General features: G+C 69.6%; 49 protein-coding genes and 1 pseudogene. 21 read left to right on the top strand and 29 right to left on the bottom strand.

Annotated features, from left to right (window positions below):
• The 5 genes from ACLBX9_RS05590 to ACLBX9_RS05570 form a co-directional block, all read left to right on the top strand.
• On the top strand, positions 1 to 722 hold a 722-nt coding region (locus ACLBX9_RS05590), incomplete at its 5' end, for a hypothetical protein (protein ID WP_447718219.1).
• A gap of 879 nt (positions 723 to 1,601) precedes the next feature.
• Positions 1,602 to 3,806 (top strand): peptidase domain-containing ABC transporter, encoded by a 2,205-nt coding sequence (locus tag ACLBX9_RS05585; protein ID WP_447718218.1) that lies wholly within the window; start codon positions 1,602 to 1,604, stop codon positions 3,804 to 3,806.
• Between the two features lie 235 nt (positions 3,807 to 4,041).
• On the top strand, positions 4,042 to 5,310 hold the full coding sequence (locus tag ACLBX9_RS05580; protein WP_010683974.1) for an HlyD family type I secretion periplasmic adaptor subunit: 1,269 nt from the start codon (positions 4,042 to 4,044) through the stop codon (positions 5,308 to 5,310).
• Positions 5,311 to 5,341: 31 nt separating this feature from the next.
• Positions 5,342 to 7,129: a tetratricopeptide repeat protein gene (locus ACLBX9_RS05575; protein WP_447718217.1), complete on the top strand. Its 1,788-nt coding sequence runs from the start codon at positions 5,342 to 5,344 to the stop codon at positions 7,127 to 7,129.
• Between the two features lie 121 nt (positions 7,130 to 7,250).
• Entirely contained in the window at positions 7,251 to 7,487 is a 237-nt protein-coding gene (locus tag ACLBX9_RS05570) for a hypothetical protein (protein ID WP_010683972.1), read from the top strand.
• Positions 7,488 to 8,002: 515 nt separating this feature from the next.
• On the opposite strand, the gene ACLBX9_RS05565 is transcribed toward ACLBX9_RS05570, so the two are convergent.
• The 6 genes from ACLBX9_RS05565 to ACLBX9_RS05540 all read right to left on the bottom strand — a co-directional run bounded on the left by ACLBX9_RS05565 (position 8,003) and on the right by ACLBX9_RS05540 (position 13,531).
• Positions 8,003 to 8,695 carry a nitroreductase gene (locus tag ACLBX9_RS05565; protein WP_447718216.1) on the bottom strand — a complete coding sequence of 231 codons (693 nt, stop codon included), beginning with the start codon at positions 8,693 to 8,695 and terminating at the stop codon, positions 8,003 to 8,005.
• A 153-nt stretch (positions 8,696 to 8,848) separates the two neighbouring features.
• Positions 8,849 to 9,034 (bottom strand): hypothetical protein, encoded by a 186-nt coding sequence (locus ACLBX9_RS05560; protein ID WP_447718215.1) that lies wholly within the window; start codon positions 9,032 to 9,034, stop codon positions 8,849 to 8,851.
• 28 nt (positions 9,035 to 9,062) lie between these two features.
• On the bottom strand, positions 9,063 to 10,430 hold the full coding sequence (locus ACLBX9_RS05555; protein WP_447718214.1) for an MFS transporter: 1,368 nt from the start codon (positions 10,428 to 10,430) through the stop codon (positions 9,063 to 9,065).
• A 94-nt stretch (positions 10,431 to 10,524) separates the two neighbouring features.
• Entirely contained in the window at positions 10,525 to 11,712 is a 1,188-nt protein-coding gene (locus ACLBX9_RS05550) for an acetyl-CoA C-acyltransferase (RefSeq protein WP_447718213.1), read from the bottom strand.
• Positions 11,713 to 11,762: 50 nt separating this feature from the next.
• Positions 11,763 to 13,040, bottom strand: coding sequence for a CaiB/BaiF CoA transferase family protein (locus ACLBX9_RS05545; protein WP_010683967.1), 1,278 nt, complete (start codon positions 13,038 to 13,040; stop codon positions 11,763 to 11,765).
• Complete coding sequence (locus ACLBX9_RS05540) at positions 13,040 to 13,531, bottom strand: acyl dehydratase (protein ID WP_447718212.1); 492 nt, start codon at positions 13,529 to 13,531, stop codon at positions 13,040 to 13,042. Before ACLBX9_RS05540 ends, ACLBX9_RS05545 begins: the two co-directional genes overlap by 1 nt.
• 131 nt (positions 13,532 to 13,662) lie before the next feature.
• Between ACLBX9_RS05540 and ACLBX9_RS05535 the strand changes: the two genes are divergently transcribed.
• Complete coding sequence (locus ACLBX9_RS05535) at positions 13,663 to 14,388, top strand: enoyl-CoA hydratase/isomerase family protein (protein ID WP_447718211.1); 726 nt, start codon at positions 13,663 to 13,665, stop codon at positions 14,386 to 14,388.
• Between the two features lie 51 nt (positions 14,389 to 14,439).
• On the top strand, positions 14,440 to 15,738 hold the full coding sequence (locus ACLBX9_RS05530) for an MFS transporter (protein WP_447718210.1): 1,299 nt from the start codon (positions 14,440 to 14,442) through the stop codon (positions 15,736 to 15,738).
• 26 nt (positions 15,739 to 15,764) lie between these two features.
• On the opposite strand, the gene ACLBX9_RS05525 is transcribed toward ACLBX9_RS05530, so the two are convergent.
• Positions 15,765 to 16,532 (bottom strand): IclR family transcriptional regulator, encoded by a 768-nt coding sequence (locus ACLBX9_RS05525; RefSeq protein WP_447718209.1) that lies wholly within the window; start codon positions 16,530 to 16,532, stop codon positions 15,765 to 15,767.
• Between the two features lie 104 nt (positions 16,533 to 16,636).
• On the opposite strand from ACLBX9_RS05525, the gene ACLBX9_RS05520 reads away from it, so the two are divergent.
• Genes ACLBX9_RS05520 through ACLBX9_RS05510 form a run of 3 tightly spaced genes read left to right on the top strand, consistent with a single transcriptional unit; the run spans position 16,637 to position 20,091 of the window.
• Positions 16,637 to 17,785: an acyl-CoA dehydrogenase family protein gene (locus ACLBX9_RS05520; protein WP_010683962.1), complete on the top strand. Its 1,149-nt coding sequence runs from the start codon at positions 16,637 to 16,639 to the stop codon at positions 17,783 to 17,785.
• Positions 17,782 to 19,320, top strand: a complete 1,539-nt coding sequence (locus ACLBX9_RS05515) for a class I adenylate-forming enzyme family protein (RefSeq protein ID WP_447718208.1) — start codon at positions 17,782 to 17,784, stop codon at positions 19,318 to 19,320. The genes ACLBX9_RS05520 and ACLBX9_RS05515 overlap by 4 nt, the downstream gene beginning before the upstream one ends.
• 6 nt (positions 19,321 to 19,326) lie before the next feature.
• Positions 19,327 to 20,091 (top strand): 3-hydroxyacyl-CoA dehydrogenase, encoded by a 765-nt coding sequence (locus ACLBX9_RS05510; RefSeq protein ID WP_447718207.1) that lies wholly within the window; start codon positions 19,327 to 19,329, stop codon positions 20,089 to 20,091.
• Between the two features lie 9 nt (positions 20,092 to 20,100).
• Here ACLBX9_RS05510 and ACLBX9_RS05505 read toward each other — a convergent pair whose 3' ends face one another.
• The 15 genes from ACLBX9_RS05505 to ACLBX9_RS05435 all read right to left on the bottom strand — a co-directional run bounded on the left by ACLBX9_RS05505 (position 20,101) and on the right by ACLBX9_RS05435 (position 35,322).
• Positions 20,101 to 20,973, bottom strand: coding sequence for an HpcH/HpaI aldolase/citrate lyase family protein (locus tag ACLBX9_RS05505; protein ID WP_447718206.1), 873 nt, complete (start codon positions 20,971 to 20,973; stop codon positions 20,101 to 20,103).
• A complete protein-coding gene (locus tag ACLBX9_RS05500; RefSeq protein ID WP_447718205.1) occupies positions 20,970 to 21,434 on the bottom strand; it encodes a MaoC family dehydratase in 465 nt (154 codons plus the stop codon). Before ACLBX9_RS05500 ends, ACLBX9_RS05505 begins: the two co-directional genes overlap by 4 nt.
• A gap of 2 nt (positions 21,435 to 21,436) precedes the next feature.
• Positions 21,437 to 22,237: a crotonase/enoyl-CoA hydratase family protein gene (locus ACLBX9_RS05495; protein WP_447718204.1), complete on the bottom strand. Its 801-nt coding sequence runs from the start codon at positions 22,235 to 22,237 to the stop codon at positions 21,437 to 21,439.
• Positions 22,238 to 22,277: 40 nt separating this feature from the next.
• Positions 22,278 to 23,426: an acyl-CoA dehydrogenase family protein gene (locus tag ACLBX9_RS05490; RefSeq protein WP_447718203.1), complete on the bottom strand. Its 1,149-nt coding sequence runs from the start codon at positions 23,424 to 23,426 to the stop codon at positions 22,278 to 22,280.
• 1 nt (position 23,427) lies between these two features.
• Positions 23,428 to 24,510, bottom strand: coding sequence for an acyl-CoA dehydrogenase family protein (locus ACLBX9_RS05485; protein WP_447718202.1), 1,083 nt, complete (start codon positions 24,508 to 24,510; stop codon positions 23,428 to 23,430).
• A 31-nt stretch (positions 24,511 to 24,541) separates the two neighbouring features.
• The gene (locus ACLBX9_RS05480) at positions 24,542 to 25,708 is read right to left on the bottom strand and encodes a CaiB/BaiF CoA transferase family protein (protein ID WP_447718201.1); all 1,167 of its coding nucleotides are present in this window, start codon (positions 25,706 to 25,708) and stop codon (positions 24,542 to 24,544) included.
• A 5-nt stretch (positions 25,709 to 25,713) separates the two neighbouring features.
• A complete protein-coding gene (locus ACLBX9_RS05475) occupies positions 25,714 to 26,997 on the bottom strand; it encodes a TRAP transporter large permease (RefSeq protein ID WP_447718200.1) in 1,284 nt (427 codons plus the stop codon).
• Positions 26,994 to 27,563: a TRAP transporter small permease gene (locus tag ACLBX9_RS05470; protein WP_010683952.1), complete on the bottom strand. Its 570-nt coding sequence runs from the start codon at positions 27,561 to 27,563 to the stop codon at positions 26,994 to 26,996. The genes ACLBX9_RS05475 and ACLBX9_RS05470 overlap by 4 nt, the downstream gene beginning before the upstream one ends.
• Before the next feature lie 113 nt (positions 27,564 to 27,676).
• Positions 27,677 to 28,843 (bottom strand): acyl-CoA dehydrogenase family protein, encoded by a 1,167-nt coding sequence (locus ACLBX9_RS05465; RefSeq protein ID WP_447718199.1) that lies wholly within the window; start codon positions 28,841 to 28,843, stop codon positions 27,677 to 27,679.
• Positions 28,844 to 28,854: 11 nt separating this feature from the next.
• Entirely contained in the window at positions 28,855 to 30,060 is a 1,206-nt protein-coding gene (locus tag ACLBX9_RS05460) for a CaiB/BaiF CoA transferase family protein (protein ID WP_447718198.1), read from the bottom strand.
• 5 nt (positions 30,061 to 30,065) lie between these two features.
• Positions 30,066 to 31,079: a TRAP transporter substrate-binding protein gene (locus ACLBX9_RS05455; protein WP_010683949.1), complete on the bottom strand. Its 1,014-nt coding sequence runs from the start codon at positions 31,077 to 31,079 to the stop codon at positions 30,066 to 30,068.
• Positions 31,076 to 32,119 (bottom strand): TRAP transporter substrate-binding protein, encoded by a 1,044-nt coding sequence (locus ACLBX9_RS05450; protein WP_447718197.1) that lies wholly within the window; start codon positions 32,117 to 32,119, stop codon positions 31,076 to 31,078. The genes ACLBX9_RS05455 and ACLBX9_RS05450 overlap by 4 nt, the downstream gene beginning before the upstream one ends.
• Complete coding sequence (locus tag ACLBX9_RS05445) at positions 32,119 to 32,940, bottom strand: IclR family transcriptional regulator (protein WP_447718196.1); 822 nt, start codon at positions 32,938 to 32,940, stop codon at positions 32,119 to 32,121. Before ACLBX9_RS05445 ends, ACLBX9_RS05450 begins: the two co-directional genes overlap by 1 nt.
• A gap of 352 nt (positions 32,941 to 33,292) precedes the next feature.
• Positions 33,293 to 34,426, bottom strand: coding sequence for an alpha/beta hydrolase (locus ACLBX9_RS05440; protein WP_447718195.1), 1,134 nt, complete (start codon positions 34,424 to 34,426; stop codon positions 33,293 to 33,295).
• 161 nt (positions 34,427 to 34,587) lie between these two features.
• Positions 34,588 to 35,322, bottom strand: coding sequence for a haloacid dehalogenase type II (locus tag ACLBX9_RS05435; protein ID WP_447718194.1), 735 nt, complete (start codon positions 35,320 to 35,322; stop codon positions 34,588 to 34,590).
• A 1,268-nt stretch (positions 35,323 to 36,590) separates the two neighbouring features.
• Between ACLBX9_RS05435 and ACLBX9_RS05430 the strand changes: the two genes are divergently transcribed.
• Positions 36,591 to 38,204 (top strand): putative bifunctional diguanylate cyclase/phosphodiesterase, encoded by a 1,614-nt coding sequence (locus ACLBX9_RS05430; protein WP_447718193.1) that lies wholly within the window; start codon positions 36,591 to 36,593, stop codon positions 38,202 to 38,204.
• 7 nt (positions 38,205 to 38,211) lie between these two features.
• Here ACLBX9_RS05430 and ACLBX9_RS05425 read toward each other — a convergent pair whose 3' ends face one another.
• Positions 38,212 to 39,114 carry an MBL fold metallo-hydrolase gene (locus ACLBX9_RS05425; RefSeq protein ID WP_010683941.1) on the bottom strand — a complete coding sequence of 301 codons (903 nt, stop codon included), beginning with the start codon at positions 39,112 to 39,114 and terminating at the stop codon, positions 38,212 to 38,214.
• A 194-nt stretch (positions 39,115 to 39,308) separates the two neighbouring features.
• On the opposite strand from ACLBX9_RS05425, the gene ACLBX9_RS05420 reads away from it, so the two are divergent.
• From ACLBX9_RS05420 to ACLBX9_RS05395, 6 genes and pseudogenes are all read left to right on the top strand, one after another.
• A complete protein-coding gene (locus ACLBX9_RS05420; RefSeq protein ID WP_010683940.1) occupies positions 39,309 to 39,974 on the top strand; it encodes an SCO family protein in 666 nt (221 codons plus the stop codon).
• Positions 39,975 to 40,227: 253 nt separating this feature from the next.
• On the top strand, positions 40,228 to 41,022 hold the full coding sequence (locus ACLBX9_RS05415; protein ID WP_010683939.1) for a hypothetical protein: 795 nt from the start codon (positions 40,228 to 40,230) through the stop codon (positions 41,020 to 41,022).
• A gap of 13 nt (positions 41,023 to 41,035) precedes the next feature.
• Positions 41,036 to 41,323 (top strand): annotated as a pseudogene (locus ACLBX9_RS05410) (helix-turn-helix domain-containing protein); the annotation flags it as partial.
• 501 nt (positions 41,324 to 41,824) lie between these two features.
• Complete coding sequence (locus ACLBX9_RS05405; RefSeq protein WP_447718192.1) at positions 41,825 to 43,414, top strand: glucan biosynthesis protein; 1,590 nt, start codon at positions 41,825 to 41,827, stop codon at positions 43,412 to 43,414.
• Positions 43,415 to 43,500: 86 nt separating this feature from the next.
• Positions 43,501 to 43,731 (top strand): hypothetical protein, encoded by a 231-nt coding sequence (locus tag ACLBX9_RS05400; RefSeq protein WP_010683936.1) that lies wholly within the window; start codon positions 43,501 to 43,503, stop codon positions 43,729 to 43,731.
• A 4-nt stretch (positions 43,732 to 43,735) separates the two neighbouring features.
• Positions 43,736 to 44,113, top strand: a complete 378-nt coding sequence (locus ACLBX9_RS05395) for a hypothetical protein (RefSeq protein WP_010683935.1) — start codon at positions 43,736 to 43,738, stop codon at positions 44,111 to 44,113.
• A gap of 14 nt (positions 44,114 to 44,127) precedes the next feature.
• On the opposite strand, the gene ACLBX9_RS05390 is transcribed toward ACLBX9_RS05395, so the two are convergent.
• From ACLBX9_RS05390 to ACLBX9_RS05380, 3 genes are all read right to left on the bottom strand, one after another.
• Positions 44,128 to 44,412 (bottom strand): DUF6894 family protein, encoded by a 285-nt coding sequence (locus ACLBX9_RS05390; protein ID WP_447718191.1) that lies wholly within the window; start codon positions 44,410 to 44,412, stop codon positions 44,128 to 44,130.
• 338 nt (positions 44,413 to 44,750) lie between these two features.
• Entirely contained in the window at positions 44,751 to 45,014 is a 264-nt protein-coding gene (locus ACLBX9_RS05385; protein WP_447718190.1) for a helix-turn-helix domain-containing protein, read from the bottom strand.
• Positions 45,015 to 45,249: 235 nt separating this feature from the next.
• Positions 45,250 to 45,630, bottom strand: a complete 381-nt coding sequence (locus ACLBX9_RS05380; protein WP_447718189.1) for a hypothetical protein — start codon at positions 45,628 to 45,630, stop codon at positions 45,250 to 45,252.
• A gap of 262 nt (positions 45,631 to 45,892) precedes the next feature.
• Between ACLBX9_RS05380 and rpoN the strand changes: the two genes are divergently transcribed.
• From rpoN to ACLBX9_RS05360, 4 genes are all read left to right on the top strand, one after another.
• Complete coding sequence (gene rpoN / locus ACLBX9_RS05375) at positions 45,893 to 47,470, top strand: RNA polymerase factor sigma-54 (RefSeq protein ID WP_010683933.1); 1,578 nt, start codon at positions 45,893 to 45,895, stop codon at positions 47,468 to 47,470.
• Between the two features lie 73 nt (positions 47,471 to 47,543).
• A complete protein-coding gene (glmU, locus tag ACLBX9_RS05370) occupies positions 47,544 to 48,923 on the top strand; it encodes a bifunctional UDP-N-acetylglucosamine diphosphorylase/glucosamine-1-phosphate N-acetyltransferase GlmU (protein WP_447718188.1) in 1,380 nt (459 codons plus the stop codon).
• Between the two features lie 139 nt (positions 48,924 to 49,062).
• Positions 49,063 to 50,889 carry a glutamine--fructose-6-phosphate transaminase (isomerizing) gene (gene glmS, locus ACLBX9_RS05365; RefSeq protein ID WP_010683931.1) on the top strand — a complete coding sequence of 609 codons (1,827 nt, stop codon included), beginning with the start codon at positions 49,063 to 49,065 and terminating at the stop codon, positions 50,887 to 50,889.
• A gap of 82 nt (positions 50,890 to 50,971) precedes the next feature.
• A complete protein-coding gene (locus ACLBX9_RS05360) occupies positions 50,972 to 52,132 on the top strand; it encodes a M20 family metallopeptidase (protein WP_447718187.1) in 1,161 nt (386 codons plus the stop codon).
• Here ACLBX9_RS05360 and ACLBX9_RS05355 read toward each other — a convergent pair.
• From ACLBX9_RS05355 to ACLBX9_RS05345, 3 genes are all read right to left on the bottom strand, one after another.
• On the bottom strand, positions 52,129 to 53,259 hold the full coding sequence (locus ACLBX9_RS05355) for a serine hydrolase domain-containing protein (RefSeq protein WP_447718186.1): 1,131 nt from the start codon (positions 53,257 to 53,259) through the stop codon (positions 52,129 to 52,131). The two genes, ACLBX9_RS05360 and ACLBX9_RS05355, sit on opposite strands and share 4 nt — an antisense overlap.
• Positions 53,260 to 53,715: 456 nt before the next feature.
• Positions 53,716 to 54,693 (bottom strand): FAD:protein FMN transferase, encoded by a 978-nt coding sequence (locus tag ACLBX9_RS05350; protein WP_447718185.1) that lies wholly within the window; start codon positions 54,691 to 54,693, stop codon positions 53,716 to 53,718.
• Complete coding sequence (locus tag ACLBX9_RS05345) at positions 54,690 to 56,819, bottom strand: 4Fe-4S binding protein (RefSeq protein WP_447718220.1); 2,130 nt, start codon at positions 56,817 to 56,819, stop codon at positions 54,690 to 54,692. The genes ACLBX9_RS05350 and ACLBX9_RS05345 overlap by 4 nt, the downstream gene beginning before the upstream one ends.
• Positions 56,820 to 56,878: the final 59 nt, after the last annotated feature.

Raw genomic sequence — 56,878 nt, 5'->3', positions numbered from 1 at the left:
CACCCGTGGCACCGGTCGAGCCAGTCGCGCCGGTCTCACCCGTGGCACCGGTCGAGCCAGTCGCGCCGGTCTCACCCGTGGCACCCGTCGAGCCGGTCGCGCCGGTCTCACCCGTGGCACCGGTCGAGCCAGTCGCTCCGGTCTCACCCGTGGCACCGGTCGAGCCGGTCGCGCCGGTCTCACCCGTGGCACCGGTCGAGCCAGTCGCGCCGGTCTCACCCGTGGCACCCGTCGAGCCAGTCGCGCCGGTCTCACCCGTGGCACCGGTCGAGCCAGTCGCGCCGGTCGAACCCGTGGCACCGGTCGAGCCAGTCGCGCCGGTCTCGCCCGTGGCGCCGGTCGAGCCGGTTGCGCCGGTCTCACCTGTGGCACCGGTCGAGCCAGTCGCGCCGGTCTCACCCGTGGCACCCGTCGAGCCAGTCGCGCCGGTCTCGCCCGTGGCACCGGTCGAGCCGGTTGCGCCGGTCGAGCCGGTTGCGCCGGTCGAGCCGGTTGCGCCGGTCGAGCCGGTTGCGCCGGTCGAGCCGGTTGCGCCGGTCGAGCCGGTTGCGCCGGTCTCACCTGTGGCACCCGTCGAACCCGTGGCGCCGGTCGAACCCGTGGCGCCGGTCGAACCCGTTCGGCCGGTCGCTCCGGTGGCGCCGGTCGATCCAGTGGAGCCGGTAGCACCGGTCGCTCCAGTTCCGCCCGTGGGACCGGTCGCGCCGATCGGACCAGCTTGAACTATGACCGTGCCTGAATCGATGAAGGAGACTCGTGTGCCTCCGTTCCCTGTGTTCTGAGTTTGGTTTGAGGTAACCTGTCCGTTCGACGAAGTCGTAATAAGATTGGTTACCGCAATGCTGTTACTACCACTGAAATCGACAGCTTGGAAATTGTACGACCCCGCGGGTACTGCCGTTGTGAAAGAGAATGACCCAGGAGGATTCGATGCAGATCCAATGGGGAAAGTTTGCGGGACAGATTGAGTGCTACCTAAGAGGAAATAATTACCCGACGTATCCTTTGCGTAAAAATAAATTGTCTGTGGCGTATCTGTATTAACTGTTCCGGTGAACGAGACGATGCCGTCCGTCGTGGTGTTAGGTCCGATCGTAGCCACAGCTCGGCTTCCTTTTCTGAGCCACCCGCTCGAAAGCCAAAAGGCTGAGCAAGTGAACTGGGTAGACCTCTAGACCGACGGCAAATTCCGAGATTCGGCCATTCTCGATCGGTTTACGATTGAGGCGGCTTGGCCGGCCATATGCCGGACGTTATAACTTTGTTAATCAGTTTCGGCGGCCGCGAAACAGAAGCCGGCTATCGCAAGATTCGCTATCTGGCCGGGATATTAGGCACTCGATCGTGAGCGGCGGGGCCTTCGATTGCCCCGGATCACAAAGGTAAATAAAGATATAACGTGTGGCCTATAGGCGCCGCGCGGTCGAAGGGTATAACGCGTCCGACGGGGTCTCTGCCCGGTCGGCGCCCGTGCGAGCGGATCGGTACGCGGTGCCGCAAGACCGGCGGATCCTTGATGAGGCGGAGCCAGTGCTCCGCGGAGACACGTCGCGACTGAGACGGCGTCGGCTGGGCGCAAGGTTTGAGTAGGAGTCTGCCGGTTGAGCGTCGCGGGAAAAGTCATGTCGGACGTGGCTCGGGCGCGCATCATGGCGGTCGTGCGCGTCGCCCACCATTACGGCGTCGAGCTCGACCCGAGCGATTTCCCCATAGACCCGCAGGGGGCGCTGCCCAGTCCGGCCGCTCTGGCCGAATGGGCCGCTGGCGCCGGACTCTGGGCCAAGGCGGTGCGCCTGCGCGGCTCGCAGCTCATGCGGCTCGAGAACGTCGGGCCGATCATCCTGCTTCTGAATGACGGGAACGCCGCGCTCGTCACCCAGCGCAATCCCGACAAAGGCGTCTGCTTCGTCGAGGGGCCGACCGGCACGCCTGGCGCCGGGATCGAGATCGACGAACTCCGCCTGCAGCGCGTCTGGACGAACGAAGTCCTGCTCATCCGCCGCTCGCGGACAACGACGGACGACGACGCCGACTTCTCCCTCGGCTGGCTCGCCAAGCTCGTCCTCCACGAGCGGCGCAACCTGCGCGAGATCATGACTGCATCACTGGCGGTCAGCGTTTTGCAGATTCTGCCGCCGTTCCTGGTGATGGCCGCCCTCGACCGGGTTCTTGTTCACCGGACGGTTTCGACGCTCACGTTGCTCACGCTCATGCTCGTCCTGGTGACGGCCTACGAGGCGTTGATCAGCTACGCGCGGCGCGAGATCGTGGAGGTCATGTCGACGCGGATCGATGCTCGCTTGAACGTCCACGTGTTCCGCCGCCTTCTAGCGTTGCCGATCGAGTTTTTTGAGCGCTCCCCGACCGGAGAAACGACGCATAAGGTCTCACAAGTCTTCAAGATCCGAGATTTTTTTACTGGAAAGCTCGTATCGACCGCCCTCGACTTACTGACGCTCATCGTTTTGCTACCGTTCCTATTTTACATGAGTGGCATGCTCGCGTGGATGGTTCTGATCTCATCCGCTGCCGTGGGTGGGCTGGTGATGGCGTTCCTGCCTGCTGTTCGGGCCTGCTACGGGCGCCTGATCGCGGCCGAAATTCAAAAGGGTGGTACGCTGGTCGAAACCGTTCACGGGATGCGCACGGTCAAATCGCTCGCGATCGAGGATGTGCGCAAGCGTGAGTGGGACGAGCGGGTCGCCGAATCCGGCACGGCGCGGCTTGCCGCGGGCCGCATCGTGAACTGGGCGCAGTCGCTGTCCCTTCCGCTGGAGCGTTTCATCGACCGCGGGATCCTGCTCTGCGGAGCGTATATCGTGGTCCTCGCGCCGCCCGGATCGACCGGCATCACCGCAGGCAGCTTGATCGCCTTCATGATGCTCGGCGGCCGCGTCGCCAGCCCGCTGATCAGTTTTGCCAAGCTGATGCAGGACATCGAAGAGATCCGCATGTCGGTCGGTCAGGTCGCGGAAGTGCTCAACCACCCGACCGAGACCCAAGCCACGCGGACTGGTCTGCGCCCGAGCTTCGCAGGCCAGATCACCTTCGAGGAGGTCGGCTTCCGGTATCCGGGCGCGCAGTCCGCAGCCTTGCGCGACGTCTCCTTCAGCGTGCCGGCCGGGACCATGTTGGGACTCGTCGGCCGCAGCGGATCCGGCAAGTCCACCATCGCCCGCCTTCTGCAGGGCATCAACCGAGACTACACGGGGCGCCTCAAGATCGATGGCACTGACCTGCGCGAGATCAATCTCACGCACCTGCGTCGGAGCTTCGGCGTGGTGATGCAGGATAACTTCCTGTTCCGCGGGACGGTGCGCGAGAACATCATCGCGGGCCGTCCCGGCTTGACGTTCGAGGATGTGATCCGCGCAGCTCGGATGGCGGGCGCCGAGGAATTCATCGAGCGGCTCCCCCGGGGCTACGAGACGTGGATCGAAGAGGGATCCGCAAACCTGTCAGGCGGGCAAAGACAGCGGCTCGCGATCGCGCGTGCCCTCATCACCGATCCGAAGCTGCTCATCCTGGACGAGGCGACCAGCGCGCTCGATCCCGAGAGCGAAGCGCTGGTCAACGCCAATCTTCAGCGCATCGCCAGCGGTCGGACCATGATCATCGTCTCTCACCGGCTCTCGTCCCTGCTCGATTGCAACCAGATCCTGGTGCTCGATAAGGGCAGCGCCGTCGATATCGGTCCCCACGACGACCTCGTCGAGCGCTGCGCGATCTACAAGCAGCTTTGGCAGCAACAGAATCGGCACCTCGAGGTGGCGCGTCCGAGCCAGATGTTCCTGAACGCGAGTTGACCGGAGGGCGGCGGGGGCTCGTCCCACCCGACCATCGTGGCGTCGGGCAAGAGAGGCCTCGCGTTGTATTCCGCGCATAGCAGACAGAGTTGCAGGCCTATCGATGAGTAACCCTCTCGCGAGCTGGTTCAATTTTCGAATCAGGCGGCTGCCGCCGGCGGAGGGTGACGTCGGTCCCGTCCTTCTCGAGTTTCAGTCTCCTACGGCTGCGCTCCTCGCGACGCCGGTTCGTCCCGTGGCCCGCAGCATGCTGCGCGTGGTTCTGACGATGGTAATCGCGTCGGGCGCGATCCTGGCCACGTGCCCCGTCGACGTCGTCGTCAGCGGGGCCGGGCGCATGGTCTCGACCAGCCCGACGATCGTCCTTCAGCCGCTCGAAACGTCGATCGTTCGCTCGATCAAGGTCCGCGAAGGTCAGGCCGTCCACGCGGGGCAACTTCTCGCCGAACTGGACCCGACCTTCACCGGCGCGGATGCGGGCGCCCTCGAGAACCAAGTCACCAGCTTGCAGGCGGAGGTCAATCGGCTGACAGCGGAGAGCAATGGCTCGCCGTTCCAGCCCACCGCGACCGACGCCGCGACCGTGATCCAGGTAGCGCTCTACGGGCAGCGTCAGGCGCAGTACCGATCCCAGTTGGAGAGCTTCGACCAGAAGATCAGCGGCCTGCAGACACAGCTCGCGCGCGCCGAACTCGACGCCAAAGCGTACGGCGAGCGCGCTGACATCGCGAGCGTCCTCGAAGCGAAGCGGAAGGAACTGGAGCGCCTTCAAGTGGGCAGCCAGATGAACCGGCTCGTGGCGCAGGATCAGCGCATCGAGATGCAGAGATATCTCAAGGACGCCACCGCGTCCGCAGAGCGCGCACGCAACGACCTGAACCAGATGGTTGCCGAGCGGGACGCCTTCACGCAGCAGTGGAAGTCGCAGATCAGTCAGGACATCACGCTGCGGCGCCGTAGCCTCAACGATGCGCAGGAGGGCCTGAGGAAGGCGACGCTCCGCCGGCAGCTGGTGAACTTGGTCGCCGAGCAGGACGCCATCGTCCTGAACGTCGCGAAAGTGTCCGTGGGTTCTGTCCTGCAGTCCGGTGAGCAGCTCATCACGCTCGTGCCCCGAAACACGCCGCTCGAGGTCGAGACGCGGATCGCTGCCGAAGAGGCCGGCTACGTTCACCCCGGACAGAGCGTCAGCGTGAAATTCGACACGTTCCCGTTCGTGCAGTACGGGATGGCTGAAGGTGTGGTGAAAAGCGTGAGTGCCGACAGCTTCACGGGTCAGCAGGAGACCCAGAGGGCCAGCGTCGGCGGGCAGGCAGCCAACGGTGTCTGGTTTCGCGCACGCGTGGAACTCACCGCGATCAAGTTGCACGGGCTGCCGGCAAACTTCCACATGTCGGCCGGCATGCCTGTGACCGCTGACGTGATGGTCGGGGAACGTACGATGCTGAGATATCTGTTCGCCCGCATCCTACCCGTCGGCCTCGAGGGCATGCGCGAGCCGTGAACGATCGGCCTGCTGCAGAGGCGTAAGGCGAATGAGGATCGTCGACCGATTTCTGGCTCCAGCCTCTCCAGCCGCAAGGCTGAGGCTCGGCCTCAACCTGCTGGAGAGCGGCCAGGCAAAGGATGGCGTTGCTCAGATCGGCCGGGCAGCTCAGGCCGGCTTGCCTGAAGCCCAGTATCACCTTGCGCAATGCTATCTCGATGGGACAGGGCTCCCGCGCAGCACGAAGGAAGCCGTCCGCTGGATGAGCGCCGCCGCCGAGGGCGAGCACGCGGAGGCCCAGTTCAAGCTCGCATTGCTGTGCATGCGCGGCGATGCCGGCATGGCGGAGCAAGGGTCCTCGCTCACGGACGAGCTGGCTTCCGATCCAATCAACGAGCGGAGACAGGCCGACCCTGTTACGGCGCTCCTGTGGACGCGGCGGGCCGCGGCGAACGGCTCGCCGGAGGGGCAGGCACTGCTCGGCTATATTCTTACGGCCGGTCCCGAAGCGCTGCGCGACGAGGTCGAGGGCGAGCGCTGGTATACCGCTTCGGCGAGAGCCGGCTGCCCGCAAGGGCATCTCGGTCTCGGACTGCTGCATCTCAGGAAGCAGACGCCTGACGATAACACACTTGCCGTCGCCGAGATTGAGCGGGCTGCGGCGGCCGGTCTGGGCGATGCCTTGTTTCTCCTCGGCGCGCTCACGCATGCGGGCGTCGGGGTTTCAAAGAGCGCGGAGCGCGCAGCAGAGTTGTACGCGCGCGCGGCGGAGGAGGGCATCGTCGCCGCGCAGACGAGCCTCGGTCTTGCACTTCTGAATGGCGACGGGGTCGAGAGGAACCCGCTTCTCGGAGAGACCTGGCTGAGACGCGCAGGCTTGGCAGGGGACGCACATGCCGCCGCCCTCGTCGGGCACCTGCACGCCAGAGGGGGAGACTTACCGCCGAACTTCGCGGAGGCCTCGATCTGGCTGGAGCGGGCCGCGAAGGCTGGTTACGCCGGTGCGGCACGAACCCTGAGCCAGCTCTATCAAGCCGGCATGAGTGGCGTCCAAGACGCGGAAGCAGCTGCCCATTGGCTCCGCGAAGCGGCCGACCTCGGCAATGAAAAGTCCCAGGTGGATCTCGGCAATCTGATCCTGGCCGGCGAGGGCGCGCCGGGCGATGACGTCCGGACCCGGCACTGGTTCGAACGCGGCGCCAAGCAGGGCAATCTGGCGGCGGCCTTCAACTTCGGCATCTGTCTCTCCCACGGCATCGGCGGTGGCCACGACGAGGCGCAAGCGGCCCTCTGGCTCCGGAAAGCGGCCGAGGAGATGCCGATCGCGCAGTTCTGGTATGGCCGGATGCTCGCCGAAGGCCGGGGCGTCGCGGGCGATGCCGTGGAAGGGCGCGCCTGGATCGCCCGTGCCGCGGATGCTGGCGTCCCGGAAGCGCAAGCGATGTTGGGGGAGATGATGGTCAACGGCCGCGGCGGTCCGGTCGACAGAGGCCAGGCGTTCGATCAATTCGAGCGTGCCGCCAAGAGCGGCCATATCGGCGCGATCTACGCGCTCGCTGCCATGCTCGACGGCGGATATGGACGCGAGCCTGACTTCCCGCGCGCGCTCAGTCTTTTCCAGGCGGCAGCGGAGGCGGGACACGCGGAAGCGCAACTTGCCGTAGGTCGCTACCTTGCGCGCGGACTCGCAGGCGCAAGGAATGAGGTTGAGGCGCGACGTTGGTTCAAGGCGGCGCGCGAGCAGGGTCTTCGCGATGCGGCCGTGGAACTCGAACAACTAGACCGAACAGCGTCCCAAAGAACTGGCGACGGTGGAACTACTTTCTTTGCGGCTTAACGGTATTTTGACATTGCTGAAGTGGCGGCCTACTCTCTACCGGTACCTCACATGCATTTCCATCGCGTCTAGCACCCTGCTTGTGGGGCATGCTCGGGCGGAGGAAACTCGGAGCAACGCCATGAGCGGTTGGATGGTGAAAATCACGAAGGCCGGCGATACCACCGCGCCGAAGCTTTATGCGATCGCAGAGCCGGATCCGCGCCGCGCGCTCTTTCTCGCCAACCAGGCTGCGAATGGATCGCCGCCGGAGGATCGCATCGAAACCACCGGCGAACTTTCGCCTGCCGAGATCCGAGACCTCGGGTTGGCGCCGGAGGAAGTGCGCGACGTAACCGATAACCCGCCGTCCCGCTGACAGACCCTGACCGAGAGACGTTCCCGCGTTCGCAGCAAAGCCGAACGTGGTCCGTGTCAGCATGCAGCTGGTCCGGTCTGCGTCGCGGGTGACCGGGCCGGTCGACGCGCACGCCCGGCACCGCGTAGAAACGGCGGCGAGCACATAGCCGTCGTCGCAAGGGAGGCTCGCTCAGCCACCGGCTGGGCGGCGTACCCGTGGCGGCCACGACGAGGTCGCCTATCGTTCCCGGCTTTCCTTGGTCCTTCGGTGTCGGATCCGTCGCAGGCTCCGCCGAAATGAAGAACGGGCCGGCGCGGGGGCATCCCGTGGGCGTAGCGTCCGACAAAGCCCCGCGTCGCTCACGGTCGATGACGTGGCGCCGGTCCTAAAGCAGGTCAGCGGTCCAAGCCAGACAAACCACCCTCGCAGCTTGCGACCCGTCGAATTCGCGCGTGCTGGCGTCGTGCCGGGCGGACCGTGCAGTTCCGATGCAACACTGGTCCTGGAGGACGTCAGCCGGCCGATTCCAACCCTCACTCTGCGTGGAACGTCGTGTAGGTTGAGACTGCCGCGCGTCCGGCGCGCAGGGCATTGGTCGGCTCATCCGGGTCGGCATGGCCCAGGGCCATCCCGCACACGATGATCTCATCCTCCTGGATGCCGACCTCCCGCCGGACGATGGCCGGATAGCTTGCGATGGCCGCCTGCGGGCAGGTGTCGAGTCCGGCACCGCGCGCCGCGATCATCAGGGTCTGCAGGAACATCCCGTAATCGAGCCAGCTGCCCTGTTCCAGATCCTTGTCGATCGTGAAGACGAGGCCGACCGGCGCACCGAAGAACGTGTAGTTGCGTCCGCGCTGGCGAAGCGATCCGTCATGATCACCCCGCGCGACGCCGGCGAGTTCGTAGAGCCGCCATCCGATCTCGCGGCGGCGTCCGAGATAAGGCTCGCGCCAGCGGGTGGGGTAGTACTCGTATTCCCGCGCCTCCGGCTCGCCCGCGAAGTGGGCCGCCGTCAAGGCCTCGGTGAGGCGGGCGAGGGCCGGTCCGGTCAGCACGTGCAGCTTCCACGGCTGGATGTTGCTGCCGCTCGGCGCCCGGCCCGCCAGGGCGAGCAGGCGCTCGATCAGCCCCGGATCGACCGGCCTGTCGAGGAAGCCGCGCACGCTGCGGCGGCTCTCGATCGCCTCCGCGACGCTGTCGAACCCTTCGGGGATCTCGTCCATCGACTGCTCACCCTTCGCTTCGCCCGGCCACGGTCAGACCCCGGGTGGCAGGTCGCTCCGCCATCGACGACGAGGACATGTCCAGGCTTCATCAGGATCATCACCGCGTCCATCCCGAGATCGTTGCCGACGCGTGTCTTGATCGGGTCTCGATCAAGTCTTGCGTGTGCGGACGGTGCCGACGGGCGTCCCGCAGCCCTCGTCGCACTGCAGACCCACCATCCGGTCGAGACGGTCGAGTGCGTCGCCCGGAAGGGGTGACGGCGGTTCGGCGAGAGGCCGCCTGTCCTGCGGGAGGACGGGCAGTGCCGGATGACCGGCGACCAACAGGTCCGCCATGTCGCTCATCCCTTCGCCGACGGCCCGCCTACCCGGCGCGCCGCTCGACCGGGTCGATGATCGTTAGCATGACGGTCAGCGCGATCAGCGAGGCGGAGCCGAGGAAGAGGAACACGCGGTCCCAATCGAAGTGATCGAGGATCACGCCCGTGACGAACGGCAGGAGAGCGGCCCCGGCCTGACCGCCGGTGTTCACCACGGACACGGCCAGGGGATAGGCCTCCTTCGTCGTCAGCCCGGCCGGATAGACGGTGAAGGCCGAATAGCCGAGGTTCAACAGGAACCCGGTCAGCATGAGGAGCGCTGCAAGCGTCGGCGGATCGTTCGGGGCGTGAACGAGGGCGTACATCATGAACACCGTCGAGATGGTGCTGATGAGGATCGTCGGCTTGCGCCGTTTGGCCACGATCCGGTCCGAGAACCATCCGCCGACGAGATTGCCGAGAACCCCGCCGACGAAGGGCGCCGATGAGACGAAGCCGACATTCATGATGGAGAAATGCTTGACCGTGACCAGGTAGGTCGGCAGCCACGACAGGATCACCGTGATGATGCCGCTCATCAGGAAGTATCCGGCCGCGAGGCCCCAGATGTGCGGGCTCGCGAAGGTCTCCCGGGCTGTGGCGATCGGGCGTACGACGCGCGCCCGCACCAGCCGGTCCAGGCGGCCGATCCAGCGCGGTTCCGCAGTTGCGGGGGCGGCCTCGGGGCCGGGGGCCGGGCGCTGGCCGGCCTGGATGTGGTTGGCCTCTCCCTCGGACACGAACCGGTTGCGCCCCGGATCGTCGGTGACCAGCCCATACCAGAGGAGCGAGAACACGATTCCCGGAAGGGCGCAGAAATAGAAGACGTAGGGCCAGCCGAAGGTCGTGATGATGACGGCCCCGATCGGTGGGACGAGGACAGGCCCGAACTTCGCCGCGGCGAGGAAGATCCCCACGGCCGTCCCCTTCTCCTGCGGCGGGAACCACCGATTGAGCATGGAGAGGATGGCCACCGGCAAGGGCGCCTCGGCGAGGCCGAGGGCGAGACGATTGGCCTTCATGGCGAAGGCGGAGCCGGCCGTGCCGAGAAGGCCCGTGAAGAGGGAGGTCAGCAGCATGAAGATCGGGAAGGTGCTGCGCACCCCGAACCGCCGCACGAGGAAGCCGGAGGGAATCTGCGCGACGGAGTAGCCCACGAAGAACAGGCTGATGACCGCGCCGGCTTCGGTGTTGGTCATGCCGAACTCGGCTTTCACGAACGGCAGCACGATGCCGACATTCGCCCGGTCGGCGGAGGCGAGGGTGTAGATCCCGAAGACCAGGATCATCAGAACCCAGCGGAACCGCGTGGTGCGCCCCGCTTCTGCTGCGACCGTTCGTTCGAGGTCTCCTTCGGCGGCAACCCGCTGCATGGCTTTCCTCCTCCCAGTGCAGCCGGCCACCTCTTGTGGGCGGTCCGGTGCGGTTCGATGCGCCACCTTCCGCGGCGAGGCGACGGCCGTCGTCTCAGCTCAGCCGCTCGACGGCGACGGCCGTCGCCTCGCCGCCGCCGATGCAGATCCCCGCGATGCCGCGCCGCTGTCCCCGGCGTTCGAGGGCGGCGAGCAGGGTGACGAGGATCCGCGCGCCCGAGGCGCCGATCGGGTGTCCGAGGGCGCAGGCACCGCCATGAACGTTGACCTTGTCGTGCGGCAGGTCGAGTTCGCGCATGGCTGCCATGGCGACGACGGCAAACGCCTCGTTGATCTCGAACAGGTCGACCTCGCCGAGCGACCAGCCGGTCCGCTCCACGAGGCGCCGCACGGCGCCGACCGGCGCGGTCGGGAACAGGTGCGGCGCATCGGCGAAGGAGGCGTGCCCCCGAATGACGGCGACGGGCGTGAGGCCGCGCCGCTCGGCCTCCGACAGACGCATCAGGACCAGGGCCGCCGCGCCGTCGGAGATCGACGAGCTGTTGGCGGCGGTGACCGTGCCGCCCTCGCGGAAGGCCGGCCTCAGCGCGGGGATCTTGTCGGGCCTGGCCTTGGGCGGCTGCTCGTCGGCCGAAACGTCGCGCTGGCCTTTGCCCGCCTTCACCGTCACCGGAACGATCTCCCGGGAGAACGCGCCCTCGCTCATCGCGCGTTGCGCGCGGTCGAGGGAGGCGAGCGCGTAGGTGTCCTGGGCCTCGCGGGTGAACTGGTAGGTCTGGGCGCAATCCTCCGCGAAGGTGCCCATCAGCCGGCCGGGATCGTAGGCGTCCTCCAGCCCGTCGAGGAACATGTGGTCCACGACGCGGCCGTGGCCCATCCGGTAGCCGCTCCGTGCCCGCTCCAGCAGGTACGGAGCGTTGGACATGCTCTCCATGCCTCCCGCGACGGCGACCCGGGTGGAACCGGCCCGCAGTCCATCATGGGCCATCATCACGGCCTTCATCCCCGAGCCGCACATCTTGTTGACGGTGGTACAGCCGACCGATCGGGGAAGCCCCGCCCCGAGCGCCGCCTGCCGGGCCGGCGCCTGTCCGAGCCCGGCAGGCAGCACGCAGCCGAACAGGGTCTCGTCGATGTCCTCGCCGGAGATTCCGGCCCGCTCGACGGCGGAGCGGATCGCGGACGATCCGAGTTCCGGCGCCGTCGCGCCGGAGAGATCGCCCAGGAAGCCGCCCATCGGCGTGCGCGCGAAGCTGACGATGGCGATGGGGTCGTCCGTCATGTCATCCTCCTCCTGCTGTTCCGCTCCCGATCCATCCCGCGGCGGGGGCGTCACACCGGATCGGCGGCCTTGAGCGTGTCCATGCGCCGGGACCGGGCCGGCTCCGCGGCCACGGCGGTCACCGGCCGCGCAGCCCCATCGGCGACGATCCCATCGGCGATGAGCGCGGCGATGTCCGTCTCGGACAGGCCCGCCTCCCTCAGGACATCGGCGCTGTGCTCGCCGTAGGCGGGGGCCGGACGGTCGAGGACCGGTTGCGTCTCGCTCCAGGTGCTCGGGGTCCGCAACCGGCGCACGCACCCCTCGGTGGGATGCTCTTCGGTCCGGAAGAAGCCGATCGCCTGGAGATGCGGATCCTCGAAGATGGTCTCGAAATCGTGCATCGGCGCGAACGGGACGTCGGCCTCGGCGAGGAGGACCGCCCACTCCGCCGTTGTGCGGCCGGCGAAGATCGCCGCTAAATCCGCGTACAGGTCGGCGATGTGAACGCTTCGGGCGGCCATCGTGGAGAGGCGTGGGTCGGCCTCGAAGCGCTCGGCCTGACCGATCGCCGCGTAGAAGGACCGCCACTGCGCGTCGTTGTAGAGAAGGGCGCAGAGATAGCCGTCGCGGGTGCGGAACGGGCGCCGCTCGCGGGCCAGGAGGCGGGCGTAGCCACCGCCGTCGAGGGGTGGGTCGAAGGTCCGGCCGGCCATGTGGTCGCCGAGCACGAAGGCGGTCATCGTCTCGAACATCGGCACGTCGATACGCTGGCCCTGCCCCGTGCGCGCCCGGTGGAAGAGCGCGGCGCACAGGGCGCTCACGGCGCTGAGCCCGACGATGCGGTCGGCGATGGCATTGGGCACGTAGCGCGGCTCGCAGCCGCCGGCCCGTGCGACGAGCGCCGGGATCATCGCGGCGCCCTGGATCAGGTCGTCGTAGGCCGGGCGAGCGGCGTAGGGGCCGTCCTGTCCATAGCCGAACATACCGAGGTAGACGATGTCGGCCCGCGCGGTCGCGACCGCCTCGTAGGAGAGACCGAGACGCTCCATGGCGGCGGGGCGGACGTTGTAGACCAGCGCGTCGGCCGTCTCCGCGAGCCGCAGAAGGGCGGCACGCCCCTCCGGTCGCTTCAAGTCCACCGCAAGGCTGCGCTTGTTCGCGTTGTTGTTGAGGAAGAGGCCGCCCATCCCCGGATGGCGGCCGGGGGCGATGTTGCGCACCCCGTCTCCCCCCGGCGCCTCGATCTTGATGACGTCCGCGCCCATCTCGGCGAGGGCCTGCGTCGCCGACGGGCCCATCATCACCGTCGTCATGTCGACGATGCGGATGCCGGAGAGCGGACCCATCAGAGGCCCCCGAGACTCTCGCGGCCCTTCACGAGCCGGGCCGGGCTGTAGACCATGATGCAGGCGCCCCGCTGATTGACGATGCGGTTGCGGGTCTTGACCACGCCGCGCCCCGGCTTCGCCGAGGGCCGCGACTCCAGAACCTCGCATTCGACGTGGATCGTATCGCCGGAGAAGGTCGGGGCCTCGACGGACAGCTCCATGCCGAGGAAGGCGAGGCCGGTGCCCTGCACGACCGACTGCATCAGCAGACCCTCGGCGAAGGAATAGACGAGGGCGCCGGGCACCAGCCGCCGCCCCTCGTATAGCGAGCGCTCGCGCAGGTATTCGGCATTCGTGAACAAGACTTCGACCATTCCGGTGACGCCGATGAAGGCCGTGATGTCGGCATCGAAGATGGTCCGGCCGATCGTCTTGAAGCGAAGGCCGACCGGCGTGTCCTCCCACGGCAGTCCGAGACCGACGGTCGGGATTGCAGGGCTGGCTTCCATCTTTCCTCCGCGATCATCCGTCCCGGCCGTCTTGCATTCAGCCTACGCGTTCCGCTACAAAATCGTCAATGCGATTTTATTCATCGCATACGTGATCAAACGGTGTCGTAGAACGCTCCGGGAGGGACGGCTTGTCGGAGGGCGTGCGCTTCGAGATGCGTGGGGGGACCGGCGTCATCATCCTCGATCGGCCCGAGGCCATGAACGCCTGGGACGCGGCGACGCGTCGGCGGATCGCGGATGGGCTGCATGTCTATGACCGCGATGAGGCCGTGAGGGCCGTCGTGCTCACTGGCGCGGGCGAGCGTGCCTTCGGAGCCGGACAGGATCTGCGTGAGAAACGCCCCTCGGGCGATGCCGAGGTCGATGCCTGGATCAACGCGTGGGCGGCCTTCTTCGGGGCGTTGCGGGGCCTGGGAAAGCCGCTCATCGCGGCACTGAACGGCGTGGCCGCCGGCTCGTCATTCCAGGCGGCCCTGATGTGTGATCTGCGCGTCGCGCATCCTGGCGTGCGCGTCGGCCAGCCAGAACTGAAGAACGGCATCCCCAGCAGCATGGGGCCATGGATCCTTCATGCCTGCCTCGGCCCCGCCAGGGCCGCCGAACTGGTGATGACCGGCCGGCTCGTGCCCGCCGAGGAGGCGAAGTCGCTGGGTCTCCTCGATCGGATCGTGCCGCGGGCCGACGTCCTGCCCGAGTCCCTGGCGCTCGCCGAGGAACTCGGATCCCGTCCGGCCATCGCCACCCGCCTGACCAAGGAGCGGCTGCGCGCGCTCACGGAGCCGGGCTTCCAGAGCGCGATCACCGCCTGGAAGGCGATGCTGCGCGCGGCCTCACACGACCAGGCTTCGGCCTGACACCCCAGACGGTCTGAGGACGCCCGGCGGGCGATCCAGGGAGCAGATGCGATGGATGCGGCGCCGGTACCCAGTGTTCCGATAGCGAACACCAAGCTCACGAGCTTCTACGGCGACATGACACCGCCGGAGCGCCGCGCCTTCTGGGCCTGCTTCACGGGCTGGGCGCTCGACGGCGTCGACTTCATGATCTACCCGCTCGTGCTCTCGACGATCATCGCGTCTTGGCATGTCGACCGCAGCTGGGCGGGCTTCGCCACGACGCTGACGCTCCTCGCCTCGGCCGTCGGCGGCTGGCTCGCGGGCTACCTGTCCGACCGGATCGGACGGGTGCGCACGCTGCAGATCACCGTCCTGTGGTTCTCCGTCTTCACCTTCCTGTGCGCCTTCGCGCAGGATTTCACGCAGCTCACCATCGCCCGTGCCTTCGTCGGCATCGGCTTCGGGGGCGAGTGGGCGGCCGGCGCCGTGCTGATGGGCGAGACGATCCGGCCGCAATACCGGGGCCGCGCGGTCGGCACCATCCAGTCCGCCTGGGCGGTCGGGTGGGGCGGCGCGGTGCTGCTGCAAGCCGTGGTGTTCTCGGCCCTGGAGCCCGATCTCGCATGGCGCGCCATGTTCCTGATCGGGATCTTCCCCGCCCTGCTCATCGTCTACGTGCGCCGGAACGTGGCCGAGCCGGCCATCTCCGAGACGGCGCGCGCGCAGGAGGATGGGCGCAAGCCCGGCCTGCTCGCCATCTTCGCCCCCGGCATCGTCGGTACGACGATGCTCGCGGCCATCCTGGTGGCCGGTGTCCAGGGCGGCTACTACGCCATCACCACGTGGCTGCCGACCTACCTCAAGGTCGAACGCGGTCTCACGGTCATCAATTCGACCGGCTATCTCACCGTCCTGATCCTCGGCAGCTTCGCGGGTTACCTGTACGGGGCGTGGTTCGCGGACCGCTACGGCCGGCGCCCCCTGTTCCTGACCTTCTCGGTGGGCGCCTGCGCTATCGTGCTGGTCTACACGCAGCTGCCGATCTCGAACGGGGTGATGCTGGTCCTCGGCTTCCCCCTCGGCTTCTTCGCCTCGGGGGCGTTTTCCGGGCTCGGAGCCTTCCTGACGGAGCTGTTCCCGACCCACCTGCGCGGGTCCGGCCAGGGCTTCGGCTACAATTTCGGGCGCGGCCTCGGTGCCCTGACCCCGACGCTGGTCGGCTACCTCTCGTCGGTCATGCCGCTCGCGACCGCGATGGCGGTGTTCGCGGGCGTCGCCTACGGGGTCATGTTCGTCGCCGCACTCTGCCTCCCGGAGACGAGGGGCCGCGACCTGCAGGCCATCGACCAAGCACCGGCGCGGCCATGACGGTGACGGGACGGAAACGGCGCCCGTCAGCCGAGATGGCGCGCAATGGCCGCGCGCAGTTCGGCGACGAGGAATTCCGACTGGGCCTCGATGGTGCTGGACAACCCGCCGAGGCCGAGCCCGATCGGCTGGCCCGCCACCGAGTCGGGCAGCAGCATGCCGACGATGCCGGCCCCCGCCACCACGCGATCCATCGAGAGGGCGTAGCCGCGGGCCCGTACGGCGGCGATCTCGGCCCGTACGGCCGCGAGCTCGACCAGCGGCTCGTCGCGTCCCTCGCGGAACCGGTTCACCCGCGCGATCCGGGCCTCAACCTCCGCGTCGCTCATCCCCGACAGGAGCAGCACGCCCATGCCGGATGTCGCGAGCGGGCGCACGGTGCCGCGGGTGATGTGCAGGCGCATCGGCTTGGTGGCGGGAATGGCATCGATGTAGGTGGCAACGATGTCCGTGGCGTTGCCGAGCAGGACCGTCTCGCCCGTCCGCAGGCTGAGATCGTGCATCATCTGCGCGATACGGCCGTCGGTGACACCGACATGGACCCACCGTCCCAGCAGCGGAACGCGCGCGGTCGGGACGACGGCACGCCCATCGGCCGTGTCTGCGAGATAGCCTCGGTCGATCAGGGATCCCACGAGCATCGATGTGCTCGACTGGGGGATCTCCAGGGCGCGGGAAATCTCGGACACGGTGGCGGGCCGCTCGATGCGGTCGAAATATTCCAGGATGTCCAAGACCCGCGTGGCGGACTTGACTTGGGACCCCTCGGGCTTCGGCTTGCGCGGTCTGGCCATGATCCGAGATTCATCACCCATGCGATCTTCGAAATCAAATGGGCGATTATAGCCGCGGCCCTTGCGGCGGGCGGTCGATCGAGGCTCCAGAGGGGTGACGCATCGTGAGCTTGTGGCAGCCCTGCATCGATCCCGCCTATGTCGAAGGCCTTCGGGCCTTCGCAGCGGCGCACATCGCCCCCGAGGCCGACGCGATCGACCGGGAGGACGTCTACCCCACGGGCCTCGTGAAGGCGCTCGCGGTGGCCGGCTACAACGCGGCGACGACGGAGCCGCGCTACGGGGGCGGCGGCCTGGGATACGGCCACGCGGCGGCGATCTTCGAGGAAGTCTCCTACGCCAGCGCGGCGGTCGGCATCTCGCTGATCACGATCTTCCAGGCGCAGACGATCCTCAAGCTCTTCGGCTCGGACCGGCTGAAGATCGAGTACCTGCCGCGCTTCGCGGAGGGGCTGATCTCCTCCTACGCCCTGACGGAGGCGAGCCACGGCAGCGACATCCGCAGCCTCGACACCAAGGCCGTGCGGGAGGGGGCGGGCTGGACGATCCGGGGGGAGAAGTCGTTCATCACCTCGGGGTCGGGCGCAGAGTTCTTCATCATCCTCGCCGAGACCCAGGCGGGCATTTCGGCCTTCGCCGTGCCGGGGGACACGCCGGGCCTCTCCACCTATGTCGGCACCAACTCGGCCACCTTCGGCCTGCGCAACGGGCCGCACGTGAACCTCGTCCTCGACGGCGTGCGGCTGCCGGAGCACGCGCTCATCGGCACCGACGGCAAGGGCATCCGCCAAGCGGTCGGCACCCTGAACTATTCGCGCACCCTGGCGGCGGCCATCAGCATCGGCATCGCCCGGGCGGCCTTCGACGGTGCCCTTGCCTTCGCGGGCAACCGCCGCGCCTTCGACAAGCGGGTCGCGGAGTTCCAGGGCATCCAGTGGTACTTCGCCGACATGCTGAGCGAGATCGATGCCGCGCGGCTGCTCGTCTACCGGGCCGCACGGGCCCTCGACGACGGTCTCGAGACGGAGCGCTACGGCAGCGAGGCCAAGCTCAAGGCGGCCGCGGTGGCGACGCAGGTCGCCTCCCAGGCGGTGCAGATCTGCGGGGCCTACGGCACGATGGAGACGGCGCCGTTCGGCCGCTACCTGCGCGACGCCAAGGCCTACGAGATCGCGGGGGGCTCCGCCGAGATCCTGCGCAACACCATCGGCAAGTATCTCCTCTCGCATCTGGGTCCGGCGGTGCAGCCATGACCGCGCCGGCGATGATCACCGACCTCCTCGCCGCGCACGCCGCCGCAACGCCCGACCGGCCCTTCGCCGTGACGGAGGATGGCGTCCACGGCTACGCGGCGATCCATGAAGCGGCCCTGCGCACAGCCGGGCGCTTGGCCGGGGAGGGGATCCGATCCGGTGATCACGTCGCCCTGGCCGCCGGCAACTCGGCAGCCTATCTGGTCGCATGGTTCGGGATCATGGCCGCCGGCGCGGTGGCGGTGACCATCAATCCCGCCCTCGTCGGGGACGGGCTGGCCTACGTCCTGCGCCAGTCGGATGCCCGGCTGCTGATCGCGGACGATGCGTTCCTGGACGGTCCCTTCGCCGGCCTCGGCGAGTCCACGCCGGACATGCCGCTCCTACGGATCCGGAACGAGGGTGCTTTCCTGGCCGAGGCCGCCGGATGGCCCCTGTCGACGGCGCTGGCGGAACGTCCGGCCTCGGCGCCCGCGACGATCCTCTACACGTCGGGCACGACCGGGGCGCCGAAGGGCGTCGTGAACAGCCATGCCGCCTATCTGGCTGCCGGGCGCCACACCGTCGCGATGGTGGGGCTCACCCCTGCGGATCGCTGCATGGTGGTCTTGCCCCTGTTCCACGCGAACCCGCAGATGTACGCGGTGATGTCGGCCCTCCAAGTCGGTTCGGCCCTGGTCCTGCGGGAGCGGTTCTCGGCGGGCCGGTTCTTCGAGGACGCGGCGAAGTTCGGAGCCACGGGCTTCACCTTCGTCGGAACGGTGCTGGCGATCCTCGCCGCCCGCCACACGAAGCCGCAGCGGGATCACATCCTTCGCTTCTGCCTCGGCGGCGGCGCGCCGCTCTCCGTGTGGCACGAGGTCGAGGAGCGGTTCGGCATCAAGGTCCACGAGCTCTACGGCATGACCGAGATCGGCGGCTGGGTGACCGCCAACACGCTCACCCACACGCGCCACGGATCCTGCGGCCAAACCCGGCCGGACATGGAGGTGCGCGTGGTGGATGCCGACGACCGGATCCTCGGCCCCGACGCGGCCGGGGAGATCGTGGTGCGTCCCCGAGAGCCCGACGTGATCCTGTCGGGCTACTATCGCCAGCCGGACAAGCTCGCCGAGGCGTGCCGGAACCTCTGGTTCCACACCGGAGACCTCGGCCGGTTCGATGCCGACGGCTACCTGTGGTTCCAGGGCCGCTCGAAGGAGCTGATCCGCCGGGCCGGGGAGATGATCGCGCCCGCCGAGATTGAGACCCGCCTGCTCAAGCTTCCGGGCGTCCTGGACTGCGCGGCGGTCGCGGTGGCGGATCCGATCCTGGGCGAGGAGATCAAGGTCGCGGTGGTGCGCGCCGGTGATGCGGCGCTCCAGGCCGGCGCCGTCCGCGCCTATCTCGCCGCGCATCTTCCGGCCTTCATGCTCCCGCGCTACGTCGAGTTCCTCGACACGCTGCCGAAGACCGAGACCGAGAAGCTCCAGCGCCACAAGCTCACCTACCTCAACGACCAGGTCGAGGACCTGCTCGCCCCAGACGCACGGTGAATCGCGATGATCAAGGACCGCATCTTCCTCGTGACCGGGGCGGCGTCCGGCCTGGGCGCCGCGGTGGCGCGGATGTTCGTCTCCGAGGGCGGGCGCGTGGTGCTGGCCGATATCGGCCGCGAGTCCGGCGAACGGGTCGCGGCGGAGCTCGGCGAGGCGGCGCGCTTCTCCCCGTGCGACGTGACCCAGGAGGCCGATGGGCAGGCCGCCGTGCGCCTCGCCCTCGATGCGTTCGGCCACCTCCACGGCCTGGTGAACTGCGCCGGCGTCGCCCCCGGCGAGAAGGTCGTCGGCCGCGACGGCCCTCACCGGCTCGACAGCTTCGCCCGGGCGATCGCGATCAATCTCGTCGGCACCTTCAACATGATCCGGCTCGCCGCCGATGCCATCTCGCGGGAGGAGCCGCAGGCGGACGGCCAGCGCGGCGTGATCGTCAACACCGCCTCCATCGCCGCCTTCGACGGGCAGATCGGGCAGGCGGCCTATGCCGCCTCGAAGGGCGGCGTCGCCGCACTGACCCTGCCGGTGGCCCGCGAACTCGCCCGCCACGGCATCCGCGTTGTCACGATCGCGCCGGGCATCTTCGAGACGCCGATGATGGCGGGCCTGCCGGCGGATGTGCAGGAGAGCCTCGGGAAGACCGTGCCCTTCCCGCCGCGCCTCGGCAGTCCGTCCGAATACGCGGCGCTGGTGAAGCACATCTGCGAGAACCCGATGCTCAACGGCGAGGTGATCCGCCTCGACGGCGCCCTGCGCATGCCGCCGCGCTGACGGCGGCACTTAGGCAGAATCGTCCCCGGCATCCGCCTGAGCGAGGATCTTGTGGGCCAGCCGCAGGTGCATGGCCTCGATCATGCGCCCGTCCAGGGTGAGCACGCCCGCGTCGGGCGACGCCGCGAAGGCGTCGCGCACCGCTTGCGCCCAGGCGATCCGCTCCGGCCCCGGCGTGAAGGCTCGCCGCACCGGATCGATCTGGTCCGGGTGGATGCAGAACTTGCCCGAGAAGCCGTCCTCGGCAGCCGCGCGGGCTTCGCGGTCGAGCCCAGCTGCGTCCCGGGGATCGGTGAACGGGGTATCGATGGCAGGGACGCCCGCGGCTGTGGCCGCGAGCAGCGTCATCGCCCTGGCCTGCATCACCGGCGCCGAATAGAGGCCCGCCCCGTTCCGCGGCGCAACGCCGAGGTCGCCGGCGATATCCTCGGCACCGAAGGCCAGGGCCACCAGGCGGGAGGACACGCCGCGATAGTCGAGCCCGTGGATCGACGCTGCGGTCTCCGTCACCAGAGGCAGGATCGCGATCCTCCCCTGCGGCAGGCCGTAAGCAACCTCCAGCGCCGAGATCTGGTGATCGAGGATCGACAGATCCGCCGGACCGGCGCATTTCGGCAGGACGATCGCGGCCGGCCGCGCCTTCACCGCCGCCGCGAGGTCGGCGAGATGCCAGGGGGTCGTCCGCGCGTTGATCCGGATCAGGACATCGTCGCGGTCGAGGCCGGCGAGCGTCGCAGCCACGAGATCGCGGGCGGCGTCCTTGCCCGCCGCCCCGACCGAGTCCTCGAGATCCAGGATCGTGCCGTCAGCCCCCGCAGCCAGAGCCTTGGCGATCTTGCGGGGGGAATCGCCGGGGGCGAACAGGAGCGTCCGCAGCTTCATGGCCGTGCCTCCACGGGGCGGAGGCGCATCAACGCCGAGCGGGTGCAGAGGGCAACGGTCTCGCCCCGCTGGTTGAATGCCTCGTGGCGGAAGGTGACGATCCCCGCATCCGGCCGCGACCGGCTCTCCCGGCTTCCCAGGACGGTGGTGCGCACGGACAGGGTGTCGCCCACGAAGACCGGGCGGGGAAACGTCACGTCGGTCATGCCGAGATTGGCCACGGTCGTGTCGAAGGTGGTGTTGTGCACGCTCATGCCGATCATCAGGCCGAGCGTGTAGAGCGAGTTGACCAGGGGCCTGCCGAACTCGCTACCGGCCATGTGGTCGGCATCGAGATGGACCCGGGCGACGTTCATCGTCATGCCGCAGAACAGGACGTTGTCGGCCTCGGTGACCGTGCGCCGCCATTCGGCGTCGATCACCAGTCCGTCGGTGAAATCTTCGAGGAACAGCCCCGGCATCCTCACGCCCCCACGAAGGTCGGCGCGCGCTTGTCCAGGAAGGCCGCCACGGCCTCCCGGTGGTCGGCGGTGGCATGGGCGAGGGCCTGCATGGCGGCGGCCGTCTCCAGATGCTGGTCGAGCCGCCCCGAGCGCCCGGCCCAGAGGAGCCGCTTGGTCATGCGCACGGCATGGGGCGGGTTCGCCGCGATCCGCCGGGCGAGGCCGCGCGCCTCCTCGAGGAGCCGGTCGGCCGGGACCACCCGCGAGACGAGCCCGCAGGCGAGGGCGTCGGCCGCCGCGACCCGCTCGCCCGTGAGCGCCATCTCGCACGCCTTCGAGAAGCCCACCACGCGCGGCAGCAGCCACGCCCCGCCATCGCCCGGCATCAGGCCCAGGGTGACGAAGTTCTCCGCGAACCACGCCGCCTCGGAGGCGATGCGGATGTCGCACATGCAGGCGAGATCGCAGCCGGCCCCGACCGCCGGGCCGTTTACCGCCGCGATGACCGGGACTTCCAGGCGCTCGAACGCGAGGGGAATGCGCTGGATACCCTGCTTGTAATTGAGGCGCGTGCGGGCGGGGAGGGAGTCGCTTAGGCCGCCGGCCTCGCCCATGGTCTTGATGTTGCCGCCGCTGGAGAAGACCGAGCCGGCGCCGGTCAGCACGGCGACCCGCGCCTCCCGGTCGGTGTCGAGGCGGTCCAGGGCGGCGAGGACGGCTTCCACAACCTCCGGATCGGAGATCGGATTGCGCTGCTCGGGACGGTTGATCGTCAGCGTGACGATTCCCTCCGCGGCTTCGTACAGGATGGGGTCGGTCATGTTGGTCCCTTGGGAAATGAGGTGCGGGCGGCGTCTCCGGTCACCGGAGGCCGAGCCCCCTGGCGATGATGCCGCGAAGGATCTCCCGGGCGCCGCCCCGGAGGGAGAAGGACGGGACGCTCATCACCGTGCGGGCGAGGACCTCGCCGAACCGGCGCGTCGCCGGCTCGTCCGGGTCGAGGGCGACGAGGGCGCGGGCCACATCGGGGATCGCCTGCTCGAAGACGCTGCCGAGATCCTTGACGATGGCGGCCTGGAGCGCCGGGTCCGCCCCGTCCTGAAGCAGGCGGGCGACCCCGCGCGACAGGCGGCGGAGGACGATCAGGTGGGCGGTGAGCCTCCCGACGGCGACGGCGGCCTCGTCGCCCGGCGCCCGGCCGAGCAGCCGGATCAGCTCCACGAGGAGCGTCATGGAGGACAGGAAGCGCTCGGGGCCGCTGCGCTCGTTCGCCAGTTCGGCGGTGACCTGCTTCCATCCCTCGCCGAGGCGGCCGATCAGGTTGGCCTCCGGCACGAACGCGTTCTCGAAGACGACCTCGTTGAAATGGTGCGCGCCCTGCAGGTCGATGATCGGCCGGATCGTGACGCCTGGCGTGTCGCGCAGGTCGATGAGAAGCTGGCTCGTGCCCTCGTGCCTCTGCGCCTTCGGGTCGGTCCGGCAGAACAGGACCATGACGTGCGATTCGTGCGCGTAGGTCGTCCAGAGCTTCGTTCCGTTGACCCTGAAACCGCCGGGCACCGGCTCGGCTCGGGTGCGCACGGCCGCGAGGTCCGAGCCGGAATCCGGCTCGCTCATGCCGATGCAGGCGAAGCACGCGCCCGCCGCGATCCGGGGGAGGTAGGTCGCGCGCTGCGCCTCCGTCCCGAAGCGCAGGATGAGCGGCCCGGTCTGGCGATCCGCGATCCAGTGGGCGGCGACCGGCGCGCCGGCCGCCAGCATCTCCTCCAGCACCACGTAGCGTTCGAGGGCGGAACGCTCCCGGCCGCCATAGGCCCTCGGCCAAGTCATGCCGATCCAGCCCCGCTCGCCCATCCGGCGGCTGAAGCCGGCGTCGAACCCGGTCCACGAGCCGGTGCGGGCCTCGGCCGGCATGTCCTTGAGTTCGTCGCGCAGGAAGGCGCGGATCTCAGCGCGCAGCTGCTCCGCCTCAAGCGAGGGCGGCGCGTCGGGAAAGCTGAAACGCTCCATGTCAGACGGCCTCCGCCGGCGTCCGCGCGCCGACATCCGTGACGAAGGACCAGAACCCATCAGCTCCGGCGGCGAGGGCGAGACGGCCGAGGTACAGGCTCCAGACCCGCTCCGACCCGAACTCGTCCCGCCACGCCCACAGGCGCTTGGTGAAGACGTGCAGGGGATGCTCCGCGGTGATGCCGATGGCCCCGTGGACCTGGTGGGCGATGGCGGCTCCGATCCCCGCCGCTTCCCCGGCCCGAACCTTGGCCGCCGCGATCGTCGCGGTGCCGTCGGGCAGGCCGAGGGCGTCCGCCGCCAGCGCGGCGGCCGCACCCGCCGCTGCCGCCTGGCCCGCGAGGACGGCGATCTGCTGCTGGACCGCCTGCTGCTTGCCGATCGGCTTCCCGAACTGCACGCGCTCGTTGGCATAGCGAACCGTGAGGTCGAGGATGCTCTCCAGCGCGCCGGCCATCTCCTGGACCCGCAGCGCCGCTCCGGTCGCGCGCAGGCGCTCCGCATCCCATGAAGCGGGGAGGGGACGCACAGCGCTCGCCGGGAGCCCGGCACGCAGGGTCAGATCGGCGCGCGGGAGGTCCGCGCGCTTGCGGTCCTCGGCCACCGACCAGCCGGATCGCGGAACCCGGGCGGCCCAGGTTTCGCCCTCGTGCGCCAGGAGCAGGACAAGCGTCTCTGCGGTGCATCCCCAGGGCACGCCGGCGACGGTGCCGGCGAGCGTCCATTCACCCCCGTCGCCGGATCGTCGAGCCGCGAATCCTGCGCGCGGAGCCGCCAGCGATGCCGGCCCCTCGGAGGGCGGCAGATCCGCCTCGGCCAGCAGCCAGTTCGCCACCATCGTCTCCCCGAGGGGAAGCGTCCCGACGGACCGGCTCGCGACCCGCACGAGTCCGAGGGCGGCGGCCGGTTCGAGGCCTGCCCCGCCCTTCGCCTCGGGCACGAGCGCGAGGGGCAGGCCGGTCTCGTCGAGGGCGCGCCACGCCGCCTCGCTCCAGCCGGTCGCGCCGCCGATGCGATCCGCCGGGAAGAGGGCGGCGTAAAGGCGGGTCGTCGTCGCGGCGAGGATGTCGAACAGGTCGTCCATGCGCGTGTCCCTTCGTGTCGTTGCCCGCCCGTCAGGGAGCGGCAGCCTCCGGCACGGCGAGAATTTCCGCCGCGACGAGGGCTTCGATCCGATCCTCCGCGATGCCCCACGCCGCCAGTACGCCTCGCGTGCCCTCGCCGCGCCGTTGTGGCGGCGACGGAGGGCCCGCCGGCGTGCGGCTGAAGCGCGGCGCCGGGGCCGGCTGCGTCACACCCTCGACCGTGACGAAGGTGCCGCGCGCGGCGTTGTGGGGGTGGCCGGCCGCCTCCGCCATCGTCAGGACGGGGGCGAAACAGGCGTCGGTCCCTTCGAGAATGGCGCACCACTCGGCGCGCGTTCTCGTCAGGAAGAGGCGGGTGAGGCGCTCCCGCAGGCGCTCGTCGTCCGCCGTGTCCGCCGGGATGCCGATCAGGCGAAAGAACTCGGCGCGGAACCGCGGCTCGATGGGGGCGATCGAAACGTACGCGCCGTCGCGGCAGGCGTAGGTGTCGTAGAGGGCCGACCCGGAATCGAGCAGGTTCGTGCCCCGCTCCAGGCTGTGCAGGCCCGCGGCGTAGAGACCGAAGAAGGTCGTCATCAGCGATGCGGCCCCGTCGGTCATCGCCGCATCGACGACCTGACCCTGGCCCGTCCGCCCGGCCTCGATCAGCGCGCAGGCCACACCGAAGGCGAGGTAGAGCGCGCCACCGCCCATGTCGGCCACGAGGTTGAGGGGCGGCGCCGGCTTGTCCCCCGCCCGGCCGATGGCCGCGAGGGCGCCCGTGAGCGCGAGGTAGTTCAGATCGTGCCCGGCGGCCTTCGCGAGGGGCCCGGATTGGCCCCAGCCGGTCATCCGCCCGTAGACGAGGCGCGGGTTACGGGCCAGGACGACCTCCGGCCCGAACCCCATCCGCTCCATCGTACCCGGCCTGAACCCCTCGACCAGGGCATCCGCCCCGGCGAGGAGGTCGTGGACGAGGGCGACGGCCCGGGGGTCCTTCAGGTCGATGGCGACCGAGGGACGCCCGCGCCGGGTCAGGTCGAGGGCGTCGGGCCGGGCGATGCCGAGATCGGCCGGAACCGTCCGGTCGAGCCGCAGGACGTCGGCCCCGAGGTCGGCGAACAGCATCGCCGCCATCGGGGCCGGTCCGATCCCGGCGAACTCGACGACGCGCAGTCCCGCCAAGGGCCCGGGCCGTGTGGTCGGTAGCGACGGCACGGGGCTCACATCCGCGACGGAAGCCAGAGCACGATCGCCGGGAACGCGACAAGGATGGCGATGGCGATCAGGTGGGCGACGAAGTGCGGCCAGATCCCGTGAAAGACGTCGGAGACGGGCCTGTTCGCGTAGCGTGCCACGATGAAGCAGTTGAGCCCGATGGGCGGGGTGATCATCCCCACCTCCGCCGTCACGATCTTGACGACGCCGAACCAGATCGGATCGAAGCCGAGGCTCTTGATCAGCGGCAGCACGATCGGGACCGTCAGCACCAGGATCGCGATCTGGTCCATGAACGAGCCGAGGACGATGTAGCCGCACAGGATCAGCGTGATGATGATCCACCGGGAGACTTCGAGGCCTCCTACCCAGTCGACGAGACCCTGGGTGACCTGCGTGATCGTGAAGAAGTAGCCGAAGATGCTCGCACCGACGAGGATCATCGTGATCATGCACGTACCCTGGGCGGCATGCTGGAAGCTCTTCACGCCGCTGGCGAAGGTGAGCTTCCCCCGTTGCAGGGCCAGGAAGAAGGCGCCGAGGGCCCCGAAGGCGGAGGCTTCCGTGGGGGTCGCGACGCCGGTGTAGATGACGCCCGTCACGATGCCGAAGAGGATCAGCATCGGGCCGACCGACCGGAGCATCCGCAACCGGTCCGCCCAGGGAACGCCGCGGACGGACGGCGCCCGGCGCGGATCCTCCCAGACCAGAAGGAGGATGGTCAGCATGATGGTGATGGTGACGAGGATCGCCGGGATGATGCCGCTGACGAGGAGCTTCCCGATATTCACTTCGGCCAGCAGACCGTAGATCACCAGGGCGATGCTGGTCGGCAGCAGCATGGACAACGTGCCCGAGATGGCGACGACGCCGGCGGCCATGCGGGGCTCGTAGCCCTGCTTGAGCATCGCCGGCAGCGAGGTCGACGACAGGGTGGCGGCCGAGGCGGTGCTCGATCCGCAGATCGCGCCGAAGCCGGCTCCCGCGAGGGCGGTCGCCATGCCGAGGCCGCCGGGGATCCGGCCGACCCAGGCAGCGGCCGCCCGGAACAGGTCGTCGGCGACGCCGCTCACCAGCACCAGTTCCGCCATCAGGAGGAACATCGGGATCGTCAGGAGTTCGTAGGAGCTGACCACCGAGAGCGGCGACGTCTGGAGGATGCCCATCACCATGCCGGGACCGCCGAGCGCCCAGAGGCCGGCGGCCCCCGAGACGGCCATGGCGAACCCGACCGGAAGCCCGATCGCGAGCAGGGCGAACAGCGCGAGGACGACGGCGAGAACGATCATTCGAAGCCCCTCTGGGCAACGGCCTCGGAGGAGCCCGCGATGGCCGGCAGCGGAATGACCTCGCGTCCGCCCGCGAGGGTCGCGAGATGGCACAGGCCCGACACGGCGAGGCGCAGCGTGAGGAGTCCGGCCCCGAGCGGCACGAAGATCAGCGAGGCCCAGGTCGGCCAGGAATAGCTCCCCGCCAGGACATCGCCGGCCTGGTAGGCCTCCCAGGTCCGGGCCGCGCTCGTCTCCGTCAGGAGCCCGAAGAACCCGGCCGAGAGCGTGCAGATCAGGACTTCGCAGATCCGGCGGCCCTTCCGCGGAAGGGCGTGGTGCAGGAGGTCGACGTTGATGTGCCCGTTGGCCGCGAAGGTCGGCGACAGGGCGAGGAAGAACAGCGCGACGATGACGTAGAGGGAGATGAAGTCGTAGGACCAGCCGAAGGGGCGGTTGAACAGGTAGCGCATCGCCACGTCGATCCCGACGATCCACATGATGGCGAAGAGCGCGAGGGCCGCGAGATAGGAGGCGACCGTCTCGATGACGCGCAGCGCGCGGTCGAGGCTAGCGAGCAGCGTCATCGCCGGCCTCCCGATGCGCCATGGCTCGTCCCGGCCCCGTTCGGGCCAAGGCAGTAACGGTCATGCGGCGTACCCTCCCGGATCGAGGCTCGCGCCTGTCCCGGCGCGTCGTCTCAGTATGACTTCGGCAGCCCGAGGACTTTCTCGGCGATGAAGCAGAGGATCAGCTGCGGGCTGACCGGCGCGATCCGCGGGATCATGATCTCCCGCAGGTATCGTTCGACCTGATACTCCCGCGCGTAGCCGAAGCCGCCGTGGCTCATCACGGCACGCTCGCAGGCTTCGAACCCGGCTTCCGCCGCGAGATACTTGGCGGCGTTGGCGGACGCGCCCGCGGGCTTGCCCGCATCGAACTGCCACGCGGCCGACAGGGTCATGAGCTGCGCCGCCTCGAGCTTCATCCAGCTGTCCGCCAGGGGATGCTGGATCGCTTGGTTCTGTCCGATCGGCCGGCCGAACACGATTCTCTCGCGGGCGTAGGCGGCGGCCCGTGCCAGAGCCGCCCGCCCGAGACCGACCGCCTCGGCCGCGATCAGGATCCGCTCCGCATTCATCCCGTGCAGGATGTACGCGAAGCCTTTTCCTTCCTCGCCGATGCGGTCTTCCACCGGGATCTCGAAATCGTCGAAGAACACCTGATTGGTGTCGACGCACTTGCGGCCCATCTTCTCGATCTCGCGGGCCTCGACCCGGTCGCGATCGATCCGGCAGTAGAACAGGCTCAGGCCGTCGGCGGGCCGCCGCGTCTGCTCGATCGGCGTCGTGCGGGCGAGCAGCAGCATCCGGTCGGCGACCTGGGCGGTCGAGATCCAGACCTTCTGGCCGTTCACCACGTAGCGGTCGCCCCTGCGCTCGGCGCGCGTCTTCAGGCGGGTGGTGTCGAGGCCGGTATCGGGCTCGGTGACCGCGAAGCAGGCCTTGTCGTCGCCCGCGATCAGCGGCGGGAGCATCCGGCGCTTCTGCTCCTCGGTGCCGAAGACCACGACGGGGTTCAGCCCGAAGATGTTCATGTGGACCGCGGAGGCGCCGGACATGCCGGCCCCGGATTCGGCGATCGCGCCCATCATGATGGCGGCTTCGGTGATGCCGAGGCCCGATCCGCCATAGGCTTCGGGGATGCAGATGCCGAGCCAGCCGTCGCGGGCCAGGGCGGCGTGGAACTCGGTCGGGAAGCCGCCCTGCCGGTCTCGCTCGGTCCAGTACGCGTCGTCGAACCCGGCGCAGAGCCCCAGGATCGCTGCGCGGATGGCGTCCTGCTGTTCCGAGAGGGCGAAGTCCATGATCGGCCTCCTCAGGCTGCGGGAGCGAGGGTGACACCGGCCGCCGCGAGGCCGGCGATGTCGGAGTCCGAGAAGCCGGCCTCGCGCAGGATCGCCGGCCCGTCCTGCCCGAGCCGGGGGGCGGGACGGCCGATGGACGCCGTGCTGCGGGAGAAGGAACCGGGGATGCCCGGCATGGACAGCCGACCCTCGGTCGGGTGGTCGATCTCGACGAAGAAGCCCTTCGCCGCGAGGTGGGCATCCTCGATCAGGTCGTCGAGGCTGGCGAGGCGGCAGACGGGGATGTCCGCGCCTTCGAGCAGCGTGACGCACGCCTCGGTCCCGAGGGTGGCGAGGATCTCGGCCACCATCCCGTAGATCGCGTCGATGTGCCGGGTGCGTTCGCTGATCGTCGCGAAGCGCGGGTCGTTCGTCCAGATCTCCGGGCGCCCGATGGCGGTGAAGAACCGCCGCCACTGCCCGTCATTGTAGATGAGGGCGCAGACGAAGCCGTCGCGGGTGGCGTAGGGACGCCTGTCCGGCGACAGGAGCCGCGCATAGCCCGGGGGCCCGAGCGGCGGATCGAAGAGGCGCCCGCCCATGTGATCGGCGAGGACGAAGCTCGCCATCGTCTCGAACATGGGGATGTCGAGGCGCTGGCCCTCGCCGGTGCGCTCCCTGTGCCAGAGGGCGGCCATGATGGCGCCGACCCCGTAGAGCCCGACCACGCGGTCCACCAGGGCCAGCGGCACGTAACGCGGGGCAGCGCCGCCCGCCTGGACCGCGAGGCTCGGCAGGGCGGCGGCGCCCTGGATCAGGTCGTCGTAGGCCGGGCGGGCGGCCAGCGGGCCGTCCTGACCGAAGCCGAACAGCCCGGCATAGACGATATCCGGCTTCACGGCGGCGATGGCGTCGTAGCCGATGCCGAGGCGCGCCATGACCTGCGGCCGCATGTTGTAGACGAGAAGGTCCGCCCGGGCGGCGAGCGTCAGCAGCGCGTCCCGCCCCGCCGCCTGCTTGAGGTCGAGCACGAGGCTGCGCTTGCCGCGATTCACCTGAAGGAAGATCGCGCCCATGCCCGGGTTCCGGAACGGGCCGAGCCCGCGCACGGGATCGCCGCCGGGCGATTCCACCTTCACCACCTCCGCGCCCATATCGGCGAGGGTCTGCGTGGCGTAGGGCCCCATCAGGGTGTTGGTGAGGTCGAGGACCCGGAGGCCGTGGAGCGGACCCGCCATGGCGCTCAGTGGGTTCGGGCGAGGGCGTTGCGGAAGGCGTCGAGCACGGCGGTTCCCGGCTTTCCGCGCTTGTCGAGGCTCGTCGCCCAATCCTTCGCGATGGCGTCCGACGCCGTGACGAGTTCGGTCCGGTCGGCCTCGGGGAAGGGTTCGAGCGTCACGCCCTTCCCGCGCAGGGTCTCCTGATCCCGCGACGAATCCCGGTCTGCGGCCTCGCAGGCGTGCCGGGTGGCTTCCTGTCCTGCCTGTTCGAGGGCGGCGCGCGCGTCGGGTGAGAGGCGCTTCCAGCGGTCGAGGCCGATGACGTAGGTGAGGGCCGCGCTGCCGAGGTTGATCCCGGTGGTGCCGAATTTCGTGAGCGCGCCGAGGTCGTACGAGACGACGCTGGCATAGGGGAACAGCAGGCCGTCCACCGTGCCCCGCGACAGGCTCTGATAGAGGTCCGGTGCCGCCATGCGGACGGGGATGCCGTCGAAATGCTTCACCGTGGCGTCCATCGCACCGCCGGTGGTGCGGACCTTCAGCCCGGCCATCGACTTCAAGCCCTCGATCCGCCGACTCGCGGTGAAGAGCTGGTAGGCCGGCGCCACCAGGGTGAAGAGCATGTGCACGCCGTTCGGCTTGAACTCCGCCTCGTCGATCGGGCCGGTGCGGGCGAGGCTGTCGTAGGCGAGGGTGCGCTGGCAGGCCGTCACGAACGGACCGGGCAACTCGGCCACGGCCGAGAGGGGCATCTTGTCGGAGGTGTAGGAGGGCACGACGTAGCCGACATCGACGATGCCGCTTCGCGTCAGGCTCAGGAGATCCTTCGCCTTTCCGAGCTGTTCGGCGGGGTAATACTCGAAGGCGACCTTGCCGCCCGAGATCTCCTTGACGCGGTCCATGAAGAAGCGCGTTCCGGACTCCGCGAAGAAGTGCCCGACCGGCAGGCTGTCGGCGAGGCGCAACCGCTCGTCGGCCCGCGCCGCCGCCGGGACAAGGAGCGCCGCCGCGACGGAGATGAGGAGCCGTCGCATCATCGGGAGGCCTTCTCGAATGCATCGAGCACGAGCGTGCCCGGCTTGCCGCGGTCGTCCAGTTCCTTGGCCCAGAGCCGGCCGATGCCGGACATCTCCCTTTCGACGGTGGCCTTGTCGGCGTCACTCAGGGCGATCTCGGAGACGCCCTTCACCCTCAGGCGCTCCTGATCGTCCCGCTCCTGCGCCTCGGAGATCTGGCAGCCGCGCTCCGTGGCCTCCCTGCCGACGCTGCGCAGGGTCTCCTGCACCGCCGGCGGCAGGGTGCGCCATTTGCGCTCGCTGATGACGTACATGACGACGAAGCTGCCGAAATTGGCACCCTGCGTGGCAGATTTCGTCAAGTCCTGCAGATCGTACGAATAGATGGACGAATACGGAAACAGCATCCCGTCGATCGTGCCGCGGGATAAGGCTTGATACACGTCCGGAGTCGCGATCTGGATCGGCACCGCCCCCAGGGCCCGAACCGCCAGCTCCTTGGCCTTGCCCGAGGTGCGGATCTTCAGACTCTTGACGTCGGCAATGGATTTCAGGTCGCGCCCGCGCACGAACACTTGGTAGGGCGGCAGGACGACCGTGAAGAGAAGCCGGACGTTGTTGGGTGCCAGCTCGCGCTGGGCGATCACGCCGCCCTCGTTCGCCAAGCTGTAGAAGGCCCGCGTGCCCTGGCACGAGGTGGTGAAGCCGAGGGGAAGCTCGGCCACCCCGGAAAGGGGGAGCTTATCGGTGACGAAGGAGGGGGCGACGTAAGCGATGTCCGCGACGCCGTTGCCGACCAGGGTCAGCATGTCCTTGGCCTTGCCGAGCTGTTCGGCCGGGTAATACTCGAATTTGACTGCGCCGTTCGATCGCTCGGTCGCGGTCTGCATGAACCACTTCGTGATCTTGTCGGCGATGTAGTGGCTGGCGGGGAAAGTGTCCGCGAGCCTAAGGTTCGTCGTCTGCGCGAGGGCCGGCGCTCCGCTCAAGGCGAGGACGACGGCTCCGAGCCGGAAGGATCGCCGGATGTGCGATCCGGGCGAACCGGTCATGCGGGCCATCATCCCTCCCGTTCCGTCGATGCGTGCTGCGCCGTGGACTCGATCTCTCGGCAAGCGGCCACGACCTGCGCGGCCCGCGACTCGATCACGCCCTCCATCCGGTGGAAGGGGCCGGCCAACGTGACCGCGAATTCCGATCCGTGGATCACGATGGGCACGGCGACGGCGATCACGTCGGGGTCGCTCTCGCCGTAGTTCAGGAACCAGCCGCGGGGGATCGATCGCTCGATATCGGCGAGATACTCATCCTTCGTCGGGATGGTCCGCTCGGTCAGGCGCTCATACTTGAACGTCGCGGCCAGAGCTTCCCGCTCCGCCGGCGGCAGCAGCGAGATGAGCGCCTTGCCCATCGAGTTGACCCGCGCGGGCCTCGTCTCACCGACCTCGGCCGAATACCGGATCCGATGCGGAGACTCGAGGACTTCCAGGTAGATCACCCGGTCACGATTGCGGCTCGCCAGCACGATGGTCTCGCCGGTGCGGTCACGCAGGTCTTCGAGGCTCTGAAGCAGATCCGCCCCGACCGGATCGTGCCGCGCGATCTCCTGCGTCAGAGCAAGCATCCGGCGGGTCGGATACAGATTTCGACGGGCTCCCGTGGCGTAGATGAAACCACGCTGCTCGAAGGTCCGGATCAGGTTGAAGCAGGTCGACGGCGCCATGTTGAGACGTCGCGCGAGCTCTGCGGGCGCGAGAGGCGACTGCGCCTCTGCGAAACGCGCATACAGGTCGAGAACCTGCTCGGCGGCCTTCAAAGTTTCATCCCCAGGATGTTTTATTCGCTTGTGTGAAAGGTAGGACCAACCGCCGGGCGCTGTCAATGAGCCGCGACTCTCGCCGCACCGGATGCGATGCAGCGTGCTTCCCGAGTGTCCCGGGGCTTTGTCAGAAGGACGGGATTGAATAGCGTACGTCGCGCCGAAGACCCCTCGATGGAGGTCTGTCTACCCGAAACGGACCGACCGCTTCCGGTCAGGTCCGACCGTCCACCCGTCGACTAGGTATCGGCTCAAGTCACCCGGACCCACTCCCGCGGGCGTGCATCGACGGGACGGCGGGGACCGACATTCTGCGGCCGGCCGCCGGGATTGGCGAGGAACGAAAGCCCAGTCGTGCGGGGCATTGTCGGCGCGCAACTTCCTGCACCGCGGCTCCGCGCCTCGGGAAAGCGTGTCAGCTCGGGACAAGGTGGTGCTGGAGGAGGTCGAGCAGGACGGCGTTGAACCGTTCAGGCTGTTCCTGCTGCACCCAATGCCCGGCTCCCTCAATCAGGTGGACGCCATCCATGCGGGTGCAGGTCGTGGTGCACATGCGCCCGATCGCGCCCGGCTTGCGGTAGGTGCCCCAATCCGCCGCACCGGAGATGAAGCTGGATGGCACATCGATCGTGCGGCCGGCGAACAACTTGATCTCCGAGCGGCCGATCGGACCGGTATGGCAGCGGAACCAGTTGAGGCCGCCCTGGAAGCCCGTGCGCCCGAACGCGGCCGTGTAGGCAGCCAGTTCGGCCTCGGGCAGCCAACGATTGGCCGCGATCTCGGCCGGCGTCGGCATGTCGGACGCGACGGTCGCGGCCATGCCGACACCCGCGTCCAGGATGTAGTAGGTCGGCAGCGTCGCGAGCTCGGCCGCGGATCCGGTCGCGAGCGGGTGCGGATGGTTGCCGGGCCAGTCCGCGCTCTTCACGTGGAAATAAGCGCGCAGGAAGTCGTGGAGGCCCTGCGGCGCGTGGAGCATGTCGGCGTTCGCTCCGGGCGTTCCGAACCAAGCCATGCTGTCCTGGCGCGGGCGCGGGAGAGCCGCGAGTTCGGCGGCCATCGACGGTTCCGACGGCCGGGGCGGCTGATCGGCCGTGTCGAACGGGATCGAGGATGGCCCGTCGAACGGGAAGCTCATCATCACGAGGGAGCGGAACACGTCGGGACGCACGAGCGCGCAGTAGGCGGCGATCATCGATCCGAAGTCGTGTCCCACCACGGCGGCGACCGAGCGGTGCCCGAACGCCTCCACGACGCCGAGCGCGTCCCGGGCGTAGCTGTGCGTGCGGAAGGACGCGACATCGCCGTCATAGCGGTCGTCCCACCCCGTGGTCGCGCCGTAGCCGCGCTGGTCGGGTGCGATCACGTGATAGCCGGCTGCGGCGAGCGGCAGCATCGTCTTGCGCCAGCTGAAGGCGATGTCGGGGAAGCCGTTAAGGAGCAGAACGGCCGGGCGCGCGCGTGTCTCGTAGCCCGCCTCGAGCACGTTGACGGTCAGTCCGTTGATGCCCGCGAGGCTGCGCTGCCGGATCCCCTCGGGCAGCTTCATCGCGTCTCCTACTCCGAACGACATGGCGCTGACTCCGTGGATACGGCCCAGAATCGAGGACGCCTTCGCCGGGCTGACCGGCAGGGCGAGGGACGACAGGCCCGCGCCGCAACCCAGAATGGTTCGGCGCGTCGGCTCAATCGGGGAAGCCGGACGGGCCCTCATCGGGTGCCCGGCGCACGGACGGGCGATCGGCCACGTAGCGCACCAGCCTGGACGATGCGGTCGGCGACGGTGCCCAGATCCCCCGCGACGATATCGGGCGCCCGACCGAGCCCGACGGGTGCGTTCCCGGGCCGAAGAACGAGCGCCGTCCGATAGCCGGCCGCGGCGGCCCCCAGGGTGTCGAAGGCGTGGCAGGAAACGAACCACAGGTCGGCTGGCGCGATCCCGAGCGTCGCGGCGAGGTCCGTGTAGCTCTCCACCGCCGGCTTGTAGCGGCGGACGCGGTCGTCGATGCTGTGGAGCGAGGCGAAGAAGGGTCTGATCCCGGCATGCGTCAGCTGGGCATCGACGGCGGATGCGGGATTGTTGCTCAGCGTGACGAGACGGTAGCCGGCCCCCGTCAGATCCGACAGGGCCTTCGGGGTGTCGGCGTAGGTCTGCATCTGCCCCGAACGGCACCGCAGTTCGTCGAGATCCGCCGCGTCGACCGTGCGGCCGCTCGCCTGAGCCATCATCCGTAGAACCGCCACGCCGACCGTGCCGGACTCGGCATAGTCACCCGATAGGGTCAGTGCCTCGGAATAGAGGATGACGTGGTTGAACCATGTGCGCAGCGCGCTCGCGTCGCCGAAGATGCGGACGAAGACCGGGCCAAGTACGCTGAAGTCGAGGAGCGTCTCGTTCACGTCGAAGACGATGACGGATTCGGCCGTGGCGGCGCTCGTGTTCATGGCGTGATCCGTCTTGGATGCGGGACGCATCGGCGCTCGCAGGATCGGCGCTGCGGCCAAGCCCGCGACCAGCCTTCGACGATCCGGACAGGTGAGGTGGGCGTACTCCGACGTTTGGGCATCCTCTCCGATCTGTTGCCCCCCCATCACGGCGCCCGCGAGACACGCGGGTGTATGCCGCCCTCGCGCCATCGAAAATTCGAAACTTCAGAAAGGAGACTTCAGATAAATCGAATGGATGCGCGGACCCATCGCGAGGCGCGTCCATGCGCCATGGCTTCAGCCCGATGAGGATTCAGGGCGCGGACGGCAGGCGATGGCCGATGCCGCCGGAAGACCGCCCGTCCGGCCGGCAGCCTTCACGCCCGCGCCCGACCCGCTCGTCGCTGCACCGTGACGTTCTGCGGCGTGTCATCAACCGCCTGCGGACGGGGCCGACGAAGCCAAGGAGAGGCACTGTGCGGTCAACCGTATCGGCCACACGGCGGACGATGCCGATTTCGTGATGGACGGTGTCCAGAATTGTTTCATCATTGAAATCAACATCTGTCCTGGGCGGCGGCCACGTAGTTCAACTCGTGGAGACAGAAATAAAAATCTCGCATCGTGGCCGTTGAAGCTGCAAATCCCGGCTCGGACGGAGTTAATCTGCCCGCATGGCGCCGCTCAGCAAACGCATCCTCATCCTCGCTTTGTTTCTCGCGCTGATTGTCGCGCTCGTTCTCGGCGTGCAATTCTCGGACTGGGACGTTGGTTGATCCTGTCGTTGAGAAATTCTCAGTCGCGATCGGCGCCGGCTCAACTTGAACAGAGATCTTGATTTATTCGCCCGCTTGACACGCTTTTGGCGCGTAGATCGATCGTTTTAAGTTAGCAAAGCCCGCGCTTTGGCATCCGATACTGCCAATCGCGCCAAAACTGATTTTCCTTCGCGGTGCGCATCGGCGCATCCAACACTTTCACACCCGAACGCGGTCATCCGTCCCGGCCGATCGCGGGCCTCCCATCAGGTACCCGCCATCGATCCCGCCGTATTCGCGACTTGCGGACCGCTTCGAACCGTCGCGACGCAAGCCGCACTGGCGGGAGGCAGCATAATCTGGAACGGAACGAACCCGCTCGTCGCGGAAAATGTCACATCCGATTAAGGCCTTATGAACCAAGCCAAAGACCGAATTGGAGGAAGCTTACGACCAATTCAGCATAGGATTTACTGCCCTTTAGCATTTGGCATGCTTCGTTCACGCGCTGAAACCCGGAAACAAAGCATGCTACGCGAGACGTCGACGACCTGGGGCCGTGGCGAGCTGTACGAGACTTTGTGCCTGCTCGTCATCGGCGTCGGGATCTGGTTCGTAGGCGTTACGCTGGGGACGTTCGACTCCCTGCAGGGAATCGTCGTCACCTACGGCCTGAACGATCTCCTGATGCTGGCCGCCTGCATGGGACTGGCGCTCTGCGGTGCGAGCGTCCGCAAGTCGATCATCCTCCGCCGCCTCATGCTGGAGCGCGACGCCGCCGCCGCCCAGGCCGAGGCGATCGCCCGGCACGACGGCCTGACAGGGCTGGCCAACCGGCGCCGCTTCATCGACGCGGTCGAGCGGTCGCTGGCCTCGGTGGGCACGGAGCCGTCGGCGGCGGTCCTGCTGATCGACCTCGACCGGTTCAAGCCGGTCAACGACCTCTACGGCCACGCGGCCGGCAACGCGGTCCTCTGCGCCGTGTCCGAGCGGCTGCAGCAGCTCCTGCCGCCCGGCGGCGTCGCGGCCCGTCTCGGCGGCGACGAGTTCGCCATGCTGGTTCCGGTGGAGCACGGCAGCGAGGGCCTGACGCGCCTCGCGCAGGCGGTGATCGCGAGCATCTCCGAGCCGGTCACCTGGAACCAGAACGACCTCAAGGTCGGCGCGACCGTGGGCGTCGCGATCGTCGCGCCCGACCACGCCGACGCGGACGCGGTCCTGCACGCGGCGGACCTCGCCATGTACCAGGGCAAGAAGGATGGTCGCGGCAACTACCGGTTCTTCCGGAGCGCCATGGACGAGGAGTTGCGCGCCCGCGCCCGCCTGGAGACCGAACTCCGCGTCGCCATCGAGACGGGGGCCATCGAGCCCTACTACCAGCCGGTCGTGTCCCTGCCCGGACAGGACATCATCGGCGTGGAGGTCCTGGCCCGCTGGCGTCATCCGACCCGGGGCCTCGTCAATCCGGCGGACTTCATCCCGATCGCCGAGGAGACCGGGATGATCGCGGACCTCAGCTATAACCTGATCCGCCGCGCCTGCCTCGATGCCCGCGCCTGGTCCCCCCACCTGATCCTGGCGGTCAACATCGCACCGCACCAGTTCCAGGACGCGTGGCTCGCAGAGCGCATCCTCGCCATCCTGACGGAGACCGGATTCCCGCCGCAGCGCCTCGAGGTCGAGATCACCGAGAGCGCGCTGATCCAGGACCTGGAAGCCACCCGGGCGACGCTCCTGTCGCTGCGTCAGCTCGGCGTCCGCATCGCCCTCGACGATTTCGGCACCGGCTACTCGAGCCTGTACCATCTGCGCGAGCTGAAGTTCGACAAGCTCAAGATCGACCGGAGCTACGTCGACGCGATCACCATGAGCGACGAGCGCGCCAAGCTGGTCGACGCCATCATCAAGCTCGGCACCAGTCTGGGTCTGTCCACGACCGCCGAGGGCATCGAGACGGACGCCAGCCTGAACTGGCTCTCGGACCAGGGCTGCCATTTCGGTCAGGGCTACCTCTTCGGGCGGGCCATGCCGAAGGCGGATATCGACCACATCCTGAGCGCCGGCAACGATGCGGGCGGCTGGCCGGGTCGCGCCGGCGGCTCGGCCGAAGAACTGGACGGCGTACTGGCCGAGGCCTCGTAGGCGCGGATCAGCGCGGATCCCGGTAGGCGGAGCCGTCCGCGGCGCGCAGCGGCCGCTCCACGAAGCGGCCGTGCTCCGGGACCGCGACCCGGTCGAAATCTTCCGCGAGGGCGCGGAGCGCGCGGCGCATCTCCGGTCCCTGCAGCGGTCGGCCATGGCCGGTGACGACCCGCTCCGGATCGAGGGCCGCGAGCGTCCGGACGGAGCTGCGCGCCGCGTCCCAGTCGATCGTCAGGTACATCGGCGGCCCATGCAGCTCCGGCTCTTGGACCGCCACCGCGTAGGCCGATTCCTGCGCGGTCGTCACGAACGCGTCCCCGACGATCAGCGTGCGGTCGGCCTCGCGCCAGAGCGAGATGTGGCCCGGCGCGTGCCCCGGAGTGTGGATCCAGCGCCAGCCGGGCAGGGGCGGGACCGAACCGTCTTCCGGCAGGGTTCGCAGGCGGTCCGCCACATCGACCGGCTTCGTCGGAAAGAGCGGCGAGAGTCGGCCGAACAGGCCGCCGCCGACGCTCGGGTCCGCCGTCGGATAGGCGGCGCTGCCGTCGAGATAGGGCCGCTCCAGGGCGTGCGCGTAGACCGGGACGTCCCATTCCCCGGCGAGATCCTCCAGCACGCCGACATGATCGAAATGCCCGTGGGTCAGGACGATCGCGGACGGCCGCGCGCCGGCGCCGAACCGGGCCTCGGCCGCGGCGCGGATCGCCCGCTTCGCGCCCAGCACGCCCGCGTCGACCAGGACCCAGCCGCGGTCGCCGGCCCCCGGCGCGCCAACGAACACGACGTTGACCAGGATGTTGCGCTGATAGGCGACGTCATCGGTGATCGCGTGGGTGGCGTCGTCCCGCGCGGCGTCGGCGTGGGGATCGTCCGCGCGGGCCTTGGGATCGACGGGAATCTGCTGGGCCATCTGCGGCGTCTCCCGTGCCTGTCTCGGAGGATGAGGCGGCGTCGCGCGCATCCGGTGCGTCGGAACGGATTGCCGGGACCGCCTGTCTCCGGCCAACCGGCCTTGCCGGGGCGGGTTCCCGGGCTCCCGCGGCATCGCGGCCATCGACAGGCACCCCATATTCGGGGCATCGACGCGCCATCCCAGTTCACCGCATGGCACCGAGCCCGCTCGCCCTCTTCGCCTCCGCCACCCTCGTCGCCGTGGTCGCCGCCGGCACGGGCGCGATCGTCCTGCAGCAGGGCTCGCAGTTCAGCCACCCGCGCCGGGTCGGCGGGTCCTTCGCGATGTCGGACCTGGACGGGCGACCGGTGAGCCGGGCCGATCTCCTCGGCAAGCCCACCGCGCTGTTCTTCGGCTTCACCCACTGTCCCGAGGTCTGCCCGACGACGCTCGCGACCCTGTCGGGCGCGCTCGGCCGGATGGGCCGCGACGCGGATCGCCTCAATGTGGTCTTCGTCACCCTCGATCCGGAGCGCGACACCCCCGAGACCCTGCGCGAATACCTCGCCTCGTTCGATCCCCGCATCCGCGGCTTCGTCGGCACGCCCGATCAGGTCGCCCGCATGGCAGACGCGTACCACGTCACCTACCGGCGCGTGCCCGCGAAGGACGGCGACTACACCCTGGATCATTCCGCCACCGTCGCGCTCTTCGACAAGACCGGCCGCATGGTGGGCGAGATCGGCTACGGCGAGGATGAAGCGCGGACACTGTCCAAGCTGATCACGCTGGCGCTGCCGGGCCAGTGCGCGCCCGGGGGCGGCGCCAATCTCTGGGCGACCGACGGCAGCTCCGGCGCCTGCGGCCCGCGGAGCTGAGCGGACGCGACGGGTCCGGGACGGCCGCTGCCATCCGGAAGGGGCAGGTGCAGGTTCGGCCGCCGCTTTCCCGGACGTGACAGGCCCTGGCCTGTGTGGTTCGCCGCCCTAGCCGCAGCGCAGCCGCTCTTCTACGACACCGTGCCGCGTTCCTCGCCTGCCAAGACCCGCGGCGCGGCGCGCAGGCCGACCGCGCCGGGGGAGGGCGATCCAGCGCCGGCCTGCGCGACGGCGCGAGGAATGGGATACGATCGTGGCGGCGTTTTGGGTGACGGCCCTGGTCCGGGCGCTGACGTCGGGCACGGTCGTGGTGCTCGCCTCGGTGCTGGCGGAACTGCTCGGACCGGTCTGGGGTGCGCTCATCATCAGCCTGCCGGTCACCGCCGGGCCGGTCTACGTGTTCATGGTCCTCGAACACGAGACCGCCTTCGTGGCCGCGGCGGCGCTGAACGGCTTCGCGGCGAATGCCGCCACCGGCCTGTTCCTCATCGTCTACGCCCGGCGGGCGACCGACCGGAGCCTGCTCCGCGCGCTGGGCCCGGCCGCGCTGGCGTGGCTCGCGGCGGCCGTACCGATCTCGGCCGTGTCGTGGACGCCCCTCACGGCGTTCCTGCTGAACGCGGCCGTGTACGGGGCTGGTGCCGCCACCACGCGGCCGGCCGCGACCGTCCTCGCCCGCAGCGCCGTCGTCGCGAGGCCGCGCCCGCGCGACCTCATCGTCCGGGCGGCCGCCGTGGCCCTGTTCGTGACGAGCCTCCTCGCCCTCAGCACGGCCCTGGGTCCCGCGCGGACCGGCGTCATCGCCGCCTACCCGGTCACCCTGACGAGCACGTTCGTGATCCTGCACCGGCGTGTGGGCGGGGCCGCGATGGCCCGTCTGGCGAGCATCACGATCCGGGGCGTGTTCGGCTTCGGGTTGACCCTGCTGACGCTCCACCTGCTCATCCAACCGCTCGGCGCCGTTCTCGCCCTCGCGGCGGCCCTGCTGGTCTCGCTGGTTTATTCGGCGGGACTTCTGGCCTTCCAACGGCGTCCCGTGGCGCGATAGGGTGCCAGACGACGTCTCTCGGCCTCGGCTGCAGGAGCTGTTCCACGAGCGGGGCCATCACGCCTCCGACTGGATCTGGACGCGCCGCCTGACGGTCGCGGCCCAGCGCCTGACGGATCCGGCCAGCGTGCATCTGCCGATCGGCACCCTGGCGTACGAGTGCGGCTTCTTCGGCCCGGCGCATTTCTCCCGGCGCTTCCGGGACCGTCACGGACTGTCCCGTCGGGCATACAGGGACGCCGCCTCGCTGAGATCCGCGGGCGCCGCACGGGGGCTCGGTGCCGATGGGCTTGGGCTTTGACGCTCCGGACGATTTACCTCTGCGTTGATGATCTACGACCGGGGATCCGCTCCGTCGTTCCGGGGCGCCGAAGGCGGGCCCGGAACCCGGAACCGCGCGCGGTGAAGATCTTGGCGCGCAAGATTTCGGCGCGCAGGATCCTGGCCCGGCCGCGGATCGCAATTCCGGGTTCCGCTGCGCGGCCCCGGAATGACCGCGGGCGTGACTGCGACGCCTCCCGCACAGGAGGATTGAGCGATCGGCGCACCGGAGACGAAAATCGCACGGTGCCGGACCATCAGGCCGACGAAGCGTGGCCCCTCTCGTGCGATGGCGTGACGCCGGAATAGGCCGCGCCGGCGCGTTCCGGCAGCGTTCAGCTCGCGCGCGCGAGGTTGCGGCGCCGCAGCACGCATGCGCGTCCCGTGAGGTTCCCGAGCGGCCGACGCGCGGACCGGCTGCGGTACGTCGGCTCAGGGGCCCGCGCGTCGCGGGATCCGGCCAGCTCTGCGGGACACCAGCTTGATCACGCGTCGCGTCATGACCGCCCTCGGTCTCCTCGCCCTCTCGCCGCTGGCGGGCCGCGCGCTCGCCGCGCCCGGCGGGCCGCGCCTGGGGGCGCCGGAGCCCATGGACTTCGACCGGCTGAAGGACCTCGCCCGGACGCTGCGCGACCGGCCCTACACGCCGCCGCCCGAGGCGCCGGCCTCGGCGGCGCTCGATGCCCTGACCTACGGGCCGCTCCAGGAGATCCGCTATCCGCCCGGCCGGGCCCTCTACGCCGACAGCCCGTACCCGGTGACGTTCTTCCACCTCGGCAACTTCTTCAGGCACCCCGTGAAGGTCTACGCCCTGGAGGGCGGGCAGGCCCGCGCGGTGATCTACACCCACGACCTGTTCACCTATCCCTCGGGCAATCCCGCCAAGGATGTCCCGGACGGCGCAGGCTTCGCGGGGTTCCGGTTCCAAAAGGCCCCGGCCGGCCAGTCCGGCGACGACGGCGACTGGCTGGCCTTCCTGGGCGCCTCCTATTTCCGCGCCGCGGGCGACGGGGAGCAGTACGGCGCCTCGGCCCGGGGCATCGCCATCGATACCGCGCCCGGCCCGGGGAAGACCGAGGAGTTCCCGGTCTTCACGCGCTTCTACGTCAGTCCGGCCGCGGAGGGTGCGGTCACCGTCCTGGCCCTGCTCGAAGGGCCGAGCCTCACGGGGGCCTACCGGTTCGTGGCCCGCAAGGCGCCCCACGTCGTGATCGACGTGTCCTGCACCCTCTACATGCGCCGGACCGTGGAGCGGTTCGGCCTGGCGCCGCTGACCTCGATGCTCTGGTACTCGGAGGGCATGAGCCGGTTCCTGGCCAGCGACTGGCGGACCGAGGTCCACGATTCCGACGGCCTGCTGATGCAGACCGGCGCGGGCGAGCTGATCTGGCGGCCCCTCAACAACCCGCCGCGCCTCAGCGTCAGCGCCTTCGCGGACCGGTCGCCCAGGGGGTTCGGCCTGCTCCAGCGCGACCGCGCCTTCGACCACTACATCGACGACGGCTTCGAGGAGAATCGGCCCGACATCTGGGTCGAGCCGCAGGGGGATTGGGGACAGGGCAGCGTCCAGCTCGTGGAGATCCCGACCCATCAGGAGACCGACGACAACATCGTCGCCCTCTGGGTGCCGGCCGACCCGCCCACGGCCGGGACCGACCGCAGCTTCGCCTATCGCCTGCGCTGGACCGCCGCGGAGCCGGTCGCCACGGACCTCGCCCGCTGCGTGGCGACGCGGGCCACGAAGGGCTCCTGGCTGGCCGAGACCGACCGGAAGCCGGGGCGCGCGAACCTCGTGCGCCAGTTCGTGCTGGAATTCGAGGGCGCGGCCCTCGCGGGCCTCGATCCGGAGAAGGCCGAGGTGGCGCTGACGCTCTCGCGGGGCAGCGCCGCGGAGGTTGGCGCCACCTCCGCGCCCTACGGAAAGCCGAGCCCGTGGCGGGTCTTCCTCAAGGTCTACGCCGAGGGGCCGGAACCGGTGGAGATGCGGCTGCAGCTCAAGTCCGGCGGACGCCTGCTCTCCGAGACCTGGGCCTACCGCTACGATCCGGAGGCGCCCGGGACCGTCCTGTGAGGGGCGGATTGGGCGCATTGCCGGGACGGGCTGGTCGCCGGTAGAAGCTCCGCCTCGGCCCTGCCGCCCGCCGCATCGAGGCCGCCATGAACGGCGAACGACCGCCCGGCCCGCATCTGCCCGAGGCGCTGACGCGGCTGCTCAAGGCGCCCAAGAGCGCGATCTGGCCGACGCCGGAAGATCGCCACCGCTCCCGTCCCGGCCGGCCGAAGCCGCGCCAGCCGAGCTGGGCCGTTCGGGGTGTGTGGCTGTGGGCAATCCTCTACAACCTCATCGGCTTCGCGATTCTCGCGACGCTCTGGCGGACGATGCGTTGAACCGATGATCCGACCCCGCTTCGCGCCACCGCGCACGCCGCACCTGGCCTGCGCGTCGCTGCTCCTGCTGGCCGTCGCGGGCCCGGCGACCGCGCAGACCTCCGGAGAGGCCCTGAACGCGGATGACGGGACGGGGGCGGTGAAGGTCTGCGCGCCCGTGGCGATGCCCCGCTGGCGGTCGATGACGCCGGTGCCCAAGACCTGGACGTTCCTGGACTGCATGAGCTTCTCCGGGGAGATGGGCGCGACCCATTTCCAGCTCGGCTGCCTGTTCACCAACGTCACCCCGTACGCGCAGAAATACGCCTGGGGACCGATGGTGCAGATCGCGAAGTCGGCGCTGGCGAAGGCCCAGCCGCCGATGCCGAATTGCGGCTGGTAGGCGGGACGTCCGGATCAGCCGGCCCGGCCGGGCCATTCGATATCGAGCGCGAGGCAGGCGCGGAAGACGACGCGGTCCGCCTCGTCCCGAACCTGCGCCTCCAGCCGCAGATCGACGGGCCCGGCACCGTGCGGCTGCTTCGGCTTGACCCGGAGCAGGTCGTGGACGGCTTCGACCAGCGCCTCCGCGGCCGAGAGGCAGGCCTCCCGCTCGCCGGCGAAGTCCAGGCCGTCCTCGTCCCGGGACACTCCCTGATTGTCGATGAAATCGGTGAAGTAGCGCACGGCGCAGGACCTCACGAACGGATCCGGACCGTGACCCCGCCCCGGGGTGCTGTCGCTAACCTGTGTGAAGCGATCCGATCGGACATTTGGCGGAGGAGCGGCCTGCTGAGATCGAGCCGAGATGGGCGTTCAGGACCCTTGGCCAGCCTGCGCGGACTCAGACGGACACGAAACCTGCGTCTAAAATCATACACTTCCTGAGAGAAATCGCGAGGCCGGGCAGCGCACGGAGCGCGCGCACGAAAGCGCGATCGTCGCGGCTTCGAGGGTCGAGGCTATCGCCTGTCAATCGCCTCCACCGGGTCGGGAAGCCTGGAATCCGGGCGGCACCGCCGGGTCGGCGCGGCAGCCGATCAGGCCATCGCGCCGCGACCGGTGCGCATCGGACCGATCAGGCCCTCATACCCGGCTTCCGCAGGCCCGTAGGTCTGGCCGGCGGCCTCCTCCGGCCGTCCGCGGTCGATGATCCTGATCTGCCCACGCCGCGCCCGGACCAAACCCGCGCCCGCCAGCGTGTGGATCGCCACCGTGACGGTGGGCCGTCGCACGCCCGGCATGATCGTGAGGAACTCGTGGTTGACTGAGAGGTCGTCGCCGTCCTGCCGGTCGAGATACATCAGGAGCTAGCGCGCGAGCCGCTCCCCTGCCGGCATTGGCGACGGCGGTCTGGGCGACCTGCACGATGAAAGTCTGCCTGTAGTGCAGCGAGAGATGGCGCAGCGATGGGCTGGCCGCGCTGGCGGCGCGCAGGGCCGGCACGGCGATTCGGTGTCCGCGGCCGGCGACCTGCATGAGGATCTGGTACGGCACGGTGTCGGCGCCCAGCATCAGCGCCGGGATCGCCATGCCGTCCTAGCCGAACAATCCGACCTCGATCCGGCTGCCATCTCTCGGGTTCGAGACCACCGAGCACAGGCCGGTCTCGATGAACACCGCGTGGGGAATCGTGCTGCCCGGCTCCACCAGCATCAGACAGAGCGGCAGATCGATGTGCTCGAGATCCGGTTTGAGAAGCGCACCATCCGCCTCGGAAAGGGCAGCCGGATACCGGTTCAGATGAGCCATCGCGATCGGGCACGCAGCAATCGACACGCACACCGGTTCGACCCCGCGGTCCGGAGCGTTCCTCCGAGCCATGATCGGCTCACCGCGCAAAGGCGAGCGAATACTGGGCGCCAACCACAAACTGTCCGATGTCACACAGAAGCTCGGCAGTTGGATGGCCGCGAACACTGGCTGCGACGTGATGAGATCGCGGTCGCGACAAAGTTTCGTTAAGCCCGCGGGCCGATACTGTGGGTCCGGCGGTCACGATGTGGCCGCTACGCCACGCGCTTCCCCCACCGCAGGGTTGCCAACACGCGTGAGCGCCGCCGTCCTTTGACGCGCGTCTCCGATCCCGCTAGAGGTTCAAGGACAAGAGAAGCAAGAACCATGCCGTGGGCGAAGCGTCTCCGGCTGGTGTACGGCGTCGGACGGGCAATCGGGGCCTCGCATGAGTTTGGTGCAACGGCTGGAAGTGCGTCAGGGCCAGGCCCTGGTGATGACGCCGCAGCTCCTGCAGGCGATCAAGCTCCTCCAGCTCTCGCAGCTCGATCTCGCAGCCTATGTCGAGGCGGAACTGGAGCGCAATCCGCTCCTCGAGCGCGCCGAGGCGACAGAGGCGCCGGCCCCGGTCGAGAGCGCCGCCGCGGGCGATCACCCGGACGAGGCCGGTTCGGACGGCTTCGAGGCGCCGGAGCCCGAATCGTGGCTCTCGACGGACCTAAATCCGAGCCGGGGCGAGATCGAGGGCGATTTCGACACGCGGCTCGACAACGTCTTCCCTGACGAGGCGCCGGTTCAGGCGCGCGAGGCGGGCGGCGGCGACATGCTCTCGCTGACCCCGCCGCCCTATGGCAGCACCGGCGGCAGCTTCGACGCCGAGGCCCCGGATTTCGAGGCCACGCTGACGGCCGAGACGTCCCTGCGCGACCACTTGGCGAGCCAGCTCGAGCTGGCGACCCGGGTGCCGATGGAGCGGCTGATCGGCGGATTCCTGATCGACGCCGTGGATGAGGCCGGATACCTGCGCGAGACGGTCGAGGGCGTGGCGGAGCGGCTCGGCGCCGATCCGGCGATCGTCGCCCGGATGCTCACCCTGGTGCAGAGCTTCGACCCGCCCGGGGTTGCGGCGCGGGACCTCGCCGAGTGCCTCGCGATCCAGCTGCGCGAGCGCGATCGGTTCGACCCGGCCATGGAGGCGCTGGTCTCGCGCCTCGACCTCGTGGCCAAGCGCGATTTCGCCGCGCTGCGCCGCCTCTGCGGCGTGGACGACGAGGATCTCGTCGACATGCTGGGCGAGATCCGCCGCCTCGACCCGAAGCCGGGCCGCGCCTACGGGTCGAGCGCCGTAGAGGTGCTGGTGCCCGACGTGTACGTGCGGGCCGCCCCCGACGGGTCCTGGCTGATCGAGCTGAACAGCGAGGCGCTCCCGCGCGTCCTGGTCAATCAGAGCTACTACGCCCGGGTCTCGCGCAACGCCTCCGCGGACGGCGACAAGGCCTTCCTGTCGGAGGCCCTGCAGAACGCCAACTGGCTGACGCGCTCCCTGGAGCAGCGCGCCCGCACCATCCTGAAGGTCGCCACCGAGATCGTGCGCCAGCAGGACGGATTCTTCGTCCACGGCGTCACGCACCTGCGGCCGCTGAACCTGAAGACGGTGGCGGAGGCCATCGGCATGCACGAGTCGACCGTCTCGCGGGTCACCTCCAACAAGGCGATCGGCACCAGCCGCGGCACGCTGGAGATGAAGTACTTCTTCACCGCGGCGATCCCCGGCGCGGCAGGGGCGGCGGCCCACTCCTCCGAGGCCGTGCGCCACCGCATCAAGCAGCTCGTCGACGGCGAGGCGCCGGACGACGTGCTCTCCGACGACGCACTGGTCCAGAAGCTGCGCGGGGAGGGCGTCGACATCGCCCGCCGCACGGTGGCGAAGTATCGGGAATCCCTGCGGATCCCGAGCTCGATCGAGCGGCGCCGCGAGCACTTCGCCCACGGATCCGGCCATCAGAGCGCCATGGCGCTGCGCTGACGATCCGGCCGGACTTGCGCCGGGCGCGCGTCCGGCCCATCCACGGCGCCGGATAACGACGCCTGGACCCGCGATGACCCCGACCGGAACGCCCCCGCGCAGCCTCACCGCCATCGTGCTCGCGGCCGGGAAGGGCACGCGGATGCGCTCGGACCTGCCGAAGGTGCTGCACCGGATCGCCGGGCGGAGCATGCTCGGCCACGTGCTGGCCGCCGTGCAGGCGGCGGGCGCGGGCCGGATCGCCGTGGTGGCCGAGCCCGGCCGCGACGACGTCGCCGCCGAGATCGCACGGCAGGCCCCGGGAGCGCGGGTCTTCCCCCAGGCCGAGCGGCTGGGCACGGCCCACGCGGTTCTGGCGGCCCGGGAGATCCTGGCCGATCCGGACGACGACGTGGTCATCGCCTTCGGCGACACGCCGCTGATCACCGCCGAGACGTTCCTGCGCCTGCGCGCGCCGCTCTCCGAGGGCGCCGCCGTCGCGGTGCTGGCCTTCGAGGCACCGGTACCGACCGGCTATGGCCGGGTCCTCACCGAGGGCAGCCGTGTCCTGGCGATCCGCGAGGAGAAGGACGCGAGCGCGGCCGAGCGGGCCGTGACCCTGTGCAATGCCGGGCTGATGGCGCTCTCAGGGCGGCACGCCCTCGCGCTGCTCACGCGCATCGGGAACGACAACGCCGCCGGCGAGTACTACCTGCCCGACGCGGTGGCCCTGGCGGTCGCCGAAGGCCTCGCGGTCACCGTGGTCCCGGTGGACGAGGCCGAGGCGCAGGGCGTCAACGACCGGGTTCAGCTCAGCGTGGCCGAGGCCGCGATTCAGGCACATCTGCGCCGCAGCGCCATGCTGGGCGGCGCAACCCTGATCGCCCCGGAGACGGTGTTCCTCAGCCACGACACGGTGCTGGGGCGCGACGTGATCGTCGAGCCCAACGTGGTCTTCGGGCCGGGCGTGCGGGTGGCGGACGGGTGCACGGTGCGGTCCTTCGCGCATCTCACCGAGACCAGCCTGGAGGCCGGGGTGAAGATCGGGCCGTTCGTGCGGCTGCGCGGCCACGCCGTGCTGGAGGCGGGCGCGGAACTCGGCAACTTCGTCGAGTTGAAGAACGCCCGGATGGGCGCCGGCGCCAAGGCCGCGCACCTCACCTACCTGGGCGACGCCGAGATCGGCGCCAAGGCGAATATCGGCGCCGGCACGATCACCTGCAATTACGACGGCGTGCTCAAGCACAGGACCACGATCGGCGCCGGCGCCTTCATCGGCTCGAACTCCGCCCTGGTGGCGCCTGTCACCGTGGGGGAGGGGGCCTACGTGGCCTCGGGCTCGGTGATCACCGACGACGTGCCGGCCGACGCCATGGCGGTCGCCCGGGGGCGGCAGGCAGTGAAGCCGGGCTGGGCCCGGGACAAGCGGGCGGCGCTGCAGGCCGAGAAAGCCCGGCGCGGGAAGGGGTCCTGACGGGGCGCCCGGACTGGGACTGGCCCTGCGCGCCCTCGATCCGGTACAAGTCGGGCTTGGCCCCATCCTGACCGGGGTGGCCCGGGCCTTGCGCGGCAAGCCCGCGCAAGGCCCGGGCGTCGAAGCGAGAGACTTTTCCATGTGCGGCATCGTCGGCATCGTCGGGCGCGACGCGGTGGCGGGGCAGGTGATCGAGGCCCTGCGGCGGCTCGAATACCGCGGCTACGACTCCGCCGGCATCGCCACCCTGGAGCACGGGCGCCTGGAGCGCCGCCGCGCCTCCGGCAAGCTCGTCAACCTGGAGGCCAGGCTGCATCAGGAGCCGCTCACCGGCACGATCGGCATCGGCCACACCCGCTGGGCGACCCACGGGCGGCCCAACGAGACCAACGCACACCCGCACGCCACCAAGCGTCTGGCCGTCGTCCACAACGGCATCATCGAGAATTTTCGCGAATTGAAGCAGGAACTCGAGGCCGACGGCATCGTCTTCGAGACCGAGACCGACACCGAGGTCGTCGCCCAGCTTGTCAGCCGCAACATGGACCGGCAGATGGCCCCGGTGGAGGCCGTGGCCGCCGCCCTGCCGCGGCTGCGCGGCGCCTTCGCCCTGGGCTTCATCTTCGCGGGCGAGGAGAACCTGCTGATCGGCGCCCGCCACGGCGCGCCGCTGGCCATCGGCTTCGGCCCGGGCGAGACCTATCTGGGCTCCGACGCCCTGGCGCTCGCCCCCTTCACCGACGCGATCACCTATCTCGACGAGGGCGACTGGGCGATCCTGTCCCGGGCCGGCGCCGAGATCCGCGACGCGTCCGGTGCGACGGTCGAGCGTCCGCGCCAGAAGATCGCCACGCAGGCCTACCGGATCGACAAGGGCGAGTACCGCCACTTCATGGCCAAGGAGATCCACGAGCAGCCCGAGGTGGTGGGCCGCACGCTCGCCCACTACGTCGACATGGCGCAGGGGCGGGTGATGCTTCCGGAGGCGCTGCCCTTCGACTTCGCCAAGCTCAGCCGCGTCTACATCACCGCCTGCGGCACCGCGTACTATGCCGGCCTCGTCGCCCGCTACTGGTTCGAGCAGGTGGCGCGCCTGCCCGTGGAGATCGACGTCGCCTCCGAGGCGCGCTACCGCGAGGCGCCCCTCGAGAAGGACGGCCTGACGCTGGTCATCTCGCAATCGGGCGAGACTGCCGACACGCTGGCCTCGCTGCGCTACGCCAGGAGCCAAGGCCAGCACACGCTCTGCGTGGTCAACGTGCCGACCTCGACCATCGCGCGGGAATCCTCGGTGGTGATGCCGACCCTCGCCGGGCCCGAGATCGGCGTGGCCTCCACCAAGGCGTTCTCCTGCCAGCTCACCGTGCTGCTCTGCCTCGCCATCGCGGCGGGCCGGGCTCGGGGCACGCTCGACGCCGAGGGCGAGCGGCGCCTGGTCGACGGCCTGATCAAGGCGCCGGGCCTGATGGCCGAGGCGCTGACGCACGAATCGGCGATCGAGGGGCTGGCCCGGGAGGTCGCGAAGGCGCGGGACGTGCTCTATCTCGGCCGCGGCACCAGCTACCCGATGGCGCTGGAGGGCGCGCTGAAGCTCAAGGAGATCAGCTACATCCACGCCGAGGGCTACGCGGCGGGCGAGCTGAAGCACGGGCCGATCGCGCTGATCGACGAGAGCGTGCCGGTGATCGTCATCGCGCCCCACGACGCGGTGTTCGAGAAGACGGTCTCCAACATGCAGGAGGTGGCCGCCCGTGGCGGGCGCATCGTCTTGATCGGCGACGCTCAGGGCGCAGCCGAGCACGGTCTCGACACGCTCGCAACCTTCACCATGCCGGCGGTCAACGCCACCGTGGCGCCGATCGTCTACGCGGTGCCGATCCAGCTGCTGGCCTACCACACGGCGGTGTTCATGGGGAAAGACGTCGACCAGCCGCGGAACCTCGCCAAGTCGGTGACGGTGGAGTAGGCGCGGCCGACCCCAGCGGCGGTTCGTTCGGACGCGGCGCCGTCTCTGCGAGCGGTTCCGACAGACCCGTACGAGGACCTTCATGGCCACACGTGAGACCGAAGCCCTCGGCTGGCTCGACGGGCAGGAGGGCGCCATGCTGGCCCTCCTCGAGGATCTGGTGAACATCGATTCCGGCTCCTACGACAAGCCGGGCGTCGACGCCGTCGGCACCCGCATCGCGGCCTTCCTCGCCGGTGAGGGCATCCCGGTCACCACGATCCCCGTGTCGGGCTACGGCGACGCGCTGCGGGCCCAGGTCGCAGGCTCCGGGGGCGGCAACCGCCCGGTCGTGCTGATGGGCCATCGCGATACGGTCTTCCCGAAAGGGGAGGCCGGGGAGCGCCCGTTCCGGATCGCCGAGGGCCGCGCCTACGGGCCGGGCGTCGCCGACATGAAGGCGGGCCTCGTGATGAACGCCTTCGTGCTGGCGGCCTACCATCGGGCCGGCGGCGCGCCGGTGCCGCTGGTCGGCCTGTTCACCAGCGACGAGGAGATCGGCTCCCCGGCCTGCCGGCCGATCATCGAGGAGACCGCCCGCGGTGCCCGGGCGGTGCTCAATTCCGAGCCCGGCCGCCCAACCGGCAACATCGTCACCGGCCGCAAGGGCGGGGTGTTCATGCAGCTCGCGGTGTCGGGCAAGGCGGCCCATTCCGGCGGCAACTACGCGGACGGGCGCAGCGCCATCCTGGAACTTGCCCACAAGACCGTCGCGCTCCACGCGATCACCGATCTCGACCGCGGCACGACGGTGAATGTCGGGCTGGTCTCGGGTGGCCAGTCGGTGAACACCGTGGCCCCCCGGGCGACCTGCGAGATCGACCTGCGCTACGTGACGCCGCCCGACCGGGAGGCGGCGATGGGCCGGATCGGCGCGATCGTGGCGTCCTCCACGGTGCCGGGCACCACCGCGCACCTCACCATCAAGGGCGAATTCCTGCCGCTGGTGCAGGACGCGGCCTCGCGCGCGCTGTTCGAGACCTACGCCCGCGTGAGCGCGGCGCAGGGCGTCCCGGTCGAGGGCGAATTCACGGGCGGCTGCGCCGATTCCGGCTTCACCGCCAGCGTCGGCTGCCCGACCCTGTGCGCCGTCGGCCCGGTGGGCGGCAAGGCGCACTCGCCCGAGGAGTATCTGGAGGTCGGGAGCCTCGTCCCGCGGGCGCGCGCGATGGCCGAGACCATCGCGGCCCTGGCGCAGCCTTAGTCCGGCAGCGCCGCCGCGAGGCGGAGCAGCAAGCCGTCCAGGGCCACCTTGTCGATCCAGCGCAGCACCGCGACGAGGTCGTGCTCCGGATCGCACCAGATCACGTTGTTGCCGGCGCCCAGCGCGCTGAATGCCGAGGCGGAGAGCTGCGGCTTGGCGGCCGCGCCGCGGTTCAGCCACCACAGGTAGCCGTAGCTGTCCAGGGTCGGCGAGGGGGTCAGCATGGCACGGATCCAGCGCTCCGACAGCAGCCGGCGGCCGTTCCAGGCGCCGCCGCGGGCGATCAGGAGCCCGAAGCGGGCGTGGTCGTCGGCGCCGATGAACAGGCCGCCGCCCCAGTGGCCGCCGCCCGGCACGGACTGGATCCGTTCGCCGCCGCCTTCCACCCAGGCGTTGTCGTAACCGTGCCAGGACCAATCCCGGGACGCGCCGATCGGCGTCATGATCCGCTCGCGCAGCACCTCGGGCAGAGCGCGGCCGAACCGGCGCATCAGGCAGTAGGACAGCAGGTTCACCCGCACGTCGTTGTACTCGTAGTGCGTGCCCGGCGGCTGCAGCGCGCGCCTCTCGCCCTTGCGGCTGTTGTCGGCCCCCGGGCCGATCTGCCGGAAGTGGTCCACCTGATCGGACTTGCCGAACAGAATGCCCTGCCACTCGCTCGATTGCTGCAGAAGGTGGCGCCAGGTGATCGCGCCGTTATGCGGGCCGTCGAGGAGCGGATCCGGCACGCTGTCGCGCACCGGCGCGTCCACGTCGGGGATCAGGCCGTCGTCGTGCGCGAGACCGGCCAGCACCGCCAGATAGCTCTTGGCGATCGAGAAGGTCATGTCCGGCCGGCGCGTATCGCCCCAGGCGGCGACGCGGCGGCCGCCCTTCAGGATGACGCCCGCCGGGCCGCCGCGTTCGTGCACCGGTCCGGCGATGGCGCTCCAGGGGCCGGTCTCGTTCCACTCGACGATCCCGACATAGCGGCCGTCGGGATAGTACAGGCTCCGCGGCCATGCGCTCTCGTGCGTCTTCGCGAAGGCGACGGCGTCCGCGAGCCGCCCGGCATCGAGCCCCGCCGCTCCCGGGTCCTGCTCCGCCCAGACCTCCGTCGGCCAGTACGGCCCGGCTGCTTCAGTCACGCGCGTTCTCCTGACGGTCGTCTCGGGTCCGGACGCATGCAGGGCCTGCGCCGCGGATCGCACACCCCGTAGAACCATCGCGCCCGCCAGGGCCTTATAGTTCGGCAGGCTGGAGTTTTGGTCTCTGCGCGGCCCAACAACCTCGATCTCATTCTTCGAGGCGTGGAGCCCGCAATCGCTCCACGTTCGTCATCCCGGGGCCGCGCAGCGGAGCCCGGGATCCCAACACGCCGACCTGCCAAAGCTCAGCACTGTCGGCGGCTCTGGGTTGCCAGCCTCCGGCGTGCCCCTTCGGTTCCGGGCTCGCCTGCGGCGCCCCGGGATGACGCAGCGGACGCGTCATCCGAAGCGTCCACACGCCCAGGAGATTGATGTTCTGATCCGTAGAGCCCTAAGCGCCAGGGCAGAGCGCGCGGCGCGGTTCGGGCCTCGCCCCGTGCGCAGGCGCGGGATGTGTCAGCCCTTGTCGGTGAAGCGCGCGGTGCAGCCCGGATGGGCTGCGACGAGGGACGCGCCGCGCGCCCGCCCCAGGACCATGCAGGCGGTCGACAGCCCGTCGGCGAGGAGGCCCGTCGGCGCGGTCACCGTCACCGACGACAGGGCGCGCGGCGATCGGCCGGTGGCCGGATCGAAGATGTGGTGGTCAGCGCGGTCGTCCGAGAAGCTCATGTTGTAGTCGCCCGAAGTCGCGGCGAAGCCCGTGAAGGGAGCGATGACGGCGGCGATCTCGGCGGGACGGCGCGGATCGGCCAGCCCGAGGCGCCAGGGGGTGCCGTCGGGATGGGCACCGGCGGCGCCGAACTCGCCGGTATCCACGAAGGCATCGTCGATGCCGCGCGCCCGGAATGCCGCCATGACCTGGTCGGCGGCGTAGCCCTGGATGAGGGCGTTCAGGGTCAGGGCCGTCCCGGGTTCCAGGACGATACGGTCCGGCCCGACCTGCACGCGCCGCCAGCCGATCCGCACCAGGGTCGCCCGGAGGACGTCGTCCCCCGGTCGCGCGCCGCGGGCGGCCGCGCCGGCCCAGACCGGCCAGAGCGGCTGGACGGTCGGGTCGAAGGCGCCATCCGTCTCGGCCGCGAGCGCGAGGGCGAAGCGCAGCAGGGTGCGGAGATGCGGGTCGGGGTCCTCCAGGGATCCGTCCCGGTTGAGCCGCGCCAGGGCGCTGTCGGCCCGGAACAGACTGGCGGACGCCTCCACGGCCCGCATCGCCGCGAACCCATCGGTCAGCGCGGCCTCGATTGTGGATGGATCGGATCCCGCCACGGTCAGCGCCACGGTGGTGCCGAAGGCGAGGCCGGCGCGGGTGCGGAGGATCAGCCCCCGCGACGCCGCCGCGGCGCGGAACGCCGCGAGGCCGCCGAGCCCGGCGAGGCCCGCGGCCCCGACGAGGATCCGGCGTCGTCCGGGCGCGAAGCGGACCGGCGCGCTCACCCGACGGCCACCGGCCGGGGCGCGACGCGGCGGCTGCGCTTGCGCGCCACCACCTGCGGCACGCATTGCCCGGGATCGTGGATGATCGTCACGCAGTCCATGCACTGGAAGCACTCGGCGTAGTCGATCCGGCCGGAGGGCGCGATGGCGCCGTAGCGGCAGCGCACCTTGCACAGCTGGCAGGGAGAGCCGCACTCCGCCCGGCGCGGGATCCAGTCGAGGATCCGCACCCGCCCGAGGAGGGCGAGGCTCGCGCCGAGCGGGCACAGGTAGCGGCAGAACCCTTTGTAGACGAACAGGTTGAGCACCAGCAGCCCGGCCGCGTAGGCGACGAACGGCCAGGACCGGACGAAGTACAGGGTGATGGCGGTCTTGAACGGCTCGACCTCGGACAATGTGTCGACCAGCGGCGATCCCGCCGCCGCGGCGGCGAGGATGCCGGCGAGGACGACGTATTTCAGCGTCCGCAGCGCCCGGTCCAGGCCCGGCGGTACCGCCATCTGCCGGATGCGCAGCGGCCGGGCCAGCAGCGCAGCGAATTCCTGCAGGGCCCCGAACGGACAGAGCCAGCCGCAGAACGTGCCGCGCCCCCAGGCCACCAGGGCGGCGAGGGCGAAGGCCCAGAGCACCAGAGAGGGCGGATCGTAGAGCAGGAAGGCGAGGTCGTGGGTGATTGTGGCGGCGCGCACGAGGCCCACGAGGGTGACGATCGACAGCTGGGCCTGCGCGTACCAGCCGACGAAGCCGAGGGTCAGCGCCAGGAAGCCGAGGCGGAAGACCGCGAACCGACGGGCGTCCGCCACCAGCCCGCGCTGGCGCGCGAGCACCGGCACCAGCACGCCGAGCATCAGCCCGATCAACCCGAGTTCGGGAGCCCGCGCGCGCCAGGGGTCGGTCCAGCTCGGCCCGTCATCCGGACGGAGCCGGGTGAACAGGTCGGCGGGCAGGGCGGTCTCGACCGTGAAGGTCCGGGCGATCTTCTCCGACAGGATCTGCCCGCGCTCGCGGACGATCGTCTCGGTCAGCATCCAGGGCGCCGACGGATCGAAGCCGGCGGCCTGATCGATCCGCAGGATCGTCCAGGGACCGGGCGGCAGGCCCTCGGCGAGGCCGGCGTCGCGCCGCTCCACCGCCATGTCGCGGGCATTCACGATCAGGCCGCCCTGGCTCAGCGCCAGCCGCTCGGGGACTGCGCCCAGCACGAAGCGGTCGCCGATTGGGTTCTCGGGCGCCTCCTCCGGCCCGGCGCTGATCACCATGACCGCGTGGTTGCCGGGGCCGAGCTCGCGCATCAGCGCGTCGTAGCGGGTCTGCCCCAGCAGGTTGCGGCCGATCGACGGCGGATCCAGGCAGGCCACGTAGAGGTCGGTCAGGGGGGCGTCGGGCGACCCCTCGGACGCATCCGCCACCCCGGTTCCCTTGAAGGCCTCGGCGGCGGCGGTGTTCGTCACCGTCAGCCGCTGCGCCCAGCCTCGGGCGAGGAGGTCGGCGAGGGTGAGCGGCTCGTAGAGGTCGGGCTTGGCCTCGACCTTCAGGCCGACATTGGCCGCCCCGAAGCCGAGTTTCTGGCGGGCGACAGCCAGTGCGGAAGCCAGGATCGACTGGTTGATCACCCGCGTCGAGGCCGTCGCCATGGAGATGCCGTCGACCGTGGTCTGAGGCGCGGCGCCGGCGGCCCGGGCATTCGGCCGGCCCACCCGGATCGCCTGCCGGGCCGAGAGGCCGGCATATTGCTCGACGAAGGCGAAGAGCGGCTCGGAGCCGAGCCCTTCGAGGAAGACCGGCTCGTGGTGCGAGACGACCTTCACGTCCCGGAAGGTGCCGTCGGGGGCCAGCGCGATCAGCAGGTCGGGGGGCGTGCCGCCGAAGCCGGGGATCGGCGCGAGATCGACGGATTCGAACGCGTAGGCCAAAACCTCATAGGACCCGGCCTGCTGCTTCAGGATCGGCCAGACCGGGAGCCTGTCGTCCTTCTCTCCGACCACCAGCGGGGGCGGGAAGTATCTTTCGAGGGCGGCGCGATCGAGCTGGCCGGCGGCGGCGGGGTGCGCGAGCAGGACGAGGAGGAGAAGCGCGGCTTGCAGGACGTACCCCGCGCTGCGGTGGTTGCCGAATGCGCCACGGATCGCGAGTAGTTTCCAGAAGTTCCTGCCCCAGATCTGCAACCCGCGCGTTTCCCTCCCCC

The sequence above is a fragment of the Methylobacterium sp. A49B genome (assembly GCF_053346215.1).
The sequence above is the reverse complement of the archived record's forward strand: the minus strand, read 5'-3'. Positions and strand labels throughout refer to the sequence as shown.

What these genes read in the sequence shown, in the direction of transcription:
- ACLBX9_RS05575 (WP_447718217.1), top strand. Translation starts at nt 5,342, where the DNA reads ATGAGGATCGTCGACCGATTTCTGGCTCCAGCCTCTCCAGCCGCAAGG.
- ACLBX9_RS05570 (WP_010683972.1), top strand. Translation starts at nt 7,251, where the DNA reads ATGAGCGGTTGGATGGTGAAAATCACGAAGGCCGGCGATACCACCGCG.
- ACLBX9_RS05565 (WP_447718216.1), bottom strand. Translation starts at nt 8,695, where the DNA reads ATGGACGAGATCCCCGAAGGGTTCGACAGCGTCGCGGAGGCGATCGAG.
- ACLBX9_RS05560 (WP_447718215.1), bottom strand. Translation starts at nt 9,034, where the DNA reads ATGGCGGACCTGTTGGTCGCCGGTCATCCGGCACTGCCCGTCCTCCCG.
- ACLBX9_RS05555 (WP_447718214.1), bottom strand. Translation starts at nt 10,430, where the DNA reads ATGCAGCGGGTTGCCGCCGAAGGAGACCTCGAACGAACGGTCGCAGCA.
- ACLBX9_RS05550 (WP_447718213.1), bottom strand. Translation starts at nt 11,712, where the DNA reads ATGACGGACGACCCCATCGCCATCGTCAGCTTCGCGCGCACGCCGATG.
- ACLBX9_RS05545 (WP_010683967.1), bottom strand. Translation starts at nt 13,040, where the DNA reads ATGGGTCCGCTCTCCGGCATCCGCATCGTCGACATGACGACGGTGATG.
- ACLBX9_RS05540 (WP_447718212.1), bottom strand. Translation starts at nt 13,531, where the DNA reads ATGGAAGCCAGCCCTGCAATCCCGACCGTCGGTCTCGGACTGCCGTGG.
- ACLBX9_RS05530 (WP_447718210.1), top strand. Translation starts at nt 14,440, where the DNA reads ATGGATGCGGCGCCGGTACCCAGTGTTCCGATAGCGAACACCAAGCTC.
- ACLBX9_RS05525 (WP_447718209.1), bottom strand. Translation starts at nt 16,532, where the DNA reads ATGGCCAGACCGCGCAAGCCGAAGCCCGAGGGGTCCCAAGTCAAGTCC.
- ACLBX9_RS05515 (WP_447718208.1), top strand. Translation starts at nt 17,782, where the DNA reads ATGACCGCGCCGGCGATGATCACCGACCTCCTCGCCGCGCACGCCGCC.
- ACLBX9_RS05510 (WP_447718207.1), top strand. Translation starts at nt 19,327, where the DNA reads ATGATCAAGGACCGCATCTTCCTCGTGACCGGGGCGGCGTCCGGCCTG.
- ACLBX9_RS05505 (WP_447718206.1), bottom strand. Translation starts at nt 20,973, where the DNA reads ATGAAGCTGCGGACGCTCCTGTTCGCCCCCGGCGATTCCCCCCGCAAG.
- ACLBX9_RS05500 (WP_447718205.1), bottom strand. Translation starts at nt 21,434, where the DNA reads ATGCCGGGGCTGTTCCTCGAAGATTTCACCGACGGACTGGTGATCGAC.
- ACLBX9_RS05495 (WP_447718204.1), bottom strand. Translation starts at nt 22,237, where the DNA reads ATGACCGACCCCATCCTGTACGAAGCCGCGGAGGGAATCGTCACGCTG.
- ACLBX9_RS05490 (WP_447718203.1), bottom strand. Translation starts at nt 23,426, where the DNA reads ATGGAGCGTTTCAGCTTTCCCGACGCGCCGCCCTCGCTTGAGGCGGAG.
- ACLBX9_RS05485 (WP_447718202.1), bottom strand. Translation starts at nt 24,510, where the DNA reads ATGGACGACCTGTTCGACATCCTCGCCGCGACGACGACCCGCCTTTAC.
- ACLBX9_RS05475 (WP_447718200.1), bottom strand. Translation starts at nt 26,997, where the DNA reads ATGATCGTTCTCGCCGTCGTCCTCGCGCTGTTCGCCCTGCTCGCGATC.
- ACLBX9_RS05470 (WP_010683952.1), bottom strand. Translation starts at nt 27,563, where the DNA reads ATGACGCTGCTCGCTAGCCTCGACCGCGCGCTGCGCGTCATCGAGACG.
- ACLBX9_RS05465 (WP_447718199.1), bottom strand. Translation starts at nt 28,843, where the DNA reads ATGGACTTCGCCCTCTCGGAACAGCAGGACGCCATCCGCGCAGCGATC.
- ACLBX9_RS05460 (WP_447718198.1), bottom strand. Translation starts at nt 30,060, where the DNA reads ATGGCGGGTCCGCTCCACGGCCTCCGGGTCCTCGACCTCACCAACACC.
- ACLBX9_RS05455 (WP_010683949.1), bottom strand. Translation starts at nt 31,079, where the DNA reads ATGATGCGACGGCTCCTCATCTCCGTCGCGGCGGCGCTCCTTGTCCCG.
- ACLBX9_RS05450 (WP_447718197.1), bottom strand. Translation starts at nt 32,119, where the DNA reads ATGGCCCGCATGACCGGTTCGCCCGGATCGCACATCCGGCGATCCTTC.
- ACLBX9_RS05440 (WP_447718195.1), bottom strand. Translation starts at nt 34,426, where the DNA reads ATGAAGCTGCCCGAGGGGATCCGGCAGCGCAGCCTCGCGGGCATCAAC.
- ACLBX9_RS05435 (WP_447718194.1), bottom strand. Translation starts at nt 35,322, where the DNA reads ATGAACACGAGCGCCGCCACGGCCGAATCCGTCATCGTCTTCGACGTG.
- ACLBX9_RS05430 (WP_447718193.1), top strand. Translation starts at nt 36,591, where the DNA reads ATGCTACGCGAGACGTCGACGACCTGGGGCCGTGGCGAGCTGTACGAG.
- ACLBX9_RS05425 (WP_010683941.1), bottom strand. Translation starts at nt 39,114, where the DNA reads ATGGCCCAGCAGATTCCCGTCGATCCCAAGGCCCGCGCGGACGATCCC.
- ACLBX9_RS05420 (WP_010683940.1), top strand. Translation starts at nt 39,309, where the DNA reads ATGGCACCGAGCCCGCTCGCCCTCTTCGCCTCCGCCACCCTCGTCGCC.
- ACLBX9_RS05400 (WP_010683936.1), top strand. Translation starts at nt 43,501, where the DNA reads ATGAACGGCGAACGACCGCCCGGCCCGCATCTGCCCGAGGCGCTGACG.
- ACLBX9_RS05395 (WP_010683935.1), top strand. Translation starts at nt 43,736, where the DNA reads ATGATCCGACCCCGCTTCGCGCCACCGCGCACGCCGCACCTGGCCTGC.
- ACLBX9_RS05385 (WP_447718190.1), bottom strand. Translation starts at nt 45,014, where the DNA reads ATGTATCTCGACCGGCAGGACGGCGACGACCTCTCAGTCAACCACGAG.
- rpoN (WP_010683933.1), top strand. Translation starts at nt 45,893, where the DNA reads ATGAGTTTGGTGCAACGGCTGGAAGTGCGTCAGGGCCAGGCCCTGGTG.
- glmU (WP_447718188.1), top strand. Translation starts at nt 47,544, where the DNA reads ATGACCCCGACCGGAACGCCCCCGCGCAGCCTCACCGCCATCGTGCTC.
- glmS (WP_010683931.1), top strand. Translation starts at nt 49,063, where the DNA reads ATGTGCGGCATCGTCGGCATCGTCGGGCGCGACGCGGTGGCGGGGCAG.
- ACLBX9_RS05360 (WP_447718187.1), top strand. Translation starts at nt 50,972, where the DNA reads ATGGCCACACGTGAGACCGAAGCCCTCGGCTGGCTCGACGGGCAGGAG.